This is a genomic window from Kitasatospora sp. NPDC052896 (assembly GCF_044547075.1).
GTDB lineage: Bacteria > Actinomycetota > Actinomycetes > Streptomycetales > Streptomycetaceae > Kitasatospora.
The window spans coordinates 517,612-573,443 of record NZ_JBITZU010000001.1 but is presented as its reverse complement, the minus strand read 5'-3'; the positions used below and the strand labels follow the sequence as shown (position 1 = coordinate 573,443).

51 protein-coding genes and 1 tRNA gene (2 of these 52 only partly in view) are annotated in these 55,832 nt (G+C 73.0%); 25 read left to right on the top strand and 27 right to left on the bottom strand.

All coding sequences use genetic code 11. The features are described from left to right. The 5 genes from topA to ACIGXM_RS02620 form a co-directional block, all read left to right on the top strand. Positions 1-1,692, top strand: partial view of a type I DNA topoisomerase gene (gene topA, locus ACIGXM_RS02640; RefSeq protein WP_396556057.1) — the 3' portion only. The gene continues 1,170 nt to the left of window position 1, outside the view; the window shows 1,692 of its 2,862 coding nt (coding positions 1,171-2,862); the start codon falls outside the window, past its left edge; the stop codon is at positions 1,690-1,692. Positions 1,693-1,820: 128 nt separating this feature from the next. Further along, positions 1,821-4,916, top strand: a complete 3,096-nt coding sequence (gene tmk / locus ACIGXM_RS02635) for a dTMP kinase (RefSeq protein WP_396556055.1) — start codon at positions 1,821-1,823, stop codon at positions 4,914-4,916. Positions 4,917-5,018: 102 nt separating this feature from the next. Next, positions 5,019-6,239 carry a DNA polymerase III subunit delta' gene (locus ACIGXM_RS02630; RefSeq protein WP_396556053.1) on the top strand — a complete coding sequence of 407 codons (1,221 nt, stop codon included), beginning with the start codon at positions 5,019-5,021 and terminating at the stop codon, positions 6,237-6,239. A gap of 190 nt (positions 6,240-6,429) precedes the next feature. Then, positions 6,430-7,566 (top strand): hypothetical protein, encoded by a 1,137-nt coding sequence (locus ACIGXM_RS02625; RefSeq protein WP_396556051.1) that lies wholly within the window; start codon positions 6,430-6,432, stop codon positions 7,564-7,566. A 108-nt stretch (positions 7,567-7,674) separates the two neighbouring features. Beyond that, positions 7,675-9,282 carry an alpha/beta hydrolase gene (locus tag ACIGXM_RS02620; protein WP_396556049.1) on the top strand — a complete coding sequence of 536 codons (1,608 nt, stop codon included), beginning with the start codon at positions 7,675-7,677 and terminating at the stop codon, positions 9,280-9,282. 3 nt (positions 9,283-9,285) lie between these two features. On the opposite strand, the gene ACIGXM_RS02615 is transcribed toward ACIGXM_RS02620, so the two are convergent. Then, a complete protein-coding gene (locus tag ACIGXM_RS02615) occupies positions 9,286-9,897 on the bottom strand; it encodes a TetR/AcrR family transcriptional regulator (RefSeq protein ID WP_396556047.1) in 612 nt (203 codons plus the stop codon). 73 nt (positions 9,898-9,970) lie between these two features. Here ACIGXM_RS02615 and ACIGXM_RS02610 point away from each other — a divergent pair, with 73 nt between their 5' ends. After that, positions 9,971-10,546: a GNAT family N-acetyltransferase gene (locus ACIGXM_RS02610; protein ID WP_396556045.1), complete on the top strand. Its 576-nt coding sequence runs from the start codon at positions 9,971-9,973 to the stop codon at positions 10,544-10,546. Between the two features lie 1,450 nt (positions 10,547-11,996). Here the strand turns inward: ACIGXM_RS02610 and ACIGXM_RS02605 are convergent. From ACIGXM_RS02605 to ACIGXM_RS02590, 4 genes are all read right to left on the bottom strand, one after another. Beyond that, positions 11,997-14,141, bottom strand: coding sequence for an AIPR family protein (locus tag ACIGXM_RS02605; protein WP_396556043.1), 2,145 nt, complete (start codon positions 14,139-14,141; stop codon positions 11,997-11,999). A 267-nt stretch (positions 14,142-14,408) separates the two neighbouring features. After that, positions 14,409-14,675 (bottom strand): hypothetical protein, encoded by a 267-nt coding sequence (locus tag ACIGXM_RS02600; RefSeq protein ID WP_396556041.1) that lies wholly within the window; start codon positions 14,673-14,675, stop codon positions 14,409-14,411. A 558-nt stretch (positions 14,676-15,233) separates the two neighbouring features. Further along, complete coding sequence (locus ACIGXM_RS02595) at positions 15,234-15,827, bottom strand: N-6 DNA methylase (RefSeq protein ID WP_396556039.1); 594 nt, start codon at positions 15,825-15,827, stop codon at positions 15,234-15,236. 17 nt (positions 15,828-15,844) lie between these two features. Then, a complete protein-coding gene (locus tag ACIGXM_RS02590; RefSeq protein ID WP_396556037.1) occupies positions 15,845-16,486 on the bottom strand; it encodes an ATP-binding protein in 642 nt (213 codons plus the stop codon). 17 nt (positions 16,487-16,503) lie between these two features. On the opposite strand from ACIGXM_RS02590, the gene ACIGXM_RS02585 reads away from it, so the two are divergent. From ACIGXM_RS02585 to ACIGXM_RS02570, 4 genes are all read left to right on the top strand, one after another. After that, positions 16,504-16,650, top strand: coding sequence for a hypothetical protein (locus ACIGXM_RS02585; protein WP_396556035.1), 147 nt, complete (start codon positions 16,504-16,506; stop codon positions 16,648-16,650). A gap of 363 nt (positions 16,651-17,013) precedes the next feature. Beyond that, positions 17,014-18,288: a helix-turn-helix domain-containing protein gene (locus ACIGXM_RS02580; RefSeq protein ID WP_396557344.1), complete on the top strand. Its 1,275-nt coding sequence runs from the start codon at positions 17,014-17,016 to the stop codon at positions 18,286-18,288. Further along, a complete protein-coding gene (locus ACIGXM_RS02575; RefSeq protein WP_396556033.1) occupies positions 18,285-18,836 on the top strand; it encodes a flavoprotein in 552 nt (183 codons plus the stop codon). Before ACIGXM_RS02580 ends, ACIGXM_RS02575 begins: the two co-directional genes overlap by 4 nt. Positions 18,837-18,839: 3 nt before the next feature. After that, positions 18,840-19,250: an NUDIX hydrolase gene (locus tag ACIGXM_RS02570; protein ID WP_396556031.1), complete on the top strand. Its 411-nt coding sequence runs from the start codon at positions 18,840-18,842 to the stop codon at positions 19,248-19,250. Between the two features lie 371 nt (positions 19,251-19,621). Here the strand turns inward: ACIGXM_RS02570 and ACIGXM_RS02565 are convergent. Beyond that, positions 19,622-19,695, bottom strand: a tRNA-Thr gene (locus ACIGXM_RS02565). A 294-nt stretch (positions 19,696-19,989) separates the two neighbouring features. Between ACIGXM_RS02565 and ACIGXM_RS02560 the strand changes: the two genes are divergently transcribed. Continuing rightward, positions 19,990-20,733, top strand: a complete 744-nt coding sequence (locus tag ACIGXM_RS02560) for a 4'-phosphopantetheinyl transferase family protein (protein ID WP_396556029.1) — start codon at positions 19,990-19,992, stop codon at positions 20,731-20,733. A 175-nt stretch (positions 20,734-20,908) separates the two neighbouring features. Here ACIGXM_RS02560 and ACIGXM_RS02555 read toward each other — a convergent pair whose 3' ends face one another. Beyond that, positions 20,909-21,814 (bottom strand): oxidoreductase, encoded by a 906-nt coding sequence (locus tag ACIGXM_RS02555; protein WP_396556027.1) that lies wholly within the window; start codon positions 21,812-21,814, stop codon positions 20,909-20,911. 145 nt (positions 21,815-21,959) lie between these two features. On the opposite strand from ACIGXM_RS02555, the gene ACIGXM_RS02550 reads away from it, so the two are divergent. Next, positions 21,960-22,355, top strand: a complete 396-nt coding sequence (locus ACIGXM_RS02550; protein ID WP_396556025.1) for a YrdB family protein — start codon at positions 21,960-21,962, stop codon at positions 22,353-22,355. Between the two features lie 86 nt (positions 22,356-22,441). Here the strand turns inward: ACIGXM_RS02550 and ACIGXM_RS02545 are convergent, their stop codons facing one another. The 5 genes from ACIGXM_RS02545 to ACIGXM_RS02525 form a co-directional block, all read right to left on the bottom strand. After that, the gene (locus tag ACIGXM_RS02545; RefSeq protein WP_396556023.1) at positions 22,442-24,934 is read right to left on the bottom strand and encodes a ricin-type beta-trefoil lectin domain protein; all 2,493 of its coding nucleotides are present in this window, start codon (positions 24,932-24,934) and stop codon (positions 22,442-22,444) included. 110 nt (positions 24,935-25,044) lie between these two features. After that, the gene (locus ACIGXM_RS02540) at positions 25,045-25,677 is read right to left on the bottom strand and encodes a response regulator (protein WP_396556021.1); all 633 of its coding nucleotides are present in this window, start codon (positions 25,675-25,677) and stop codon (positions 25,045-25,047) included. Then, entirely contained in the window at positions 25,649-26,950 is a 1,302-nt protein-coding gene (locus ACIGXM_RS02535; protein ID WP_396556019.1) for a histidine kinase, read from the bottom strand. The genes ACIGXM_RS02540 and ACIGXM_RS02535 overlap by 29 nt, the downstream gene beginning before the upstream one ends. Positions 26,951-26,983: 33 nt before the next feature. Further along, positions 26,984-27,727, bottom strand: a complete 744-nt coding sequence (locus tag ACIGXM_RS02530; protein ID WP_396556017.1) for an ABC transporter permease — start codon at positions 27,725-27,727, stop codon at positions 26,984-26,986. Positions 27,728-27,766: 39 nt separating this feature from the next. Beyond that, positions 27,767-28,687, bottom strand: coding sequence for an ABC transporter ATP-binding protein (locus ACIGXM_RS02525; RefSeq protein WP_396556015.1), 921 nt, complete (start codon positions 28,685-28,687; stop codon positions 27,767-27,769). A gap of 388 nt (positions 28,688-29,075) precedes the next feature. On the opposite strand from ACIGXM_RS02525, the gene ACIGXM_RS02520 reads away from it, so the two are divergent. Continuing rightward, positions 29,076-30,002, top strand: a complete 927-nt coding sequence (locus tag ACIGXM_RS02520; protein WP_396556013.1) for a UTP--glucose-1-phosphate uridylyltransferase — start codon at positions 29,076-29,078, stop codon at positions 30,000-30,002. A gap of 158 nt (positions 30,003-30,160) precedes the next feature. Next, a complete protein-coding gene (locus ACIGXM_RS02515; protein ID WP_396556011.1) occupies positions 30,161-30,604 on the top strand; it encodes a VOC family protein in 444 nt (147 codons plus the stop codon). On the opposite strand, the gene ACIGXM_RS02510 is transcribed toward ACIGXM_RS02515, so the two are convergent. Then, the gene (locus ACIGXM_RS02510) at positions 30,565-31,152 is read right to left on the bottom strand and encodes an AAA family ATPase (protein ID WP_396556009.1); all 588 of its coding nucleotides are present in this window, start codon (positions 31,150-31,152) and stop codon (positions 30,565-30,567) included. The two genes, ACIGXM_RS02515 and ACIGXM_RS02510, sit on opposite strands and share 40 nt — an antisense overlap. A gap of 122 nt (positions 31,153-31,274) precedes the next feature. On the opposite strand from ACIGXM_RS02510, the gene ACIGXM_RS02505 reads away from it, so the two are divergent. Further along, positions 31,275-32,237, top strand: a complete 963-nt coding sequence (locus ACIGXM_RS02505; RefSeq protein ID WP_396556007.1) for a D-2-hydroxyacid dehydrogenase family protein — start codon at positions 31,275-31,277, stop codon at positions 32,235-32,237. Here the strand turns inward: ACIGXM_RS02505 and ACIGXM_RS02500 are convergent. Continuing rightward, a complete protein-coding gene (locus ACIGXM_RS02500) occupies positions 32,234-33,028 on the bottom strand; it encodes a phosphodiesterase (RefSeq protein ID WP_396556005.1) in 795 nt (264 codons plus the stop codon). The genes ACIGXM_RS02505 and ACIGXM_RS02500 overlap by 4 nt on opposite strands. 60 nt (positions 33,029-33,088) lie before the next feature. Continuing rightward, a complete protein-coding gene (locus ACIGXM_RS02495) occupies positions 33,089-34,042 on the bottom strand; it encodes an esterase/lipase family protein (protein WP_396556003.1) in 954 nt (317 codons plus the stop codon). A gap of 366 nt (positions 34,043-34,408) precedes the next feature. Between ACIGXM_RS02495 and ACIGXM_RS02490 the strand changes: the two genes are divergently transcribed. Continuing rightward, entirely contained in the window at positions 34,409-35,632 is a 1,224-nt protein-coding gene (locus tag ACIGXM_RS02490) for a flavin-dependent oxidoreductase (protein ID WP_396556001.1), read from the top strand. Positions 35,633-35,847: 215 nt separating this feature from the next. On the opposite strand, the gene ACIGXM_RS02485 is transcribed toward ACIGXM_RS02490, so the two are convergent. From ACIGXM_RS02485 to ACIGXM_RS02475, 3 genes are read right to left on the bottom strand one after another with little or no spacing between them, the layout of a single operon-like run. Further along, positions 35,848-36,279 carry a GNAT family N-acetyltransferase gene (locus ACIGXM_RS02485; protein ID WP_396555999.1) on the bottom strand — a complete coding sequence of 144 codons (432 nt, stop codon included), beginning with the start codon at positions 36,277-36,279 and terminating at the stop codon, positions 35,848-35,850. A gap of 55 nt (positions 36,280-36,334) precedes the next feature. Then, positions 36,335-36,724 carry a RidA family protein gene (locus tag ACIGXM_RS02480; protein WP_396555997.1) on the bottom strand — a complete coding sequence of 130 codons (390 nt, stop codon included), beginning with the start codon at positions 36,722-36,724 and terminating at the stop codon, positions 36,335-36,337. Between the two features lie 41 nt (positions 36,725-36,765). Continuing rightward, on the bottom strand, positions 36,766-37,386 hold the full coding sequence (locus tag ACIGXM_RS02475) for a DinB family protein (RefSeq protein WP_396555995.1): 621 nt from the start codon (positions 37,384-37,386) through the stop codon (positions 36,766-36,768). A gap of 183 nt (positions 37,387-37,569) precedes the next feature. Here ACIGXM_RS02475 and ACIGXM_RS02470 point away from each other — a divergent pair, with 183 nt between their 5' ends. Then, positions 37,570-38,094 (top strand): SigE family RNA polymerase sigma factor, encoded by a 525-nt coding sequence (locus ACIGXM_RS02470; protein ID WP_396555993.1) that lies wholly within the window; start codon positions 37,570-37,572, stop codon positions 38,092-38,094. 47 nt (positions 38,095-38,141) lie between these two features. Then, the gene (locus ACIGXM_RS02465; protein WP_396555991.1) at positions 38,142-39,089 is read left to right on the top strand and encodes a hypothetical protein; all 948 of its coding nucleotides are present in this window, start codon (positions 38,142-38,144) and stop codon (positions 39,087-39,089) included. A gap of 37 nt (positions 39,090-39,126) precedes the next feature. Here ACIGXM_RS02465 and ACIGXM_RS02460 read toward each other — a convergent pair whose 3' ends face one another. Then, positions 39,127-40,074 carry a hypothetical protein gene (locus ACIGXM_RS02460; RefSeq protein ID WP_396555989.1) on the bottom strand — a complete coding sequence of 316 codons (948 nt, stop codon included), beginning with the start codon at positions 40,072-40,074 and terminating at the stop codon, positions 39,127-39,129. A 411-nt stretch (positions 40,075-40,485) separates the two neighbouring features. Between ACIGXM_RS02460 and ACIGXM_RS02455 the strand changes: the two genes are divergently transcribed. Both ACIGXM_RS02455 and ACIGXM_RS02450 read left to right on the top strand, forming a co-directional pair. Further along, complete coding sequence (locus ACIGXM_RS02455; RefSeq protein ID WP_396555987.1) at positions 40,486-41,409, top strand: LLM class F420-dependent oxidoreductase; 924 nt, start codon at positions 40,486-40,488, stop codon at positions 41,407-41,409. Between the two features lie 226 nt (positions 41,410-41,635). Further along, complete coding sequence (locus tag ACIGXM_RS02450; protein ID WP_396555985.1) at positions 41,636-42,112, top strand: MarR family winged helix-turn-helix transcriptional regulator; 477 nt, start codon at positions 41,636-41,638, stop codon at positions 42,110-42,112. A gap of 167 nt (positions 42,113-42,279) precedes the next feature. On the opposite strand, the gene ACIGXM_RS02445 is transcribed toward ACIGXM_RS02450, so the two are convergent. Next, positions 42,280-42,990, bottom strand: a complete 711-nt coding sequence (locus ACIGXM_RS02445) for an ArsR/SmtB family transcription factor (protein WP_396555983.1) — start codon at positions 42,988-42,990, stop codon at positions 42,280-42,282. 141 nt (positions 42,991-43,131) lie between these two features. Here ACIGXM_RS02445 and ACIGXM_RS02440 point away from each other — a divergent pair, with 141 nt between their 5' ends. Continuing rightward, positions 43,132-43,650 carry a GNAT family N-acetyltransferase gene (locus ACIGXM_RS02440; protein WP_396555981.1) on the top strand — a complete coding sequence of 173 codons (519 nt, stop codon included), beginning with the start codon at positions 43,132-43,134 and terminating at the stop codon, positions 43,648-43,650. A gap of 172 nt (positions 43,651-43,822) precedes the next feature. Here ACIGXM_RS02440 and ACIGXM_RS02435 read toward each other — a convergent pair whose 3' ends face one another. After that, complete coding sequence (locus ACIGXM_RS02435) at positions 43,823-45,079, bottom strand: alpha/beta hydrolase (RefSeq protein WP_396555979.1); 1,257 nt, start codon at positions 45,077-45,079, stop codon at positions 43,823-43,825. Positions 45,080-45,346: 267 nt separating this feature from the next. Then, the gene (locus tag ACIGXM_RS02430; RefSeq protein WP_396555977.1) at positions 45,347-46,285 is read right to left on the bottom strand and encodes an ABC transporter ATP-binding protein; all 939 of its coding nucleotides are present in this window, start codon (positions 46,283-46,285) and stop codon (positions 45,347-45,349) included. A 217-nt stretch (positions 46,286-46,502) separates the two neighbouring features. Here ACIGXM_RS02430 and ACIGXM_RS02425 point away from each other — a divergent pair, with 217 nt between their 5' ends. After that, complete coding sequence (locus ACIGXM_RS02425; RefSeq protein ID WP_396555975.1) at positions 46,503-48,083, top strand: protein kinase; 1,581 nt, start codon at positions 46,503-46,505, stop codon at positions 48,081-48,083. A gap of 14 nt (positions 48,084-48,097) precedes the next feature. Here ACIGXM_RS02425 and ACIGXM_RS02420 read toward each other — a convergent pair whose 3' ends face one another. After that, positions 48,098-48,733, bottom strand: a complete 636-nt coding sequence (locus ACIGXM_RS02420; protein ID WP_396555973.1) for a MerR family transcriptional regulator — start codon at positions 48,731-48,733, stop codon at positions 48,098-48,100. Positions 48,734-49,383: 650 nt separating this feature from the next. Between ACIGXM_RS02420 and ACIGXM_RS02415 the strand changes: the two genes are divergently transcribed. Next, positions 49,384-50,694 carry a sensor histidine kinase gene (locus tag ACIGXM_RS02415; RefSeq protein ID WP_396555971.1) on the top strand — a complete coding sequence of 437 codons (1,311 nt, stop codon included), beginning with the start codon at positions 49,384-49,386 and terminating at the stop codon, positions 50,692-50,694. After that, the gene (locus ACIGXM_RS02410; RefSeq protein ID WP_396555969.1) at positions 50,691-51,461 is read left to right on the top strand and encodes a response regulator; all 771 of its coding nucleotides are present in this window, start codon (positions 50,691-50,693) and stop codon (positions 51,459-51,461) included. The genes ACIGXM_RS02415 and ACIGXM_RS02410 overlap by 4 nt, the downstream gene beginning before the upstream one ends. Here ACIGXM_RS02410 and ACIGXM_RS02405 read toward each other — a convergent pair. Together ACIGXM_RS02405 and tatA are read right to left on the bottom strand one after the other, a co-directional pair. Continuing rightward, positions 51,445-52,737 (bottom strand): hypothetical protein, encoded by a 1,293-nt coding sequence (locus tag ACIGXM_RS02405; protein WP_396555967.1) that lies wholly within the window; start codon positions 52,735-52,737, stop codon positions 51,445-51,447. The genes ACIGXM_RS02410 and ACIGXM_RS02405 overlap by 17 nt on opposite strands. Positions 52,738-52,893: 156 nt before the next feature. Further along, positions 52,894-53,166: a Sec-independent protein translocase subunit TatA gene (gene tatA, locus ACIGXM_RS02400; RefSeq protein ID WP_396555965.1), complete on the bottom strand. Its 273-nt coding sequence runs from the start codon at positions 53,164-53,166 to the stop codon at positions 52,894-52,896. 280 nt (positions 53,167-53,446) lie between these two features. Here tatA and ACIGXM_RS02395 point away from each other — a divergent pair, with 280 nt between their 5' ends. Then, positions 53,447-53,710, top strand: a complete 264-nt coding sequence (locus ACIGXM_RS02395; protein WP_396555961.1) for a hypothetical protein — start codon at positions 53,447-53,449, stop codon at positions 53,708-53,710. Here ACIGXM_RS02395 and ACIGXM_RS02390 read toward each other — a convergent pair. Next, positions 53,707-55,440, bottom strand: a complete 1,734-nt coding sequence (locus ACIGXM_RS02390) for a class I adenylate-forming enzyme family protein (protein WP_396555959.1) — start codon at positions 55,438-55,440, stop codon at positions 53,707-53,709. The genes ACIGXM_RS02395 and ACIGXM_RS02390 overlap by 4 nt on opposite strands. A 190-nt stretch (positions 55,441-55,630) precedes the next feature. Then, positions 55,631-55,832 carry the final stretch of an acyl-CoA dehydrogenase family protein gene (locus tag ACIGXM_RS02385; protein ID WP_396555957.1) on the bottom strand. Its footprint extends 956 nt past the window's final position, so 202 of the gene's 1,158 nt are visible here — the last part of the coding sequence; its start codon lies beyond the right edge, outside the window; its stop codon occupies positions 55,631-55,633.

The window sequence follows — 55,832 nt, the reverse complement described above, 5'->3', positions numbered from 1 at the left end:
CGCTTCCGCACGCCCGCCGAGACCGGTCTGAGCGGCGACGACTTCCGGCTCTACGAGCTGATCTGGATGCGCACCGTCGCCTCGCAGATGAAGGACGCGGTCGGCCAGTCGGTGACCGTCCGGGTCGGCGGCGTCACCGCGGACGGGCGGGACGTCGAGTTCTCCGCCTCCGGCAAGATCATCACCTTCCACGGCTTCCTCAAGGCCTACGTCGAGGGCGCCGACGACCCGAACGCCGAGCTCGACGACCGCGAGCGGCGGCTGCCCCGGGTCGCCCAGGGCGACCCGCTGGCCGCCGAGCAGCTCAGCCCCGAGGGCCACGCCACCAAGCCGCCGGCCCGCTACACCGAGGCCTCGCTGGTCAAGGAGCTGGAGGACCGGGAGATCGGCCGCCCGTCCACCTACGCCTCGATCATCGACACCATCATCGGGCGCAAGTACGTCTTCAAGAAGGGGACGGCGCTGGTGCCGTCGTTCCTCTCCTTCGCCGTGGTGAACCTGCTGGAGAAGCACTTCGGCCGGCTGGTCGACTACGACTTCACCGCGAAGATGGAGGACGACCTCGACCGGATCGCGGCCGGTGAGGCGCAGTCCGTGCCGTGGCTCAAGCGCTTCTACTTCGGTGAGGGCGAGGGTGCCGCGGCCGGCGCCGCGGCGGAGGCCGGCAACGGCGACGGCGACCACCTCGGCGGTCTGAAGGAGCTGGTCACCGACCTCGGCGCGATCGACGCCCGGGAGATCAGCTCGTTCCGGCTGAGCGACGACATCACGCTGCGGGTCGGCCGGTACGGACCGTACGTCGAGAAGGTCGCCGCCGAGGAGGGCGAGCCGGGCCAGCGCGCCGACATCCCGGTCGAGCTGCCGCCGGACGAGCTGACCGTCGAGCTGGCCGAGGAGCTGCTGGCCAAGCCGAGCGGCGACTTCGAGCTGGGTGTCGACCCGGTCAGCGGCCACCCGCTGGTCGCCAAGGACGGCCGGTACGGCCCGTACGTCACCGAGATCCTGCCCGAGGACACCCCGAAGACCGGCAAGAACGCGGTCAAGCCGCGGACCGCCTCGCTGCTCAAGAGCATGTCGCTGGAGACCGTCACGCTGGAGGACGCGCTCAAGCTGCTCTCGCTGCCCCGGGTGGTCGGCGCCGACCCGGAGGGCGTGGAGATCACCGCGCAGAACGGCCGGTACGGGCCGTACCTCAAGCGCGGTACCGACTCGCGGTCGCTGGCCAGCGAGGAGCAGATGTTCACGGTCACGCTGGAGGAGGCGCTGGCGATCTACGCCCAGCCCAAGCAGCGCGGCCGGGCCGCCGCCGCGCCGCCGCTCAAGGAGCTGGGCACCGACCCGGTCAGCGAGCGTCCGGTGGTGGTCAAGGACGGTCGGTTCGGCCCGTACGTCACGGACGGCGAGACCAACGCGACGCTGCGCAAGGACGACGACGTCGAGACCATCACGCCGGAGCGCGGCTACGAGCTGCTTGCCGAGAAGCGGGCCCGCGGGCCGGTGAAGAAGGCGGCGAAGAAGGCCCCGGCGAAGAAGGCGGCGGCCAAGAAGACCACCGCGACCAAGACGGCGGCCAAGAAGGCCCCGGTCAAGAAGGCCGCCGTGAAGAAGACCACGACCAGCAAGGCGGCGGCCAAGAAGACCACCACCGCGAAGAAGGCGGTGGCCGAGAAGGTGGCCTCGGACGAGGGCTGAGCCCGGCTCGAACGAGCCCCGTACCCGGGTGGTGCGGGGCTCGCGGGCTGTGTCACAAGCCGGTCATGGCTGCGGGTCCGGACGGCGGGAGCCCTTTCCGGCCAGTGCTCGCCCGCTACGCTGACGGTATGACGAGCGAGGAGCAGCCCACCCCCACCGCTGAGGCCGCGGCACGAGCCGGGGCCCCCGACCTCCCCGAGGTCGCGCCGGCCGGTACGCCGGGCGAGCGGGCGCGGGCGCTGCTCCGGGTCCGCCCGTACCGGCGGCTCTGGGTGACCCAGCTGCTCGGCGGGACGGCCGACCGGCTGGCCTTCCTGGTACTGCTGGCGCTCACCGTGGCGGGCGCGGCGGTCGGCGGGCAGTTCGGCGGCGGCTACCGCGGCCTGGCGCTCACCGTGGCCCTGGTCTTCGCGGTCCGGCTGCTCGCGGCGCTGCTCTTCGGCGCCGTGCTGCTCGGGCCGCTGCACACGCTGCTCACCAGCCGGCTGGACCGGCGCTGGACGCTGCTCGGCGCGGACGGGCTGCGCGCGGTGCTGGTCGGCATCGCGCCGTGGTGGCTCGGCTGGGTCGGCGGCTCGGCGGTGCTCTACCCGCTGCTGGCCACGGTCTTCGTCACCGGGGCGGCCGAGCGGGTCTGGGCGGTGGCCAAGAGCGCGACCACACCGACCCTGCTGCCCGCCGCCAACCCGTACGCCCCGGCCGAGGAGCAGCGGCCGTCCGCGGCCAACCTGGACACCGTGCGCACCCTGGACATGCGCACCGGCTGGGCGACCGTGCCGCTCGCGGCGCTCGGGCTGATCGGCTGCACGCTGCTGAACAACCTGGGCGCGGCGCTCGGCTCGCACTGGCTGCGGAGCCACCAGGTGACGGTGGCGGCGCTCGGCGCGGCCGCGCTCTTCGCGGCCGCCGCCGTGCTGCTGTACCTGCAGGAGCTGCCGGCCGGCGGCCCGCTGGGCAGCCCGCGCTCGCCGCTGCAGGGCCTGCGCGCGCCCACCGACGCGACGCCCGGCCCGGCGCTCACCAAGGGCCGCACCGGCTCCGCGCCGTACTTCACCTTCTCGGTCGCCGCGGCCTACGCCTCGATGGCCGGGATCGCCTCGCTGGCGCTGCTGACCGCCGGCGAGCACGGCGCCGGGCCGATCGGCTTCGGCCTGCTGGTGCTCGCCGCGACCGGCGCGCCGTGGCTCGGCCTGCGGCTCACCCGGACCACGCTGCCCGCGCTCTCCCGGCGCCGTTTGCTGGCGGTGGCGCTGCTCGTGCTGGGCGCCGCGCTGATCCTGGCCGGACTGGTCTTCGACTACGTGCTGATCCTGCTGCTCACCCTGGTGGCCGGGACGGCCGCCGGGCTGGTGATCGGGGTCGGCCGGGCGCTGCTGGCGCAGGAGGTCGAGGAGGCCCGGCTGCCGCGGGTCGTCGAGCACCTGTACGCGGTGTTGCGGGCGGTGGTGGCCGCCGCCCTGGTGGCCGTCCCGCTGATCGCCGCCGGGTACGGCGAGGTGGTGTTCGGCACCCGGCAGCCCGGCGGCTTCACCTTCGTGCACGGCGGGGCGGCCCTGGCGGTGGCCACCGCGGGCGTGCTGACCCTGGTGCTCGCGGCGATCGTGCTGCCGAAGACGGACGACCAGCGCGGCACGGTGCCGTTCGGGCGGGAGCTGCTGGAGTCGCTGCGCGCCGACCACGACGTGCCGCCGCACCGGGCGACCGGCACCGGCTTCTTCATCGCCCTGGAGGGCGGCGACGGCGCCGGCAAGTCGACCCAGGCGCAGGCCCTCGCGGAGTGGATCCGCAGCAAGGGCCACGAGGTGGTGGTCACCCGCGAGCCGGGCGGCAGCCCGATCGGGCAGCGGTTGCGCGGCCTGGTGCTGGACGTCAGCAACACCGGCCTCTCGCACCGCGCGGAGGCGCTGATCTACGCGGCCGACCGGGCCGAGCACGTGGAGAACGTGATCCGGCCGGCGCTGGCCCGAGGCGCGGTGGTGATCACCGACCGCTACATGGACTCCTCGATCGCCTACCAGGGCGCCGGCCGGGATCTGGCCGCCACCGAGGTGGCGCGGATCTCGCGCTGGGCCACCGGCGGGCTGGTGCCGGACCTGACCGTGGTGCTGGACGTCGATCCGAGCCGGGCCCGGGAGCGGTTCACCGAGGCGCTGGACCGGCTGGAGTCCGAGCCGACCGAGTTCCACGAGCGGGTGCGGTCCGGGTTCCTCGCGCTGGCGGCGGCCGACCCGGTGCGCTACCTGGTGGTCGACGGCAGCCAGCCGCCCGCCTTCGTGACCACCGCGATCCGCCACCGGCTGGACCGTGAGCTGCCGCTCTCCGAACAGGAGAAGGCGGCCCGGATCGAGCAGGAGCGGCTGGCCCGGGAGGAGGCCGAGCGGCGCGCCGCGGAGGAGGCCCGGCGGAAGGCCGAGGCGGCGGCCGAGGAGCGCAAGCGGCAGGAACTGCTGGAGCGGCTCCGGGCCGAGCAGGCCGAGAAGGAGCGGCTGGCGAAGGAGGAGGCCGAGCGGGTTGCCGCCGAGGCCGCCCGGAAGGCGGCCGAGGAGGCCCGGCTGCGCGCCGAGGAGGAGACGCGCCAACGGGCGGCGGAGGAGGCCGAGCGGCGCGCGGCGGAGCAGGCCCGGCTGGCGGCCGAGGCCGCCGAGCGGGCCCGTCGGGAGGCGGAGGCCGCCCAGGAGGCCGAGCTGCAGCGTCAGCGCGAGGTTCAGCGGGCGGAGCAGCGGCGGCGGGCCGAGGAGGCGCTGCAGCGGGCCGAGGAGGCGCGGCTCGCCGAGGCGGGCGCCGCGGAGGACCCGGCGACCACGCAGCTGCCGAAGGTCACCGGGGCGGAGGAGCTGACCGAGGAGATCTCCGAGCGCGACCGGCGGGCGGCGCTGGCCGCGGCGGAGGAGACCGCGGTGCTGCCGCGGGCGGCCGACGAGACCGCGGTGCTGCCGCGGACGGCTCCGGACGCGCCGGTGCGGCCGGTGGACGACCGGGTGCCGCCGGGCCTCTGGCGGCCCGAGCCGGCGGCGGACGGCGGTTCCGAGCAGACCCAGGAGCTGGCGTCCGGGCCGGCCGGTCCGCCGTCCTCGGCCCGTCGGCCGTCCTGGGCGGAGGCGACCCCGATGGACGACCTACCGACCCTGACCGACAGCCTGCTGGGTTCGCGCGAGGAGTGGGCCCGCTGGGAGCAGGAGGGCCACGACCCCGACGAGGGCGGCCGGCGCAAGCGCCGGAAGTGACGCCCCCCGCCCGGAGGCTCGCCCGCGGCCCGGGCGGGGGTGTCGGTGGCGGCCCGTATGCTCGGGGTCGGAAGCATCGGGCCGTGGAACGTGGGAGCAGCAGTGGCCGTCTGGGACGACCTGGTGGGCCAGGAACAGGTGGTCGAACAGCTGACCGCCGCGGCCCGGGCCGCTCGGGCGACGGTGGCCGCCGGCCGCGGCGGAGGCTCGGCCGCCCCGGGCGGCAACGCCTCGCTGATGACGCACGCCTGGCTCTTCACCGGCCCGCCGGGGGCCGGACAGATCACCGCGGCCCGGGCCTTCGCGGCGGCCCTCCAGTGCGCCAGCCCCGACCTCGATCTGGGCGGCACGCCCGGCTGCGGGTTCTGCGAGGGCTGCCACACGGTGATGGCCGGCAGCCACGCCGACGTGAAGTTCGTCCGCAGTGACGGCCTGTCGATCGGCGTCGGCGACATGCGCGACCTGGTGCTGCGGGCCGCCAGCTACCCGACCGGCGGGCGCTGGTCGGTGATCCTGCTGGACGCGGCCCACCGGCTCACCGAGGCGGCCGCGAACGCGCTGCTCAAGGGGGTCGAGGAGCCCTCGCCGCGGACGGTCTGGCTGCTCTGCGCGCCCTCGGTGCAGGACACCCTGCCGACGATCCGTTCGCGCTGCCGCCAGCTGGTGCTGCGGACCCCGTCCCCGGAGGCGGTGGCCGACCTGCTGGTCCGCCGGGACGGCGTGGAGCCCGCGCTGGCCGAGCTGGCGGCCCGGGCCGGGCAGGGCGACATCGAGCGCTCGCGCCGGCTCGCGGTGGACGAGCAGGCCCGCAGCCGGCGGCTGGAGGTGCTGCGGATCCCGCTGGAGGTGGCCGACCTGGGCGGTTGCCTGGCCGCGGCGCAGCGGCTGGTGGACACCGCCAAGACCGACGCGGAGGCGCTGGCGGAGACCCGGGACGCCAAGGAGACCGACGACCTGAAGGCCGCCTACGGCGCCGCCGAGGGGCTGGGTGGCAAGGCGCCGCGCGGGTTGGCCGGGGCGGTGAAGGAGTTGGAGAAGCGGCAGAAGAGCCGGGCCACCCGGACCCGTCGGGAGACGCTCGGGGTCGCGCTGCTCGACCTGCTGGGCTTCTACCGCGACGTGCTCGCGCTGCAGCTGGGCTCGACCGCCGCGCTGGCCAACCAGGACCAGCGGTCCGCGCTGGACCGGGTCGCCGCGGCCGGCCCGCCGGAGGGCACGCTGCGCCGGATCGAGGCCGTGCTGGCCTGCCGTCAGGCGCTTGACCGCAACGTCGATCCGCTGCTCGCGGTGGAGGCGATGACGGTCGCGCTGCGGGCCGGCTGACCCGCTGTCCATCGGACAGGTGTTCTGAGCAGGACATCAGCTCACTCGTTCGAGTGAACGTGGGTACTCGCCCGCGACGGTCGCGGCGATCGGCGGCGGCGTCTTGCACCCTGTGGTGCGAGTACGCCGTGGTCCGACTACAGGTCGCAGGGCCGGCCCGGCATTCCGGTCCTCCCTGAGGTGGTGCCCGATGCCCCGACAGCTCTTCGTGCTGCTCCTGCTCCTGCTCCTGCTACCCGGCTTCGTGCTGGCCCGCAGCGCGTTCGGCCGCTGGCGCGACCAGCGGGCCGCCGTCACCTACGAGCTGGTCGCCGACCCGCGCCCGACACTGATGCGGGCGGCGGGGGCGGCGCTCTGCTTGGTCTGCGCGGTCGTACTGGTGGTCGGCTCGGTGCTCAGCTGGCGCACTTCGGCCGGCGGCGCGCAGAGCGCGGACGCGGTGGGGCCGGCGAGCGGCGCCCGGGCCGCCGCGGAGGTGCGGCCGGCTCCGGTGCCCGGGGCCGCGCCCGGCGCGGCCGCCGCACCAGCCCCGGCCGCCGGGTCCCCGGCGCCGCCGCCGGTCGTGGTGCCCTGGGAGATCGTCGGGCACCCGGCGGGCGGCGAGCTGCGGCAGGCCGAGGTGCCGGGGGCGGACGGCCAGCCGCGCACCGTGCGGGTCTGGCTCCCGCCGCACTACGCGGACGACCGGGACGCCCGCTACCCCGTGCTGGTGCTGCAGGCGGCCGGCTCGGGGAAGACCGCGGACGCCGAGCTCCCGGACGTCTTCGACGGCATCGCCTCCGCGGTCAAGCTGGGCCGCTCCCGCCCGTTCGTGGTGGTCGCCCCGGCCGGCCCGACCGGGGCCGCGCGCCCCTGCGACCTGGTGGTCGCCGCCCCGCAGGCGCTGGCCGACGACGCCCGGATGCGGGCGTCGGTGGCCGCCAGCTTCCACACGATGTCACCCGGTCCGCAGGGCTGGGCGGCGCTCGGCGTCGAGGGCGGCGCCCCGTGCGCGGCCGCCGCCGGGCTCACCCGTGGCGACCTCTACGGCGCCGCCGCCGCGGTGTCCGGCCGCTACGACGTGCCCGCCCTGGTCCAGGCCGGCACCGAGGCCCCGGCCGGCCGGGCGCCGCAGCTGATGCTGGCGGCCGCCAAGGGCGACGCCGACGGCCTCGCCTCGGCGCGTGCCCTGCTCGGCGCGCTGCGCGGCGGCAAGGGCCAGGCCGCCCGGGCGGTGGTGCGGATCTCCGACAACGTCCAGGACTTCACGGCGGACAAGGAGCGGCTGCGGCTGGTCCGGGTCGCCACCCAGTACCTCGCCGAGACGCTCACCCAGCCGAACGGCTGAGTCCGAAGCGTCCCGGCACCCGCCGCGGCCGGCCCGACCGGGACCGGCCGCGGCGGCCATGTTCAGCACAGCCGGTCGCCGACCGGCTCCCCCGAGGGAGAACACCGCATGCGCCCTGCCCGATCCGCCCGTGTCGCCGCCACCGCGCGGATGGTGTCCGCTCTCACCGCCGCCGGGCTGCTGCTCGGCGGGTGCGCCATCGGCCGGTCGGGGAACGGCGGCCCGCCGCTCTCCGCGGACGGCACGCCGGCGACCGGCGGGCCCGCGCGGGCCGCCGCGCCGCTCGAACCGTTGCCCGCGGCGATCCCGGCCGGCCTCGCCTCCTACTACGGGCAGCGGCTGGACTGGCGGTCGTGCGACCAGAGCTTCGAGTGCGCCGGGTTCAAGGTGCCGCTGGACTACGACCACCCGGGGCACGGTGACCTGACCCTCGGCGCGGTCCGGGCGAAGGCGTCCGGGGCGGGGGCGGCTCGGCACCTGGGCTCGCTGGTGCTCAACCCCGGCGGCCCGGGCGGCTCGGCGGTGACGTACCTGGAGGCGGTCGCGGGCAGCTACAGCCGGGCCGTCCGCGCCGCCTACGACCTGGTCGGGGTCGACCCGCGCGGGGTCGGGCGCAGCTCCCCCGTCAGCTGCCTGAGCGGGGAGCGGATGGACGCCTTCACGGCGGTGGACACCACCCCGGGCACCACGCGGCAGGTCGACGAGCTGGTCGCCGCGGACAAGGAGTTCGCGGCCGGCTGCGCGAAGCGCTCGGGCGCCGTGCTGGGCCACCTCAGCACCGTCGAGGCGGCCCGCGACCTGGACGTGCTGCGCGCGCTGCTCGGCGACCCGAAGCTCTCCTACGTGGGCAAGTCCTACGGGACCATGCTGGGCGCCACCTACGCCGGGCTCTTCCCGTCCCGGGCCGGCCGGCTGGTGCTGGACGGCGCGATGGACCCGTCGCTGGACGCGCTGGCCGCCAACCGCGCCCAGGCCGGCGGCTTCGAGACCGCCTGGGAGGCGTTCGCCGGGGACTGCACCGCGCACCCGGACTGCCCGATCGGCCACAACCCGGAGGAGGCCGGCGAGGAGCTGAACCTGCTCCTCGCCAACCTGGAGGCCACGCCGCTCGGCACCGACCAGGGGCGCAAGCTGACCGCGGCGCAGGCCACCACCGGCGTGATCCAGGCGATGTACGCGGAGTCCCTCTGGCCGCAGCTGCGCAGCGCGCTGGAGACCGCGAAGGCGGGCGACGGCTCGGGGCTGTTGAAGCTCTCCGACTCGTACTACGAGCGCTCGGCGGACGGCACGTACCCCAGCCTGATGTTCGCCAACATGGCGATCAACTGCCTGGACATGCCGGCCCCGTTCACCGGGCCGGACCAGGTCGCCCGGGTGCTGCCGGACTTCGAGAAGGCCTCGCCGCACTTCGGCCGCGTGCTGGCCTGGATGGCGCTGGCCTGCGCCTACTGGCCGGTCCCGGCCACCGGGCGCCCGCACACCATCCGGGCCGAGGGGGCGGAACCGATCGTGGTGGTGGGCACCACCCGCGACCCGGCCACCCCGTACTCCTGGGCGAAGTCGCTGGCCGGCCAGCTGGCCTCGGGGCGGCTGCTGACCTTCGACGGCGACGGCCACACCGCCTACGGCCGGCACAACGATTGCGTCGACTCCGCGGTCGACCGGTACCTGCTGGAGGGGGAGCAGCCGGAGAGCGGTCTGAGCTGCGGCCGGTAGCGCTCAGGTGGCCCGTCGGGCACCCGGCGTGGCTGTGGCGGCCAACCAGTCGTCCAGCAGGGCGATCTGGCGCTCCGGCGGGAACTCCTCGGGTGCGAAGAGCGCCTGTACCACCAGGCCGAGCGCGAAGGACTGCGCGGCGGCCGCCAGGTCGGCGGTCGCCGTCGTGGCGGGCAGCTCACCGCGGCGCTGGGCGGCGGCCACGTGCCCGGCCAGCCGCTCGCGTCCGCGCCGGTAGCGCACGGCGTGCGCGGCGGCCAGCTCCGGATCGGCGAGCGCGACGTCCCAGGAGCAGACCCAGATCCTGTTCCTGGCGGCGCTCTCGGGGGCCAGCGGCAGGATGTCGAGCAGCGCGGCGCGCAGGGCGGGCAGCCCCTCGGAGGGGGCCTGGTGGCGCGGCCGCTCCGCCGAGCGTTGGTCCAGCACCTCCAACGCGCAGGCCAGCAGCGCGCGTTTGTGCGGGAAGTAGTGCGTGAGCAGGCCGGTGCTGGCGTTCATCTCGGCTGCCACGGCGCGCAGCGTCAGCCCGCCGAAGCCGTGTGCGGCCAGCACCCGCCACACCGCCTCGGAGACGTCGCGGCGCCTGGCTTCATGGTCTCCCCGGGCAGGCGTCATGGCGGCTATGGTACCTACCAAACGTTTGTTATGTATGCCCGCCAGCTCTCCCCCTCTCCCGGAGGAACCTCTCGTGTACGCCATACCGCTCGCCGCCGCCCGTCCCGCCGAACTCCGCCCGCTGGAGCCCTGGCAGGCCGCCGAGTTCCTGGCCCACATCGACCGGGCCCGCCCGAACACCGACCCCTGGATCCCCTGGGCCTCGCGCTCCACCGACCTCGACTCGGCCCGTGTCACCCTCCAGGGCTACGCCGACCGGCAGGCCGCCGACGCCGGCCGGATCTACGGCATCTGGCTGGACGGCACCCTGGTCGGCGGCGTGATGTTCGTGCACTTCGACACCGTCTCGGGGAACTGCGAGATCGGCTGCTGGACCGAGTCGGCCGGCGAGGGCCACGGTCTGGTGACCGCCGCCGTGCGCCACCTGGTCGAGTACGCGCTGGTCGAGCGCGGCCTCCAGCGCGTCGAGTGGTTCACCAGCACCCGCAACACCCGCAGCCGCGCGGTCGCCCAGCGGCTCGGCATGCGGCTGGACGGCGTCCTGCGCTCGTACTTCCCGCACAACGGCGTCCGGCACGACAAGGAGGTCTGGTCACTGCTGGCGGACGAGTGGCGCACCTCGGAGCAGCGAGCGGGACTCGGCCTCTGACCGGGAGTGCGGCCCGGGCGGCCGGTGCCCACTGCGGCCCGGCCGCCGGCGCCGCGCCCCGGCACCCGCGGGCGCGATCCTGTCGCACGGCGCCTCGCCGTTCCGTCGGGAGGCCTCGCCGGAAAGGCCGACGCGGGATCGAAGCGCTGCTCGAAGACGAACGGACCCACCTCCCGCGGCATGACGATCGCGGCGACCCCGACACCGCCCGCGCAGCCGGGCGCGGCCAGCGCTCTCCGTCCCGGAGCCTTTTGTGAGCAGCACCTGCGCGACTGTGAGCAGCACCTGCGCGACGACGTCGACGGTGAGCGGCGCGAAGCGAGGGAGACTCAGGCGGAACGCGTGGCCATCACGGTTGGCGATGACGACCGGGCCGTCGTCCCAGATCCGTGGGCACTCGGGGCCCTCGAGGGTCTCGGTGAGCATCCTGCCGAGTTCGCGGTGATCCGGGCGCTGGGCCACCGGGAAGCGGAACATCGCCAGGCAGCCCGCGGGCGCGCCGCGGTCGGTTCGACCGGCTGTTCCCGGGACTCCGGGGCCGTCAGTCCCCAACTGATGGGATTGGCCCGGGGCTTGAGCACGCAAAGGCACCGCTCGGCCATCGCCTCGTTGCAGCCGATGATGTCGCAGGAGTTGGCGGTGAGATGGGCGGGCCGTGGCATCTGTTGGTCTAGAAGACCTCGGAGCGGGGTCAGGTCGAGCCCCCGCCGTCCGGCGCCACGGCTGGGAACGGTTCCCCACCGGGGGTGTAGAGAGAGCTCCGCCCGCTCGTCCGGGCAGAGCCGGAGGGCCTCTGTCAGCGCGGCGAGCCTCCTGCCGTCCAGGCGGGGCGTCGTGCCGTGCTCCAGACCCCGGTACCACCGCTCGCTCATAAGGGGCCCCTCCGATCCTCGTCCTGCCCCGACCGCCGGGACGGGAGGCCGGTGTGGCGCCGCACGAGGACAGTGCTCCCGGCCCGTGCGGCAGCGTCGCCGCAGGTCGGAGGCTCGGGAAGGGCAACCCGGGCGACCGCCACGGTGACGTCGGACGCTGACCCGGCGGGGGAAGGACTCGGCACACCCTGGCTCCGCCGACGGCCGCACCCGACCGAATGACTCCCATGGCCGGGAAACGGAAACCCCCGGTCAGTCGCCTGACTCGGGGGTTCACCGTGGAGCCGCCTGCGGGATTCGAACCCGCGACCTACGCATTACGAGCCCGAGAGTGATCATGATGGCTGCTGTCGGCATCGATCACTTGATGCCGAAGCTTGCTGGTCAGAGCACTCGCACGCGTTCCACGATCTGGCTCGAACCGGTACATGATGTGCAGTCCGCTCACGCATCGCTCACGCAGGTCGGCTCCGGCACAGCCGGCCGCGACCCGCCGACAGCACAACGCCTGGCACCACCGAGCAAGACCGTTTGAGCTGAAGCACGCGATCCGACAAGGGTCGATCGGGGCGGGCCGGTTAAGACTGGCTGCCTTCCTCCGGTTCTTGTTCCGTGTCCAGCCGCCGCCACAGTCGTTCCGCAATATCCACCAACGTCCCCTCCCCCGGTACCCGCCACTGCTTGGGCCCTTGGACGGCACTCCACTGCTCCCGCCACTCAGCCTGCTGCCAGATGTGGTTCACCAGTCCACTCGGCGAGTAGCGCCGGCCATCCGCCTCCCAGAGGATCGGTGCCTTGCGGTCGTTGAGCCAACTGGCCCGACGACGGCGCGGGTCCTGGTCGAGCCAGGCGCCGATGGCCCGCTCTTCCGTGTCGCTGGCTGCGTAAGCCAACGGGGTACCGTCAGGGATGAGGTCGTGGTCCACGAGGAGGTGAATTGTCGGCGGACGCTTCGGACGCTTCTTGCTGGCTGCCGTAACGAACGCTGATAGATCAGGGGTGCCGCTCCCTGCGTCGAGCGTCAGCAAGACCGCCTGGACCAGCTGCTTGGACTTCTCCTCGCTGGCGAAGGTGCTGGTGATGTAACTCTTGTTGGTGAAGAGCTTATCGACCATGTCGATCAGGCAGGCCAGGACACTTCGCACTTGGTCGGGCACGCCCCGCAGAATCGTGTCCCAGTCGCTGTCGGGCTCTTCAATCGCCTCGCTGCCGATGCGCTGGAACACCACATGGGCGGCCAGCAGCGCCCCACTGTCCGCAATGGACGCCGCCCTCCCCGACAGTGTCGACCGGAGCTTCGTCAGCTCGTCTCGGATCTCCCGCAGGACCTGCACGGAACGCCAGATCTGCTGGGCGCTCGGCTGTTGCCCGAACAAGCGGGTGTAGGCGCCATCAGCGCCTTCCTTCCACAGGGCCTCGGTCGACCCCTTGACCCGGACTGCGAAGGTCGGATCCCGATACGCACAGGCGAGGGCGGTGGCCGCCTCAGTGACCGAGCAGCCGGATTCGGGCGCCGGGTCCATCTCCCCCCGTCGGAAGACGTACTCCTTGTCGAGTGAGAGCTTGAAGTCCTTCTGGATTTCGCTCTGGACCGAGTCGATGGCGATGAAGTCCCGCCGCTCCATGTGGTTCTGAGTGTTGGTGGCCTTGGTAATGCTCTGTGCGAACCCCTCGGGCGTCCCCTGGATCGAGACGATCCGTACGGAGACGTAGGCTTCCGCCACCGCGTCGGGGTCCTTCTCGAAGGCCCGGTTCGCTGAGGTGACGGTCTGCGCCCCGTTCACGACGCTTGCGTTGCGGAGGGTCAGGGAGATAGGCGCGCCAGTCGCGCGCTTCGCAAAGAACTCCCGCTCGATGGTGTCACACTGCACCGTGATGCCGTTGTGACGATAGAGGAAGCCGTCAGGATCCTCCAACATGCTGTCGACCAGGGTCTTGTTGACTCCGGTGAGCCCGAGCGACTTGCGGACGTTCCGGTCATAGAGACGCTCGCCGTTGTCTGCGTACCACTGGGCAAGTTCCGCGGCACTCACCTCACCAACGATGGCCTTGTATGGAGTTTCGCGGTCGTGCCAACCCTCAGTCATCTTCGCGGTGAGTGTGATCGGCTCCGGTTCCAGATCTTCCCGGATGGCCCGGTGGAAGTCAGCCTGATCCACCACTCGGTACTCGACAGTGCGGCCGAGACCACCGAATTCGCGGGCCGCCTCATCCAGTATGGTGCGCGTCTCAAGCGAGAGCCGGCCATCCCCCATGAGAGCGATGACAAGGTGCACCTTGCAGGTGGGTAGCTTGAGGACCCCGTGCACCCGGTCTCCAAGGAGCCGCAGGCGCTCGTTGAAGTGGTCGAGATCCCGGTTGTCGAGCTTCTTGAGGCCATGGATGAGCTTGAGTGCTGCCTCGGTGTCGAAGCCGGCTGTCCCAGAGTTCTTCCACTTGGCCTGGATCAGCCAGAGTTCCGTGCCTGATGCAGAAAAGGCCACGGAGTCGATGCCAAAGTCGTCCCGGCCATCGATCACCCCAGTGGCTGCCTCGTCCGAGGTGCAGTCAGTCAGGATGCGAGCCGCCTTCGCCGATACTGCCCGGGACAAGAGGGCGATCTCACGCTCTTTGGGATCCTTCTTCTCGAAGTCGTCCATGGAAATCCGGTCAGCGAACTCCCTCAGCAACGCCTCGCGAACCTGCCGCACCTCCAGCGGCATGCCCTGCGCGCTCTTCCCCATCTGATCCCACTCCCGGTCTCGCCCTAACTACCCAGCCTACCCGGGTGGTTCAGGGCATGAGGGGTGAACCAAGTGAGCAGCGTAACGATGCCCGGCAGCCGCCACAGGTTGCCGGGCCTGCGTGCAGTCGTCAGTCAACGAGGTAGTGGGCTTCGATGGCGACGGTGGAGTCGTACGGCTCCCCCACCGGCCTATGCATGTACCGGAGGAAGACTGCAGCAGTGGCGAACGGGCTCCTCGGCTGCGAGCGTCAGCGTTGTCCCACGATCAGGCGCGAGTCCAGGTGACCACCTGGTCAATCTCCTTGGCTAGGTTCCTCTCCATGACTGTCCGGCTGGACGGTGCGTGGCCGTGGATGGTCCGCGACAGGAAGCCCATGGCCGTCGTCCAGCATGACGACGGCCGTGTTGCGGTGCCGTCGGCGATGTCGCCGGCGCGGACCACGACGTCCGCGTCGAGCGCGTTGACGGCCGCGGCCACCCGCTCCGACCAGCCCGCCCGGTCGATCGGCCCGTAGTGGGTGTCGTCCAGCACCGTGACCCGGGTCCCGTCCAGGCCCCGCCGAGCTGCGGAACGTGGACGTCCAGCCGCTTCACTCGGGGCACGCGCATCGCCGCGTAGTGCCCCCAGCCCTGCAGCCCCGCTGACACCACGGCCACGACCCTGGCTCGCTCGGCACCGCCGACGTCGAACCCGCCCAGCACGAGGTCCACCAAACCGCCCAGCACCGACCAGGTGAACAGCACCCAGACGACGCCGAGACTGGCGTCCGCGACGCGAGCGGCCCGGTCGACCCGCCTCGACTCGTGGCCCGTGACCATTAGGAAGGTGAAGGACACCAGCCAGGCGGCGAAGACGCCAGTGCTGGGCAGGAAGACCGGGAACGGCCAGTTGGCGCTGGAGCCGAACTGCGTCCACCACCGCGGGAAGCACAGCACCGCGAGGCCCCGCAAGACTATTCCTGCTGGCGCCGGGCCGTGCCATCAAGCCCTGCTTACCCAAGTCAGTGAAGTGTGGCCCAGCCCTCGAGTGCCGCCCAAACCGCCCGGTGCCGCCCAGTCCGCTCACGCAAAAGCAGTCTTCCGGAGTGCTCTACTCCGGCTCCAAGTCTTCCGGAACCTCTTCGCCCAACGCCTCGGCGATGGCTGCAAAATCCACAAGCGCGGCCTGGAGGTCCTGGATGATCTCCAGGGCGATGACCTCCGGTGTCAAGCCGCTATCAGCATCCGCCAGGGCTGGGTCCTTCATCCAGGTGATGTCCAGGTTCACCTTGTCGCGGGCAATCAGCTCGCCATAGGAGAAGACCTGCCACGGACCGTCCGAGGACGCGGAAGACACACGGGCGGTACGGGGCTCCCCTGGTCGATACGCCTTAACGAAGTCGTCGAGGTGGGCGCGCGTCAGAGGCCGCTGCTTGAGGGCGAAGTGTTGGCCGGTACGGAAGTCATAAATCCATGTCTGGGTGGCGTGCGGCTTGCCGTCTGCACGCGGAGGCTTCTTGTTGAAGAACAGCACGTTGGCCTTGACCCCGCCGGCATAGAAGATGCCCGTAGGCAGCCACAAGATCGTATGCAGGTCGAACTCATCGAGCAGCCGGCGGCGGATCTTCTCGCCCGCGCCGCCTTCGAAGAGGACGTTGTCAGGTAAAACGACGGCCGCACGACTGTCGACAGCCGTCAGCGACATGATGTGCTGCAGGAAGTTCAGCTGCTTTTCGTCGTGGTGGTGGTGAAGTCGTCGCGGTCGTACTGAACGTCCTCCTTCTCCACTTCCCCGTCCTGCCCGATCACGGCGATGGCGGACTTGCGGCCGAAGGGCGGATTGGCCAGAACCAGAGTGGCGTGACGCCCGCTGGGCTTTTCGGCAAGCGCGTCACCCACGGTGACGAGGTCGGCGATGAGTGCCGCCCTTCGGGCCGAGCGAGGGTGCTCGGGTACCGCGACAGCGGGCACCGCCAGTTCGGCCCAGACCTTCTTGCCATGGGTCGTCGGCTCCGCGCCCCAGATCTCCGACAGACCCTCGATCAATAACATGCCTCGACCGGTGGTCAGTTCGTCGTTGCCGAAGTTCGCGGCCCCGGTGGGCATCCGGCGCGACGGGTCGTAGACCTCGATCACCACCCGGTCGCCGTCCGGAGAGAGGTAGATGCCGACCAGCAGTCTTCCTGGCGCGTGGATGACCGCGTTGGCGAGCAGCTCGTCGGCGACCAGCGCGATATCTCCCAGCGAGGTCGGGTCGATCCCCCACGAGCGGGCGACTCGGACGACGGCGTCCCGGGCCGGCGGGACGTGGTCGCGCCTGGTGCCGATGAACGAGATACGTCGGGCGTGAGTGGAGGCGATCACTGGTCACCGTCGCAGGCTTGGACCGCGTCGACAACGCTGTTGCACGGCCAGGGGCCGCAGCCGTCGCTGCACCGGCCGTCCTCGAACTGGTGGCGGTCGAGGACCTCTCGGGCGTGAGTGCTGGCGGTGGCGAGGCGCTCGCGACGCTCAGCGGCGCGGCCTGAGGGGTTCGCGTTTGTGTTCGACGCCCGACCGTCTTCCGAAGCGAGAGGAACGGCCACTGCGTCCCGCTGGTGCGCGGTGTCGCCCCTCTGTGCGTCCGAGCGGAGGGTCATCGGCACTTCTCCTTAGCCACTGGGTAAAGCCGCGCATGCGAGAGACCGCAGATGGGCCTCGGTCATGCGGGAGCGGGGAACCGCAAGCTGCGAGGGTGGTCGAGCTGCTGACGACCAGACAACTCCATCTCGATGCACCACGGTTATGGCATGGGCTCCGCGTGCGTGATCCATGCAGATCGTGCATGCCGGGATGCCCTGGTGCGGCTACGCTCGGCGCACCAGGGCAGGATCAGCATTGGCAGGGAAGCCATGTCGCGGACGGCCAAAGGACACTCCGCTGCGGGTGGAATCGGAGAGGTGATCCGCCGCGCGCGAGTGTTGAGCGGCCGGTCGCAGGCGGACGTGGCCACCGAACTGGGCTACCACCAGTCGAAGATCAGCAGGTTGGAGAGCGGCAAGGGGACGCAGGACATCGACGTCCTGCGCGCTGCCGCAGCCGTGCTCGACATCCCACTGGGCAGCCTCGGCCTTTCCTCCCCTACCAGTGCGGACAGCAGGACGGACGACATGCACCGTCGCAATTTCCTGGCCGCGAGCGTCGCCGCGCTCGCGACCCCGACGCCCCGTCCCCGCGTGGGGATAGAGCTGGTCCAGGCGCTGCTGCCTGGACCTGTGCCAGCCGAGCACGCGCCACAACCCCAGGCCGCACTCGCGGCCCGGCTCTCCCAGGCCCGGAGGCTCTTCTACACCTGCCGGTACGCCGAACTCGAAGGCGCACTGCCGTCGCTGATCGCCGACCTTCGCCAGGCCCAGGACGCCTCCCGCGGCGGCGATCAGGTCCTGTCCGGGCTTCTCGCGACGGCGTACCAGACCGCGGTGAGCCTGTTACTCAAGCTCGGCGACCACGGCAACGCCTGGCTCGCGGTCGGCCGTGCCATGGCCGAGGCCGAGCGGAGCGCCGACCCCGTGGTGATGGCCTCCAGCGTCCGCGTCCAGGCGCATGTCCTCGCGCGCGACCGGCACACCGCGCCAGCCGTCACCCTCATCCGGCACACCGCCGACCAGCTCTCTGGTAGCTACGACCGGCGCACGCCTGAGTACCTCGCCGCACTGGGGCTCATGCTCCTTCGCGGAGTGACGGCCGCAAGCGCCGGCGGCGACCGCGCCACGACCGCCGAGTTCCTCGCCGAGGCTCAGGAGGTCGCACGCTACGTCGCCCTCGACGGCCCCGAAGCCTGGGCGAACTTCAGTCCGACCAACGTCGCACTCCACTCGGTGAGCGCCTCGGTCGTCCTCGGCGACGCGGGAACGGCGCTGGAAGCCGCCCAGCCCCTGATGCGCAGGCGCATCCCGGTCCCCGAGCGCCGGGCGGCACTGTGGGTGGAGGCTGCACGGGCCTACAGCCAGCAGGGCAGACTGGCCGAGGGATACAAAGCGCTCAGGATCGCGGAGAGCTGTGCCTCGGAGGACATCCGCCGACGGCCCAGCGTGCTCGAGCTGGCCGGTGACATGGCGGCTCGCGACCGGCGCGGCGCCGTCCCGGAGCTTCGCCGTTTTTGCCAGGAGTTGGGAGTCCAGGTTTGACCGAGCACCGCGAGCCGTTCCTCTACGTCGTCGTCTGCGCGTCGGGCATCGCCGACGGGGTGAGCGAACTGATCACCGCTGCCCACGCCGAGGGCTGGAAGGTCGGCGTGATCGCGACCCCGAACGGGCTCGGTTTCATAGACCAGGAGGCCATCGAGGCCCAGACTGGCTACCCGATCCGCTCCGCCTGGCGCACGCCGAGCATCCCCCAGCCGCTGCCCCCGGCCGACGCGATCGCCGTCGCCCCGGCCACCTTCAACACCATCAACAAGTGGGCCGCCGGCATCTCCGACACCCTCGCGCTCGGCATCCTCTGCGAGGCGTACGGCCTCGGCATCCCCGTCGCCGTCCAGCCCTATGTCAACTCCGCCCAGGCTGCCCACCCCGCGTACGGGGAGAGCCTGGCTCGGCTCCGGTCGATGGGCGTCCTGATCGGCGACTACGTCCCCCACAAGCCCAAGGCTGGTGGGGGCCGCGACAAGTACAACTGGACTCACGTCCTCGACCTGCTCCGCCCCGTGGCAGCCTCAGCGACGGAGAGGGAGTAGCCGATGCTCCCGGCTTCAGACGGCCGGCCAGGTATCGCTGCCGCGATCGTGATCCGAGAGGGTTGGGTGCTGATGGTCCGGCGCCGGGTCAGCGAGGGCCAGCTCTCGTGGCAGTTCCCGGCAGGCAAGATCGAGCCCGGCGAGTCTCCCGAGGAAGCGGCTGTCCGCGAGACCGCGGAGGAGACGGGGCTCAACGTGGTGGCTATCAAGATCCTCGGCGAGCGCGTCCACCCAGAGACTGGGCGGTGGATGTCGTACACGGCCTGCGAGACTGTCAGCGGCACCGCCGCCATCGGTGACCCACGAGAACTCGACGCACTGGCGTGGGTGGCGCTTGCAGAGATCCCCGAGTACGTGCCGTACGGGATCTTCGAGCCAGTGCAGGCATACCTGGATATCGCGCTCAAGGACTGAGAGAGCACGCTGCGGGCGACCTCCAACTGGTGGCCGCCTGCAGCGGCAGCCGAATTCCGGTCGCTGGTGGTCAGCGCTGTCCGGGGCACTGCAGGGCAGTCGTGGTGGGCGGCGGAAGCTCGTCCCCCCTCCAGCGGAAGGCCGAGGCCGAGGCTCACGCCAAGGCCGCCGCCGAAGCGGAGCAGGCGAAGCGGAAGGCCGCGAAGAAGACGAAGCCCAGGGCAAGAAGGCCAAGGGCTAGATCAAGATCAGCACCCGCGCTCAAGCATTGCTCACGCAAGCGATCTTGTAGCGCGTCGCTGACGCCTGCCCGCAGGTCAAGGAACGGCAAAAGGCCCAGGTCACGGGCTATGTGACCTGGGCCTTCACTGAGCCGCCTGCGGGATTCGAACCCGCGACCTACGCATTACGAGTGCGTTGCTCTGGCCAACTGAGCTAAGGCGGCACCGCTGCCGGGGCGACCGTCCGTGGGGAGGTCGGTATCGGCAACGCGGGCAAGTCTACACAGGTTCGCGTGTGGTTCCGTACCGGATGGCTGGGGAGCGCGAAGGTGCCGCCTACCGTGAAGATCGTGACCGAGCCGGTTCTGCTCGGTGGCACGGGCCGGCGGTGCCGCGGTCCTTGCCGGTGAGCGCGGGGCAGGGCCGGTGTGCGGGAGGCATGCCAGCAGCGGGCTCGGGGCGGGGGTTGTGACAGGGTGGACGTCGGCAGTGGCGCGGCAGGGAGGCGTGGGGAGTCGATGGAGCTGATCCCGGTGGCCGGGGCTGGGTTGGACGCGGCTGAGGCGGAGGTGTGGTGGGTCGCGGTGGACCCCGAGTCCACGGCGGCGGCCGAGGCGGGGGAAGCCGTACTGAGCGCGGCGGAGCGTGAGCGGGCCGCGGCGTTCGCGCGGCCGGTCGACCGGGCGCTCTACCGGGTGGCGCACGTCGCGTTGCGGGTGGTGTTGGGGTCGTGCCTGGGGATCCCGGCGGGGGAGGTGTCGTTCTCGCGGGCGGTCTGCCCGGGGTGCGGGGGCCCGCACGGACGGCCGGAGGTGGTGGGCGGCGGGGTGGACTTCTCGCTGACGCACGCCACCGGGGCGGCGGTGATCGCGCTCGCCCGCCGGCCGGTCGGGGTGGACGTCGAGCAACGGGCGGCCTTCGCGGGCCCGGCGGGCCTGGAGGTCGGGGGGCAGTTGCATCCGGCCGAGCAGGCGGAGTTGGCGGTGCTGCCGGTGGCCGAGCGGGCGGACGGTCTGCTGCGCTGCTGGACCCGCAAGGAGGCGTACCTGAAGGGCGTCGGGATCGGCATCGCCTACGGGGTGGCCGAGCCGTACGTCGGCACCGGCGGGCAGCCGTCGGCCCCGTCGGGGTGGGCCTTGGTGGACGTCCCCTCGGCACCCGGCTACGGCACGGCGCTCGCCCTGCACCTGCCGCCTGACCACCCGGAGGGTGCGCCGATCACCGTGCACACCCGCGAGTTGCCGGCGTCCGCCCTGCGCTGACCGCCTCGCTGCACCCTGGTACCTCGGTGACGTGGACGCCCTGGTGGCGGCCGGCCGGGATCCGGCGATCCGTCAGCGGAGCCGTGCGCAGTGCGCTGCTGCACGCGGACGGATGGCACGACGGGCACCTGCATGCCCTCATCCAGGGCGACTTCTGCGTGACTCCCGGTGGGGCTCAGGCGCTGCCCGGGGAGTCGAGCCGGCGCAACTCCTCGGCGGAGAGCCGCAGCGCGCCGGCGGCCAGGTTCTCGACCAGGTGGTCCGGGTTGCCGGTTCCGGGGATGGCGAGCACGTGCGGGCCGCGCTGGAGCGTCCAGGCCAGCCGGACCTGTGCGGGCGTCGCGTCGTGCGCCCGGGCCACGGCGAGCACCTGCTCGTCGTCCTCGCGGACGCCCTCCTCGCGTCCCTCCCCGGCGATGGCGAAGAACGGTACGAACGCGATGCCCTGCTCGCCGCAGACCCGCAGGAGTTCCTCGGCGTCCGCGGGTCGCGCGTCGATGCTGTACCGGTTCTGTACGCAGACCACCGGCGCGATGGCCTGGGCCTCGGCGAGGTGCTCGGGCCCGATGGCGGACAGGCCCAGGTGGCGGATCAGCCCGGCCGCGCGCAGCTCGGCCAGTACGCCGAAGTGATCGGCGAACAACTGGAGTTCGCGCATGCTGGGGAGTAGGCGCAGGTTCACCACGTCGAGGTGGTCGCGGCCGAGCTGGCGCAGGTTCTCCTCCACCTGGCCACGCAACTGCTCGGGCCGGGCCGTGTACCACTCGCCGGAGGGATCGCGGCCCGGCCCGACCTTGGTGACGATGACCAGGTCCTGCGGGTACGGGGCCAGCGCGCTGTTGATCAGCTCGTTGGCGGAGCGCAGCGAGGAGAAGTAGAACGACGCGGTGTCGATGTGGTTCACGCCGAGTTCGACCGCGCGCCGCAGCACGCCGATCGACCGGTCGCGGTCGCTCGGCGCGCCGTGGTCGAAGACACCGCTACCGGTCAGGCGCATGGCACCGAAGCCGATCCGGTTGATGGTCAGGTCGCCGAGTCGCCAAGTGCCCGCGTTCGCCGCGGTGGTTGCCGCTGAGGTCATGATCCGCAGTGTCGCACGGCCGGTCGCCGATGGTGAGGGCCTCGGCGAAGGATCGCCGGGTCTTCGAAGTTCCCCACGGGCCGGCCGTTGCCCTTCGTGCCATGCTGGGGTGTCCGGGGGCGGCGACGGAGGAGGGGCAGCGCTCATGACGGAGGCGAAGGGTCCCGGTCCGCTCGTGCCGGACGGCCGGGCCTGGTACGTCGCGAACGAGATCCTGGCGTTCCTGCTGGAGCTGGTGGCACTGGGTCTGCTCTGCTGGTGGGGCTTCGCCACCGGCGGCGGCCTCGCCCTTCGCGTCCTGCTCGGGGTCTGCGCGCCGCTGCTCGCCATCGTGCTGTGGGGGCTGTTCGCCGCCCCGCGGGCGCGGTTGCGGCCGGCCCTTCCCGGTGTGCTGCTGGTCAAGGCACTGGTCCTCGGTGGAAGCGCCGCGGCCCTGTACGGGGTGGGGCACCCGGTCGCGGCAGTGGTCGTCGGGGCCGTGATGGTCGCGAACACGGCGCTGGCCGAGACCGCTCGGCGCGCCGCGCCGGGCGGCGACTGACGCGACGGACACCGAAGGACCGGGAAGGGCCGGGAGTTGGCGAGAATCCCGCCAACTCCCGGCCCTGCTATGTCAGTCAGCCCCGGTCAGCTGCGGCCGTAGGTGCCGGTGGACCAGAGGGCCTTGCCGTCGGCGTCGTAGAGGACGACGTTGTCGTCGTTCTGCATCACCAGGTCGGCGCCGGGGTGGCCCCAGGTGCCGGTGGACCAGAGGGCGGTGCCGTCGGCGCCGTAGACGACGAGGTTGCCGTCGGCCTGCATGGTGGCGTGGGCGCCGGGGTGGCTCCAGGTGGCGCTGTCCCACAGTGGCTGCCCGCTCTTGAGACCCGTCAGCACGAGGTTTCCGTCGGTCTGCATCCGCAGGGAACCCGACACGGACGCGAGCGTGGCGTCGGGCGCCAGCGTGGCACCGCTCGCCAGGGGCTGCCCGAGGGTGTCGGGGTTGGCGGTGCCGGTGGACCACAGGGCCCGGTCGTTGACGTCGTAGAGGACGACGTTCCGGTCGTTCTGGACGACCAGGTGGTCGCCGGGGTGCCCCCAGGTGCCGGTGGACCAGAGGGCGGTGCCGTCGGCGCCGTAGACGACGAGGTTGCCGTCGGCCTGCAGCACGGCGTGGGCGCCGGGGTGGTTCCAGGTCCCGGCGGCCCACAGGGCGTGGCCGGTGCTCAGGTTGTGGAGCACCAGGTTGCCGTCGGCCTGCATGTCCAGCTGGGTGGCGTTGGAGGTGAGGCTGCTGCCGCTGGGCAGCACGGTGCCGGCGGTGACCACGTGACCGGTCAGATCGTGGGCGGGGTCGTAGGTCTGGGTGGACCAGACCGGGGTGCCGGCGGAGTTCCGCAGCTCGAAGTTGCAGTCGTCCCCGAGCGTGGCGCGGGCGCCCGCTCCGGCGGCGGCGGGGGAGTACCAGAGCGGCTGACCGGTCGGGTTCACCTGCGTGATCCACAGGTCGCCGTCGTCGCCGATCGAGGCGACCGGCTGGCCGTTGTCGATGTACGTGCCGGCCGACCACAGCTGCTTGCCGGTGTACGAGGTCAGCACCAGGTAGCCGTTCGGCTCGAGGTGCAGCCAGCCGCAGGCGGAGTACAGGGCGTCGCCGCTCCGCATCGGATCGGCGGCGTCGATGACGGCGCTCTGCCGGTAGCCGGCGACCTGGCCCAGCGTCACCGGTGCGCCGAACCGCGGTGCTCCGTTCGCGGCTGCCGCGCCGGGGTAGAGCACGGCATCGGTGCCGAGTTCGACCAGGTCGGGGAATCCGTCACCGGTGAAGTCACCGGGGGCGACCAGGGCGCTGCCGGAGTCGGGGGTCGGCTGGTAGACGTTCAGCGGCGAGATCGGGACGGGCGTCGGCAGCGGGCCGGCGGCGCCCACCGAGTCGGTGCTCCAGGTCTGCGCCTGGGCCCCGGTGCAGGGGCTCAGGTAGTCCATGCCGTTGTTCGTGACGGAGCCGACCAGGGTGACGCACTGGTTCGACCCGCTGTCCACCAGCGTGCCGCCGGGCCCCGCGACCCAGTGGTGCTCGGAGGCACGGCCGTCGCAGGGCAGGAACCCGAGCGGGGTGCTGGGGTGCGCCGCGGCGGAGGCCGCGTCGAGGCACTGGCCGCCGGTCTGCACGGTGCCGTCGGTGCCGAACACCAACTGGTCGCCCCCGGCGCCGCAGACGTCGATCGCGGCGCTGCCGTCGCTTCCGCGGGCGAAGCACATCGCACTGCCGCTGGCGAGCCGGACGGCGGACTTGAGCTGGGAGGTGGCCGGTGGGACCAGGAAGTCGGTCCGGGTGCCGTCAGCACTGAGGTTCAGCGGGTAGCTGGTCAGCGTGCCGGTGCGGTTCTCCCGGACCCACAGGGTGGGCGTGCCACCGGTCGAGCCGGGGGCCAACACCGTGGTGTTCGACCAGTTGCCGTTGCTCAGCAGCACCGGTGTGCCCAACTGGCCGCCGCCGATGCCGGGGTAGTAGTAGAGCAGGGTGCCCTCGACCGTGATCAGCGCGGGCGGGGTGCCCGGGCCGCCGAGACCGTCGAGGGCGACGATCTGGGTCGTGGAGTTCCAGGTCGGGTCGTAGCCGGTGCAGTCGCCGCCGGCCGTCGGGCAGGCGGGCTTGGCGATCTGGACGGCGAGCTGGGGCTGGCTGAAGTGCCCCGCGGTACCACCGGAGTCGGCGTCGTTGGGCACGAGGTACAGCGTGTGCGAGACCGTGCTGAGCGCGTAGAGGTCGTCCGGGCCCGAGCCGGTCAGGCTGCCGTGGTGGGCGACGAGGTAGTCGCTCCACGGCTCGGACCGCTCGGGGGACTGGCTGGGGGTGGCGGCGGTGTAGGGGGCGCCGTGGTCCGGAAAGACCGTGAGACTGCTGCCCGTGGCCGCGACGATGTCCGGCAGCCCGTCGCCGGTGACGTCGCCCGCGACGGCGGCGGTCGTGCCGTGCGGGGTAGCGGTCGTGCTGTGCGGGGTGGCCGGCTTGCCGGTGTCGGCCTGTGCGGTGCCGGCGAGACCGGCGGCCAGCAGGGTGGTGAGTGTGGAGACGGTCGCCACGCCTCTGGCGAGGCGGTGAACGCGACGTCTCGGGACGCCTTCGCGCTCCCTCATGGTGGTCCTCCCCCGGAAGATTAGGAAGTGCAGGCGAAGATTAGTGGGTCCTCCCGCACCCCGGGCAAGGGGGTTCTTGGCCACCGGGGGCCGAGCGGGTGGGCCGCCGGTCAGCTCAGCAGCTGCTTCTTGTAGGCCTCGGCGACCGCTGCCGCGCGGTCCCGGACGCCGAGCTTGGCGTAGAGGTGGAGGAGGTGGGTCTTGACCGTCGCCTCGCTGATGAAGAGGCGTTTGGCGGCCTCCTTGTTGGTGGTGCCGGCGGCGACCAGGCGGAGGATCTCCAACTCCCGGTCGGTGAGGGTCTCCGAGGGGGAGGGGGTCGGTTCGCGCATCCGACCGAGGAGCTTCTGGGCGACGGTGGGGGCCAGCACCGCCTGGCCCTGGTGGGCGGCGTGCACGGCGCGGACCAGTTCGTCGCGCGGGGCGTCCTTGAGGAGGTAGCCGGTCGCACCGGCCTCCACGGCCGGCAGCACGTCGGCGTCGCTGTCGAAGGTGGTGAGCACCAGCACCCGGATCTCCGGGGCGAGTTCGCGCAAGCGGCGGATCGCCTCGACGCCGCCCATCCTCGGCATCCGGAGATCCATCAGCACGACGTCCACGCCCAGCGCCCGCGCCCGGCTGACGCCCTCGGCGCCGTCGCCGGCCTCGCCCGCGACCTCGAAGTCCGGGTCGCCCTCGAAGACGGCGCGCAGACCGTCCCGGACGATGGGGTGGTCATCGACGATGAGCAGACGAATGGTCATAGGGCATTGTCTCCCGGGAGTGCGGCACGCTCGCGCTGATCGCGGTGCCCTCGCCGGGGCTGCTCTCGATCTCCAGCGTGCCGCCGACCTGGTGCAGCCGCTGGTGCATGGCGGTCAGGCCGTAGCTGTCGGGGCGGGAGGAAGGGACGGTCGAGCTCCCGCCGTGGAAGCCGTTGTCGGGCTCGCAGTGGAAGCCCAGGCCGTCGTCGAGTACGTCGAGCATCACCACCTCGTGCGTGTAGGAGAGCGTGAGCCCGGCTCGCGAGGCTCGGGCGTGCTTGGCGATGTTGGCCAGCCCCTCCTGCGCCACCCGGAACAGCACCACCTCCAGCGCGGGCGACAGCGGCACCGGGCTGCCGGTCACCTCCACCCGGACCGGCACGCCCGAGGTCTGCGACCACCGGTCGGCCAAGTCCCCTATCGCCTCGGGGAGGTGGGCCTCGGTGAGCGGGCCCGGGCGCAGCGCCTGCACCGAGCGGCGAGCCTCGGCGAGACTCTCGCGGGCCAGCCGGCGGGCCAGTTCACGGTGCCGGGCCCGGCGTTCCGGATCGTCGTCGAAACGTTCGGCGGCCTCCAGCTGGGTGACGATCCCGGTGAGCCCCTGCGCGATGGTGTCGTGGATCTCGCCGGCCAGCCGCTGGCGCTCGTCCAGCACACCCGCCTCGCGCGCCTGGGTGACCAACTGCGCGTGCAGGCCGGCGTTCTCCGCCATGGTCTCCCGCAGCCGCCGATTGGCCTCGGCCAACTCGTCGATGTGCTGGGATCGTTGACGGCCGCGCTGGTCATCCTCGAGGGCCTGCTGGACGATCAGTCCGGCGACCACCACGTTGACCACCACCAATCCTCCGTACAGCACCAGCAGTCCGCCGTGCAGGTTGGCCACTCCGCCGACCTGCGTGGTGGCCATCAGCGCGGCGATCACCACGATGCCGACCGGCCGCAGTCGGCGCGGCAGCACGCCCGCCTGCTGGTAGCCGGTGAAGGCGAAGAACCCGAACAGCGGGCTCAGCACCACCAGCGATCCGATCAGCGGAGCCAGGCCGAAGTAGAAGACCACCGCCTTGACGCGGTGCCGCTCTTCCACCGGAAAGGGGACCGACATCAGCCACTGCCAGAGCGCGGTGAGGACCGACAGCCCCAGGACCAGCGTCAGATGGTCGGCCGTCCTGGGACCGAGAGCGGTGGCGAGCACCACCGAGAGGGCCAGCCCGAGGTACGGGAGGTAGCGGTTGGTCAGCAGGCTCAGCCGGCCCTGCGCGGGATCTTGGTTCACGGTGGCCATCTTGGCCCCGGTCGGTGGTTCCGGTCACTCCCAGCGGAAGGTCCGGGCCGCGACCAGGCTGCCGAGTATGGTGTAGCCGGCCAGCACGGCCAGGTGCTGCCAGAGCGCGCCCTGTCCGGCCCAGGCGTCCATCACCGCACCGAACGGGATGAACTCGGCGATCGTGCGCAGCAGGTGCGGCATCTGGGCGATCGGGAAGTACAGGCCGCTGGCGAAGAAGTTCAGCACCATCAGCGGGACGCCCAGCGCGCTCGCCATGGCGCCGCTGCGGGCCACCGCGGCGACCATCAGGCCGAGGGCCAGTACCGCCGTGCCGCCGAGCAGGAACGAGGCGATCACGCTGCCCATGTTGGCCGGTGCCGCCACGTGGAACGCCAGCACGCCGATCCCGACGATCAGCACGACCCCGGCCGCCGCCAGCGCCGCGATCACCGTGACCAGGGCGGCGAGCAGCCCGGCCGCCGGTACGGGGCTCACCGAGAGCCGGCGCAGTACGCCCTTCTCCCGGTAGCCCGCCATCGTCATGGGGAGGCCGGTGAGGGCCAGGAAGAGCGGCACCATCGCGGCAAGAGTCGGCACGTAGACGTCGATCACCCGCTTGCCACCGAGGGATGCCTGTGCGCTCTGGAAGGCCGGGATGTTGCCGAAGACGATGACCAGCAGCACCGGGAGCAGCAGCCAGATCAGTGCGGCGGGTTCGCGCAGCAGCAGCCGGGCCTGGGTGATGGTGAGGGTGCGGAAGCCCTTGCGGGTCATGGCGATGTTCATCTCGGTCTCCTCGACGTGGGGGTGGGGGTGGGGGTGGGCTCAGGCGGATTCGGCGTGCCGCTGCCCGGTCAGCGCGATGAACGCGTCGTCCAGGCTGGCCTGTTCGACCCGAAGGTCAGCGGCGACGATCTGCCGGCGGGCCAGCAGTGAGGTGACCACCTGCACCAGGTTCCCGGTGCCGCTGATCTCGACCTGCGGACCGTGCCACGCCACCGCGTCCACCTCGGGCAGTGCCAGCAGCAGCGCGTCGTCGAGCGGGGCGGACGGCCGGAACCGCATCCGTTGCCGTTCGCCGGCCCGGGCGGCCAGCCCGGCCGGGGTGTCCACGGCCACCACCCGGCCGGCGTCGATCACCGCGACCCGGTCGCAGAGCCGCTCGGCCTCCTCCATGAAGTGGGTGACCAGCAGGACGGTGACGCCGGCGTCGCGTATCTGCTCCACCAACTCCCAGGTGGTCCGGCGGGCGTGCGGGTCCAGGCCGGTGGTCAGCTCGTCGAGTACCACCGCGCGCGGGTTGCCGACCATCGCCAGCGCGATCGCCAGCCGCTGCTTCTGACCGCCGGACAGCTGCTTGTAGCGGGTGCCGGCCTTGTCGGCCAGGCCGAGCCGGGTCAACAGCCCGGTCACGTCGGCGGGTGCGCGGTAGAACGAGGCGTACAGGTCGAGCGCCTCGCGCACCTTCAGCTTGTCGGGCAGCCCGCTCTCCTGGAGCTGGACGCCCAGCACCTGACGCAGCGCCGTGTGCTCCCGCTCCCGGCCGGGGTCGAGGCCGAGCACCGAGACCCGCCCGCCGTCCGTCGGGCGCAGGCCGGCCAGGCACTCGACGGTGGTGGTCTTGCCGGCGCCGTTCGGGCCGAGGACGCCGAAGATCTCGCCCTCCTCGACCGTGAACGAGACGTCGTGCACGGCGATGTCCTGCCCGTAGCGCTTGTGCAGGTGCTCGACCTCGATGACTGCCATGGCCTGTGATCTCCCCTCGTGAACCGCGGACCTTGGACAGATGACCGTCGACCGCTGAACGCTGACCGCTAAGTGATGACCGCTGAGTGCTGACCGTTGACCGCCGGTCCGGACCGGCGTTCTCCCCCGGTGCCATCAGCCTCCCGCGCGGGACCCCGCCCCCGGATCGACCTCCCGGTTCCGCCGGGCACCGATCCGGTGGATACCAGGCATCCACCAATTGGTTGATGTCCCAGGCGCAGTCGACCTGCGAGTGCCCCCGCGAGGAGCTCGCGGAGGGCACGCCAGGCGTTCAGGAACTCCCGGTAATCACTCACTCATGGTTGGTAGCGTCCGACCTGTCGCGCCAACTGGCGCGGCAGGACCGCGACTCGAAAAGAGAGCACGCATGACCACCGCCATCCGCCGGGCCGTCATCCCGGCCGCCGGCCTGGGCTCCCGCCTCCTGCCGCTCACCAAGGCCACTCCGAAGGAGATGCTCCCGGTCGGGGACAAGCCGGTCGTCGAGCACACCGTCAGGGAGCTGATCGACTCCGGGATCACCGACATCACCATCGTCGTCTCGGCCAGCAAGGGGCTGATCCAGGACCACTTCCAGCCGGACCCGGGCCTGGTCGCCCAGCTCCGCGAGGCCGGCAAGCACGGCTACGCCGACGCCGTGGAGGAGGTCGCCGACCTGGCCCGGCGCGGCCACATCACCTACCTGCACCAGCACGGCCCGTACGGCAACGGCACCCCCGTCCTCAACGCCGCCCGCAACCTGGGCGACGAGCCGCTGCTGGTGCTCTGGCCGGACGACGTCTTCGTCGCCGACGTCCCCCGCGCCCAGCAGCTGATCACCGCGTACGAGGCCACCAACTCCCCGGTGCTGGCGCTGATGCCGATGGACGACCCGGCCGACGCCCCGCGGTACGGGGTCCCGGTGGTCAAGGAGGACCTGGGGGAGGGGCTGCTGCGGATCACCGGTCTGGTGGAGAAGCCCGCGCCGGCGGAGGCGCCCTCGGCGTACGCGGCGATCGGCGGCTACGTCATCACCCCCGGCATCATCGACGAGCTGCGCGAGCAGACCCGGCTCTGGCACGAGCACCGCGAGGGCGAGATCTACCTGACCGACGCGGTCAACGCCTACGCCGCCCGCCGCGCGGTCTACGGTCAGGTCATCTCCGGTACCTGGTACGACACCGGCAGCCCGCTCGCCTACCTCACCGCCCAGTTCGCCGCCGCCCTCGCCCACCCCGAGTACGGCCCCACCCTCCGCCGGCTGGCCCAGACCCTCGGCGCCGACCCGGAGACCGCTCCCGCGCCGGTCGGCTGAGCCGCCGCGCACCCGGCCCGGGCCGTCACCGGGCCGGGAGCAGCGGTGGGGCGCACCCGCGCGGGGGCGGGAGGCTCCCTGGCGACCGGACCGCTCCCACTCGCCGGCCCCGCCGGATCCCGCCCCCGCTGTCGCGAGGAACGACTAGCCTCATCGCCATGATCGATCCCACGCCTCCGGCCGACGCGACTTCCACGCCCCTGGTCAACTCGACGACTCCGATCCGGGTCGCCCGCCCCTCGCGCGACCTGGCCGCCGCCGAGCGCTTCTACGTCGAGGGCCTCGGCCTGGACGTGCTCTGGCGGACCACCGAGCGGGTCTCCGGTGAGCACGACCTCCTCATGGTCGGCCCGGCCGGCGGCGCCTGGCACTTCGAGCTCACCCACGACCCCGAGCGCCCGCTCGATCCCACCCCGACCGTGGACGACCTGTTCGTCGTCTACCTCGGCACGCCGGTCGAACCGGCCCTGGTCGACCGCCTGCTGGCCGCCGGCGGCACCCGGGCCGCGGCCCACAACCCGTACTGGGACCAGCACGGCGTCACCGTCCAGGACCCGGACGGCTACCGCCTCGTCCTCTGCGCGCGCCGCTGGCCCGGCTGAGCGGGAGCCCCCGCCCGCAGCCGCGCCGCCAGCGCCGTGACGTCCACCGGCCGGCCGGTGTCCGTCCGGTGCACCGGGCCCAGGCCCAGCGGACGGGCGCCGCGGACCCAACCCGCCCAGTGCTCCTCGGTCAGCGCGCCGCCGCTCTCCAGGTGCACGGCGTGCCGCTCGGGGGTCCGTGCGTCGAACCGGGCCCGGGCCACCGCCGCCGGCACCTCGCACCAGACCTCCTGCATCGCGCTCACCCCGGCCCGGCGCATCCCGGCCACCACGACCGGCCGTAGCGGCGCGAGCCAGGGCGCCTCCAGCACGGCGTCACCACGCGCGTCGCGCAGCAGCGTCCACAGGGTCTCGCCGGCCGCCGCGCCAAGGGAGTTGCTCCACTCCCGGTGTGACCAGCCGGCCGGCCGCGCGTCGGCCAGCGTGTCCGCCAGGGTCTCCTTGATCGCGTCCTTGCTGAGCAACGGCAGGCCCAACTCGGCCGCCAGTGCCCGCGCGAGCGTGGTCTTGCCCGCTCCGGGCAGCCCGTTCACCAGAATCGTCAGCACGCCCGTGATCCTAGGATCGTGGTCCCGGTCGGAATACCGGGACCAGTCAGGTGGTTCCCGGTCTGGCTGTGATCGACTCGGCTGATCCGTCGGGCGGTGCCCGACGGCGGGGGAGGTGTGCGATGAGGATCCGCTGTGCGGTGCTCGACGACTACCAGGGTGTGGCGCTGACCATGGCGGACTGGTCGTCGATCGCCGGGACGGTCGACGTGACGAGCCACCCGCGGCACTTCGCCGACCCGGACGAACTGGTGGCCGCCATCGGCGACTGCGAGATCGTGGTGGTCATGCGGGAGCGAACGCCTTTCCCGGCAGCGCTGTTCGCTCGGCTGCCCCGGCTGCGGCTGCTGGTCACCAGTGGCAGGCAGAACGCCTCGATCGACCTCGCCGCCGCGGCCGCGCACGGCGTGACGGTCTGCGGCACGGCGAGTTCCGGACTGCCGCCGGCCGAGCTGACGTGGGCGCTGATCCTGGGCCTGGCCCGCAACCTGGTCGCCGAGAACACCGCGCTGCGCGGTGGCGGTCCCTGGCAGAGCACGATCGGCACCGACCTGCACGGCCGGCGACTCGGTCTGATCGGGCTCGGCCGGATCGGCGGCACGGTGGCGACGGTCGGCCGGGCGTTCGGGATGGACGTGATCGCCTGGAGCCAGCACCTCGGCAACCAGCGGTGCGACGAGCTCGGTGTCCAACTGGCCTCCTCGAAGGAGGAGTTGCTGGAGAGCAGCGACTTCGTCTCCATCCATCTCGCGCTAGGCGAGCGCAGCAGGGGCCTGATCGGCGCCCCCGAACTCCGGCTGATGCGGCGCTCGGCGTACCTCGTCAACACCGCGCGGGCCGCGATCGTGGACCGGTCCGCCCTGCTGACGGCCCTGACCGAGGGCTGGATCGCCGGCGCCGGCCTGGACGTGTTCGAGACCGAGCCGCTCCCCGCGGACGACCCGCTGCGCACCCTGCCCAACGTGCTGGCCACCCCCCACCTCGGCTACGTGACGCAGGCCAACTACCGGACGTACTTCCCCGAGGTGGTGGCCGACATCGCCGCCTTCCTGGCCGGTTCGCCGATCCGGACGTTGACCGCCTAGAAGTGCCGGGTGAGCCCGGCCGGGTGGCTCACCGCGACCGTGTGGGTCGCCGAACCCGTCCCGGTCAGCAGGTGCAGCAGGAAGCCGGTCGGCTCGTGCAGGTAGCCCGGCGGGCGGTCGTCCACCAGCCTCAGGTCGGACTGTCGGTACGTGCTGGGCGCGATCCCGAGCGTGCTGCCCGCGAACGGTGCGCTGATCGCCCGGTGCACGTGGCCCGCCAAGACCCGGGCCACGTGCGGGTGCCGGGCGATCACCCCGGCCAGCGCCGGGCCGTCGGCCAGCCGTGTGCGGTCCAGGAACGGGATGCCGACCTCCGCCGGCGGGTGGTGCAGGCAGACGAACGCCGGCAGTCCCGCCCGCTCCGCCAGCACCTCGTCCAGCCAGTCGAGTTGGGCGTACCCGAGGCGCCCCCCGGAGGTCCCCGGTCCGGCCGCCGCGGTGGAGTCGAGCACCACCACGGTCGAACCCGGGTACTCCACCAGGTAGTTGGTCGCGTGTCCGGCTCCGAGGAACCCGCTGCCCCCGAAGCTCCGCACCACCTCCCGTGTCACGTCGTGGTTGCCCACCACCAGGTGGACCGGGAGCGGGAACCCTCCGATCACCTCGCGCAGCGCCGCGTACTCGTCCGGCCGTCCGTGGTCGGTGAGGTCGCCGGTGATCACCACGCAGTCGGGCAGCGGGTCGAGGACGAGCACCCGGCCGAGCGCCCGGTGCAGCCCGCTGGCCGGTTCACCGGCCAACAGGCCGGTGGTGAGGTGCGGATCGCTGAGGTGCGCTATCGCAAAGGCCATGCCGACACTCTCCCCGCCCGGCGCGGGCGTTGGCCACCCGCACCGGGCCGGGAGGCCGACTCAGCCGGTCAGGTTGGCCGAACAGTCGGCGGTCGACACGTCCGCCGGGTCGAGCGCGTGGCGGATCTCGTGCAGCACGACCGGGTCGACGGCCATCAGCACGTGGTCCGGGTGGTTCAGCGGGCAGAGGTCCTGGACCAGCACGTTGTTGACGTCCGGCCCGCTCAGGAACTGCGACTGGTAGGGCGTCACCACCTCGTCGTCCTCGGTGGCGATGACCCAGTAGGTCACGCCCGGCAGCGTGTCGCCGCCGGCGTTGAGCGCGGTGAGGGCGGCCGAGCCGACCAGCTGGTCGGTGCAGGCCGGGCAGGCCGAGCCGACCAGCGCCGCGGCGCCGGGGAAGGACTGTGCCAGGGTGGCCAGCCCGTCCAGCGTGGTGCCGTGGTTGCTGGGGGCGAGCCCGATCAGGGTGTGCACCTTGCTCGCGCCCCCGTCGAACTTCATGTAGTAGCGCGGCAGCATGCCGCCCTGGCTGTGGCCGACGATGTCCACCTGCCCGGCGCCGGTCGCCGCCAGCACGCCGTCGACGAAGGTCGCCAGCTGCTGCGCGGAGTCCGCCACCGGCGCGATCGCCCGCAGCACGGGGATGCCGGGCATCGCGCCGTAGGTGAGCGCGTAGACGCAGTAGCCGTCCATGGCCAGCGCGGGCGCGACGGTGTCCCAGTTGACCGAGCCGTTGGCGAAGGTGCCGTGGACCAGCACCACCGGTCGCGGGTGGGCCGAACTCGGCTTGCACGACCAGTCGTTGGCGCCGGGGACACCCGGCGCGGCGAGCGCCTGCGCGGCGGTCACCGGGTCGTCCTGCGGGTTCGCGTTCGTCGTGTTCGTCGCCGCTGTCGCGTTGGCGGGGCCGGTGGCCCCGGCGAGCGCGGCGACCAGCAGCGCGCAGCCGACCGCGAGCGAGCCGAGCCGCCGTCGTCCGGGCAGGCGGGAATGGGTGGGGGTGGTGGGCATGACGTCCTCCGAGTGGGGGATGGAGGTCAGAGCCCGGTCCGGCCGGTCACGACGACCGCACCAGGCCTGAGCCGGCGTGCGTGGGGGCACGCCGTCAACTGCTGAACTGGCCGGTAAGTTACTGCTGCGTCAAGCCCCTGCCCAGTCCCCGCGCACGAACTGGCACCGAGCCCCGCCGGCGGTGTCGCTCGCCGGTGGGAGGCGGTGGCGGGTCGCGCGGATGCCGAGCGCTGCCCTGGCAGGGAGGCGGTGGCAAGGAATCCTGACAGCGTCATAATCACTGCTTCTGGTCGCGAGAGAAACAAGTTCTTGGACTTCTCGCAGCCGGCTGCGCCAGGCTGGAGGCATCGAGACGAGGAGCTGAGCGTGATCGAGAGCCGTCAGCACTACCGGGAGCCGGTGCTCATCGCCGGAGCGGGGATCGGCGGGCTGACCACCGCACTGAGCCTGCGCGCCGCGGGGATCGACGCGGTCGTGGTGGAGAGTGCCCGCGAGATCCGCCCGCTCGGGGTGGGGATCAACCTGCAGCCGCACGCCGTACGCGAGTTGACCGAACTCGGCCTCGGCGCCGAGCTCGCCGCGTGCGGCGTGGCCATCGACCGGACCGTCTACTGCGACCGGTACGGCAACGAGATCTTCACCGAGCCGCGCGGGACCGCCCAGGGCTACCGCTGGCCGCAGTACGCGATCCACCGGGGCGAGTTGCAGCTGTTGCTGCTCGCCGCCGTCCGCGAACGGCTCGGCGCCGACGCGGTGCGCACCGGCACCCGGCTGACGGGCTTCGCGGACGACGGCCCGTCAGCCGTCCAAGTCCGCCTGCTGGAGCGGGAGACCGGCGCCGTCACGGAGTTCGCCGCCGCCGCGCTGGTCGGTGCGGACGGGCTGCGTTCCGCCGTCCGTGCCCAACTACACCCGGATGAAGGGCCGTTGTGCTGGTCCGGCGTCCGGATGTGGCGAGGTGTGACCAGGAGCGAACCGTTCCTGGACGGCCGCTCGATGGTGATCGCACAGGACGGAGAAGCCGGGGACGTCCAGCTGATCGCCTACCCGATCGGCCGGAACCGGATCAACTGGGTCTGCCAGGTCCGGGTCGGCGGGCCGAGCACGCTCGACGAGGACACGGACTGGGACCGTACGGGCCGACTGGCGGACGTGCTGCCGCACTTCCGGGAGTGGACGGTCGGTGGCCTCGACGTTGCCGGCCTGGTGGGCGGCAGCGAACTGCTCCTGGAGTACCCGATGGTGGACCGGGACCCGCTCCCTGACTGGGGGCGCGGCCGGGTCACGCTGCTCGGCGACGCCGCGCACCTGATGTACCCGGTCGGGGCCAACGGCGCGTCCCAGGCCATCGTCGACGCCCGGGTGCTCGCGCACGAACTCGCCCGGGCCGCCGACGTGCCCCACGGCCTGGCCGGGTACGAGGCCGTGCGGCGCGAGGTGACCGCGTCCGTCGTACGGGCGAACCGTGCCATGCACGGCGACGTCGGGCGGACCCCGCAGGACCTCGCCCGGATCACCGCGACCTACCGCCACGCCACCGGCAGCGACGTGGACGTGCTCAACAACCGCCCGTCGCTGGACCACTCCTGAGGGGAGTTCCGGCAGGACGAACCGCTCGGCGGCTGCCCGGAAGCGGCGTCCTGCCCGGTCCCGGCCGACCCGCCGGGACCGGGCAGGACCAGCCGCCGTTCCCGGGCCGGCCCGGGCCACCTGCGCTGGAGGGGGATCTGGCCCGTCAGCCCCTGGAGGCACTGGTACTCCTGTGGGCGGGCGCGCCGCTGCCCGTCCCGTGCCGCTCGGTCGCCTCACTGGTTGCCCAGCACCATCCACTTCGCCGGCTTCTCCAGTGGCGCGAACCCCACCTTGGCGTAGACCTCGTGGGCGTCCGCGGTGGCCAGCATGACGCGGCGCAGGCCGTACGGGGCGAGGTGGTCGCGGACCGCGGCGGCCAGCGCCGTGCCGAGTCCCTTGCCACGGACGGCGGGTGCGATGTAGACGTCGCAGAGCCAGGCGAAGGTGACCCGGTCGGTGACCACTCGCGCGTAGCCGAGCTGGGCACCGGAAGTGCTCTCGTAGACACCGAAGTTGAGCGAACCGGCGATGGCCCGGTCCTGCGTCTCGCGGGCCCGGCCGAGCGCCCAGTAGGCGTCCTGCGACAGCCACCGGTGGATCAGCTCGGCGTCGAGCCGCGCGGGGTCGGTGGAGATCTCGTAGCCGTGGGGGAGTTCAGGGTCCATGCTCGGATCCAAGCAGCCCGCCCAAGCCCGGGCGAGCGGATTTCCGCGCCGGCCGCTACCCCACCGGACGGCGTGCGTACACCTCGATCTCGATCTTCATCCGGGGATCGGCGAGGCCGCACACCAGCATCGTCGCGGCCGGTCGGACCTCGCCGAAGCAGCGCCGCAGGGCCGGCCAGCAGGGCTCGAAGTCGGCGCGCTCGGGCAGCAGGTAGCGCACCCGCACCACGTCGGCGAAGCCGCACCCCGCCTCGCTCAGCGCGGCCTCGATGTTGCTCAGACACTGCTCGGCCTGCTCCACCACGTCGTCGGAGATCGACATGGTCGCGTAGTCGAACCCGGTGGTTCCCGACACGTGCACCCAGTCCCCGTCGACCACCGCCCTGGCGTACCCGATCTGCTCCTCGAAGGTCGAACCGCTCAGGATCGTACGTCGCTCTGTCATGTGCGGAACCCTACGTCCCCGGCCGGGAACCTCCTCGGGGATCAGCGCTGCCGGGCCCGGTACAGGTCGCGGATCAGCGCGATCTCGGCGCCGTGGTGGAGCAGTTCCTGGTTGACCCACCACACCGTCTCGACGAACGGATCCTCCGGGTCACTGCCGTAGGGGTAGCTGCTGTGTCCGACCGTGTCGAGCGCGCTGTCGTCGGCGCTGAGCAGCGCCTCCCGCCACGCCCCGGCGCCGGCGTCGAAGGCCGCGATCGCCCCGGCCGCGTCCCCCGCGACCCGGACGTCGTCCGCCATCAGCGTGTGGCTGCCGACGGTGTGGTCGGCGCGGATGGCCAGCAGCGCGCTGAGGTGGCTCAGCCGCCACGCGATGGTCGTGAAGGGCGGCGGGAACGGGTGCTCGGCGGAGGTGGCGTCGCGTCCCCACTCACCCCCGCCGGTCAGCAGGTCCGCGCGCGGCCCCGGCCCGTCCGCGTGGCGGCGGACCGACCAGCAGTCGGGCACCGGTTCCCAGCGGTACTCCTCGTCGGTCATCGGGATGACCGCGACGTCCGTCCCGTTGCCGCTGTCCATGAACGGGCCCGCCATCCGGTCGGTGAGGCGTTTGCGGGCGAAGTCGAACTGCTGGAGCAGCGGGTCCAGACGGGGTGGTGTCTTCATCGGGTGCTCCTGTGGCGCGCCGGACCGCCCCGGGGGACGGGTTCATCTGCCGGCCGTCACCCTGTCACAGCCGGCACCGGCTCGCCATCCGTTTCTCCGTCACCGTGATACCTCGGCCCGGGACACGGCGTCCTATCCGGTGACGATCGTTACGGACAGCGCAGGACCACCCGGGGGAACCACATGCAAGAGGCGCTCAGCTTCGAGGAGTTCGCGTCTTCGAGGGCCCGCAGACTCTTCCAGGTCGCGTACCTGATGTGCGGGGACTGGCACCAGGCGCAGGATCTCGTGCAGACCACGCTCGCCAAGCTGTTCGCCGTGTGGGGACGGCTGCAGCGCGAGGACCGGGTGCTGGAGATCGACGCGTACGCGCGGAAGGCGCTGCTGCGCACCTACCTCTCGCACCGCCGGCTCCGCCGCTCGGGCGAGCTGGTGGTCGAGACGGTGCCCGATCGGCTGTCCGGTGACGACGGGGACGGGCACGAGCGCGGGACCGAGCTGCGGTTGACGCTGGTGGCGGCGCTGCGCGTGCTGCCGCCGCGCAACCGGGCGGCGGTGGTGCTGCGGTATCTGGAGGACTACAGCATCGAGGCGGTGGCCGAGACGCTGGGGTGCAGTGCGAGCGCCGTGAAGAGCCTGAACACGCGCTCGCTGGCCCGGCTGCGGGAACTGCTGGGGGAGGACCGCGAGCTGCTGTTCCGCAACTGAGCAGGCACGGGACTACCGGGACTACCGCGACGACAAGGGATTTCGCGATGGACTTTGAAGAGGATCTGACCAGAATGCTCGCGGAGAGCGTGGAGGAGCTGGACCCGCCGGTGGCGGTGATGGTCGCGGCGGGGAGCCGGACGGGCCGCCGACGACGCCGGCTCCGCCGGGGACTGCGGACGGTCGGCGCGGCGGCGGTGGCCGCTGGGGTGGTGGCCGTGTGCGCGACGCTGGGGGTGGGGCGCGGCGGGCCGCGGGTCGTCCCGGCGGCCTCCGCGCCGGCGTCCGTCAGTGCCTCCGCCGTCCCGTCCGCCGGTGCCTCCGCGGCCACGTCCGCGAGCCCGAGCATCGATCCCGCCCTGCTGCGGGACATCACCTGGCAGGGGCTGCTGGGGATCTTCCACGACCAGCTGCCACCCGGTGCGCAGCTGGCGAAGCTGGACCCGTACGCGGTCAAGTTCAGAAACAGCGCCACCTCGCGCTACATCGAGCTCCAGTACGACGACGGCGCCGGCGCCTCGACCGTCATGGTGGAGCTGAGCAAGTTCGCTCCGGGGTACACGCCTCCCGCGATCGACTGCACCGGCTGGCACGGCGGTACCGACGAGGGCCCGCGCAAGCCCGACTACGACAAACCGGCCTGCCAGGCGGCCCAACTGCCCGACGGCAGCCGGATGGTGGGCTACATCACCGCCACCGACGTGGTCGGCCTGTACGACGACGCCGTCAAGCTGGTCCGGCCCGACGGCACGTACCTCTCGATCACCGCGGCGAACGCGACGCTCGACCAGTACACCGGCCAGCACGGTCCGGCGATCACCGTGACCCGGGACAAGCCGCCGCTCGGGCTCGCCGGCTGGGAGGCGATCGCGCAGAGCCCGCAGTGGCAGTTCCGGGTGCCGCAGTCGGTGCTGGACGCGGGGGCGGCCTTCGCGACGGGCGTCTCGCACCTGCCCTGCCCGCAGGGATCGAAGCCGGGCGACTGCGACATCTGACTCCCGCGGTTCCCGGACGGGTGGGCGCGGTCCGTCGTCATTCGTCGACTTCGGCACCTGGCTGCTGGTCGCCCACGGAGTGCTGATCACTCGGAACGGCTCGTCCGGTGGGTGCGCTCCCTCCGCCCGGCCGGTGGACCAGCGAGCGGAGATGTGCCACCCGGGCCCGGACCTGGGGGGCTGACGACTCGCGGGCCGGCGGACGTTCGCCGTGGCAGACCCGGCAGAGGCCGCCGGACAGTGACTCCGGTCGGCCGGGCGCCCGGCAGTTGGTGCACTCCATCCTCCGGCGCACAGCGGCGGCGGGGGCTTGGGTGCGGGCGCGTACGGGCGGCAACTTGTCGGTCAACCTGCGGCGGGCGAAGGCACCGGGACTGTGCACGTCCAGCGGCAGGCCGGCGGTGAGCGCGACGTGGAGGTGCGGAACGGTCGCGCCACGGTCCAGCCACTCGGCCGCGAGCGGTTCCAGCGCCTCGCACTCCCGGGCGGAGAGCGCCATCCGGGCGTCGGCGAACCCGAGGGTGGCGAGCGCGTCGTAGGCGGGCGAGGAGTGAGTGCTGGGGTGAACGTCCTCGGATGGCCCAACCGTCAGATCAGGTGAGGGCGTTTCGGTGCCGTCGTCGAGGAACCGTGCCCACCACGCGTCGTCCCTGGCGGCGCGGGAGAAGTACGTCCGGAAGACCCAGCGCGTCCGGCCCTCGCCGACGTTCTCCCGGATCCGGCGCAGGTGACCGGCCTCGGAGAGCGCGTTGAGGGCCGAGCGGACGGCCTGCTGGCCGTAGCGGGGCTGCTCCTTGGCGAGCGTCTTGACGTCGATCGCGGCGCCTTCGGGGAGGCGGTCGATCAGGCCGGCGAGGAAGCGCTCACGTTCGGGAAGGTGTGCGAAGTCCAGCTTGTGGCGGGGGGATTGGCCGGGTGCGGTGCGCTTTCCGTAGCCGGGGGCGGCCATCGGGGGCGGGACAGCGGTAAGGTTGGCAGAAGCCACGGGTCATCTCCGTGAGTTAGGCCCCCGTCAGGTGTTGGTAGCACCGGCGGGGGTTGCTTCGTCTATTGGTGCGGACGGTACACCACGTGTGCACTGCGTGGCGACTCCGTGACCATTAGTCATATTCCTTGGCGGTGGGCACTGTTGGGTGGGGACGGTTGGGAGGGTGGGTGGGTTCAACCACCCACCCTTTCCTCACAAGAGGGCGCTCGGATCTCGACCCCTGAGCCCCGAGCGTCGGTGGCGAGTACGAGGAAGCGCGGCCCGGGCGGTGAAGCGAGAAGGCCGCGTGCCGGATCGGCCGGCGACGGGCCGCCGGCCCCGTGTGTCGGGGGGCTGCCGCTCAAGTCCCCAGCCGAGGATGGCACCTGATGAACAGAGAGCGGTTGTCTCCGGGGCATGATGGGCGGCATGGACCTCCGCATCTTCACCGAGCCGCAGCAGGGCGCCTCCTACCAGACGCTGCTGCGCGTCGCCCAGACCGCCGAACGGCTCGGCTACGACGGTTTCTTCCGCTCGGACCACTACCTCAAGATGGGCGACGGCGATGGCCTGCCCGGTCCGACCGACGCCTGGATCACGCTGGCCGGTCTCGCCCGCGAGACCGAACGCATCAGGCTCGGCACACTGATGACCGCCGCCACCTTCCGACTGCCCGGTGTCCTGGCCATCCAAGTCGCCCAGGTCGACGCGATGAGCAACGGCCGGGTCGAACTCGGCCTGGGCGCCGGCTGGTTCGAGACGGAGCACGCGGCGTACGGCATCCCCTTCCCGAAGCGCCGCATCGACCGGCTGGAGGAGCAGCTCGCCATCATCACCGGACTGTGGGAGACCAAGCTCGGCGAGACCTTCGACTACGAGGGCACGCACTACCGGCTGACCGACTCCCCGGCGCTGCCCAAGCCGGTGCAGGAGCGGATCCCGTTGCTCCTCGGCGGTATGGGCGCCGAGCGCACGCCGGCGCTCGCGGCTCGCTACGCGAGCGAATTCAACGTGCCGTTCGCCTCCGTCGAGCAGACCGAGGAGCAGTTCGGACGGGTTCGGGCCGCCGCCGCCGAGCATGGTCGGCCGGCGGACGAGCTGGTCTACTCGAACGCGCTGGTCGCCTGTGTGGGACGGAACGACGCCGAGGTGGCCCGCCGCGCCGCCGTGATCGGTCGCGAGGTCGACGAGCTGCGGACCAACGGCCTGGCCGGCAGCCCGGCCGAGGTCCTGGAGAAGATCGCTCGCTATCAGGAAGTCGGCTGCGGGCGGATCTACCTGCAGATCCTCGACCTGGAGGATCTGGACCACCTGGAGCTGATCGCCACTGAGGTGATGCCTCAGCTCGGCTGATCGTGGCCGGCCGGCGGCCCGCGCGCTCGGCGGGCGGGCCGTTGTGGGGGCGCCGGGGACTATTGCGTGTGCACGCACGGGTTGAGGGGGGCGTTGTGTGCGTGTGCATGCACGCAATGGTTCGGATGTTGCGTGCGCACGCACGAAACCGGCGGCCGGGTGCGTGCGTGCGCACGCACAAGCAGATCCGTGTGTGCGCACGCAACTCGCGCGCTAAACTCGACCCATGCCACGCACCGACATCACCCTCGGCGAACTCGCCGCCCGCGACCACGCGTTCTACGGACTGGTCTGGGCCGGCACCACGCTGAGCGCCCGGGTCGATCGGGCCCTGGTGCGCACACACGACCTGCCGCTCTCCTGGTTCGAGGTCATGCTCTGGCTCTACGACCAGAGCGAGCCCGTCGCCGCCTCCGACCTCGGTGCGAAGACCCTGCTCAGTCGCAGCCAGGTCTCCCGGGTCATCGACTCCCTCGGGGAGCGCGGCCTGGTCGAGCGCAGTGTCTCCCCGCACGACGCCCGCTCGGTCCGCGTCGCGCTCACCGCCGCCGGGCGCGACGCCTTCGGCGCCGCGGACGCCACCCGCCGCGAAGCCCTCGCGGAGGTCTTCAACGACCTCCTGGACGACGACGACATCGCCGCGCTGGAGGTCGTGTGGCAGAAGCTGAAGCAGCGGCCGTCCGCCTCGGACGCGAGCCAGTAGCGCATCAGGCACCACCCGCCATCAGGCACCACCCGCCATCAGGCACGACTCGCCAGCAGGCATCGTTCGCCCTCGGGCGCCTCTCGTCCCGTCGTGGCGCGCCGTCCGGCGATCGGGCTCGTAGCGTGTTCGCCGGCGTCCACGGCACCGGCACCTGCCCGACGGGCTCAGTGATCCGCCGGTGGCAGGCCGAGTCGCTCGTGTAGCGCTCGCCGGCCGGTGTCGGTGACGGCCAGCGCGCGAGTGGTGCCGATCCGGGTGATCCAGCCGACGGCGAGCGCGTGGCCGCACAGTGCGGCACCCACGGCACCGGCCAGGTGGGGGCGGCGCTCGGTCCAGTCCAGGCACGCACGCACCAGCGGCCTGCGCGAGCCGCCGGGCAGCGTGATTCCGACCTCGGCCAGCCAAGCCGCCCCTTCGTCGGTGAGCCCCGGCTCGTGACCCCACTCGAGCAGCCCGCGCGCGGCCATCGCATCGGTGATCGCCAGCGAGACCGCTCCCGCCAGGTGGTCGTAGCACAGACGCGCACGGGCGAGTGCCTGCCGACGGCCGACGGCCGCCAACGAACGTGCCGGGGCGGCGCGGTGCGGGGCCAGCGCGGCAAGGCTCTCGATCAGCTCGACCACCCTGGTGCCGGCCAGCCGCACGTAGCGATGGCGCCCGTGCCGCTCCTCGACGAGAAGCCCGCCGTGCACGAGCAGGTTCAGGTGCTCGGTCGCGGTGGACGCCGCGACCCCGGCATGACGCGCGAGCTCGGTCGCCGTCCAGGCCCGGCCGTCCAGCAGTGCCAGGCAGAAGGCGGCCCGGGTCCCATCGGCCAGCAGCCGGGCCACGGCCGCCAGGTCCACACCCACGTCATCTGCGCGCCGAACGTCCACGCATCCGATTGTCACCGATCTCGCTTCGGCGATCTCGCTTCGGCGTCCGCCGAAGCGTCCGCGCCCTAGCGTCGTCGACGTGCGCGGAACACGCCCCGCACCGGACGACCCGCCAACCCCGCCCACCGCACCGGAGGATCCATGCCCGAATCCGACATGACCGACAGCGCGCCACCGCACCCCGGGACCTGGGCGGACCTCGATGTCACCGATGCCCCGCGGCCTGCGGACCTGGCGCTCATCTCCGAGGCCCTGGACCGGTTCAACACCGAGAGGACGGGAATCGACGACCGGCGACCGCTCGCCGTCCTGGTCCGCGATCCCGAGACGCACCAGGTGATCGGCGGACTGACCGGGCGCACCTCGCTCGGGCTGTTCTTCGTCGACCTCCTCTTCCTGCCGCCCGAGCTGCGCGGCAGCGGGCTCGGCAGCCGGGTACTTCGACACGCCGAGCAGGAGGCCCGCGCGCGCGGCTGCCACGCGGCGGTGCTCTACACGATCAGCTTCCAGGCCCCCGGGTTCTACCGGAGGCACGGCTGGCGAGAGTTGGGCGAGGTCCCGTGCGATCCGCCGGGCACCAGTCGCGTCTTCATGACGAAGGAACTCACCGCGCCGGTGGCCACAGGGGCCCGTCCGACCGACGGGGCGAACGTCGCCTGATGCGGCACCGGTGACTCCGCTCGACGGGCCGGCCGGGTGACGGGCACTGGCACGTTCTTCGACCCGCGCGGGCGGGCGGGGGCGGGCGGGGGCGGGTTGTCGGGTTGTCGGGTCTCCCCCCGTCGGGGCGGCGCGTCCACGCTCGCCGCCCCGACGATCGGCGTCGGTGGCGTTACGCCTGGCGGGCGTCGGTGATCTGGGTCGGGACGGTGTCGAGCCACCAGGTGGGGTTGGCGGTGCCGTCGGTGGTGCGGCCGTCGCTGTGGACGTAGTGGCGCACGTCGCGACCGGGCTCGGCGAACTCGCCGTTCAGGGCACGCTCGACCCACTCGGCGCCGAAGCGGAAGACCTCGGCGGCGACCCCGCCCAGCGGGTGGAACTCGTTCGCGTAGACGCGCATCTCCTTGGGCGCGCGGACCCGCTCGTAGTTGGCCAGCGCCTGCTCCAGCACGGTGAGTTCGTCGAACTCCCCGATGCCGTAGAGGACCGGACAGGCGATCTCCCGGACCAGGTCGCCCAGCGGCATGTGGGCGACCAGCTCGCGGTCGAAGGCGTCCTCGTCGGTGTAGCCGGCCATGAACATGTAGTTGTTCTTGAAGGTGGGCTGGGCCCGCTCGAAGATCGTCCGGAAGTCGCCGGTGACGGCCTCGAAGGCGGCCAGTGCGGCGAGCCGGCGGTCGGTGGCGGCGGCGCGGGAGCCCCAGTAGCCGCTCATCGAGATGCCGAACATGCCGATCCGGGCGGGGTCGACCTCCGGGAGCGAGGCCAGGTGGTCGAGGTAGCGGCTGATCGCCCGCTCGTAGTTGGTGAGGTCGACGGTGAGTCCGTTGGCCCGGGTCTCGCCCTGGCCCGGGCCCTCGATGGAGAGGGCGACGATCCCGCGCGAGGTGTAGTACCGCTCGGCGGCGTGGATGTAGTCCTCCTTGATCATGTCCATCCCCGGCCCGAGGATCACCGCGGGGGCGTTCCTGACCTCACCGGCCGGCAGGTGGAGGAGGGCGAAGATCTGCTTGCCCTCGAAGTCGAGGACGACGCGGCGCACCCGGTCGCCGCGCAGCGCGCCCAGGCGCTCCACGCAGTGGTTGGCGTGCTCGCGGAAGGCGAGCTTGCGCGGATCGGTGGCATCGAAGATCGAGTACTGCGCGCGGCCCCACATCACCGAGGCGCGCACGTACAGGTCGGCGGCGGTCTGCGCGAAGCCGCCGCGCTCGTGGTGGGCGGCGCGCTCCTCGGCCTGTCCGGCCACGGTGGCCCAGGCCTTGGGGAGCATGGCCCCGCTGCGGACCAGCTCGAAGACCTTGTCGAAGTCGGTGTGGTCGTGGCCGAGCTGCTCCAGGGTGCCCTTCGCCTGCGGGTGCAGGGCGTCGAAGCCGCCCTGGGCGAGGGCGATGTCCAGGGCCCAGCTCTGGCCGGTCGAACGGACGGTCATGACGGGTGTCCTCTCTCGACGGGGTGCCCGGTGAGGCATTAACTAAGTACTTAGTTAAGTACTTAGTTAATTCGCCTGTCAATCCACCCGCCGAGCCGTCGCGGAGACCGGTCGGGTGCGCCGCCGATCGGCCAACCGGCCGCCACGAAGATCGTCGCGCCGGTCACCGGCCGGGCGAAGCGCATCCGGCCCGGTGGTCCGGTGGACCGAAGGCCGGGAACGCCTCGCGAGCCCGCGTGGCCTGGCGAGCGACCGACCAGGGGGCGGCTACCGAGGCAGACCGTCGAGCGGAGCCGCCGGCCGGTCCGCCGTACGCCCCGCCGCACGCCGCCCTGTCGTGGCTCGCCCCGTCGTACGTCGCCCCGCCGCGCGGGCGGCCCAGCGACCGTCCTCGCGGGTGATCCGGACGGGGTGGCGGAAGCAGGCGCTGACCAGGTCGGTGGTGAGGACGTCGCCGACCTCGCCGGTCGCCACGCACTCGCCGTCCCGGAGCAGCAGGGCATGCGTGGTGCTGGTCGGCAGCTCCTCCAGGTGGTGGGTGACCAGGACGCTCGCCAGCGCCGGGTGTCGCTCGCGCAACTCGTCGAGACTGTCGAGGAGTTGCTCGCGGGCGGTGAGGTCGAGGCCGGTGGCCGGCTCGTCCAGCAGGAGCAGGCGTGGCTCGGGCATCAGGGCGCGGGCGATCAGGGTACGGCCGCGCTCGCCCTGGGAGAGCGTGGTCCAGGGCGCACCGGAGCGCGCGGTCATGCCGAGGGTGGCGATCAACTCGTCGGCGCGCGCGAGCTGTTCGGCACGCGGGGTCCAACGCGGCGCGGGCTCGACGCTGTTGGTCAGGCCGGTCAGCACCACCTCGCGCACGCTGAGCGGTGAGCGCAACGGGTGGCGCGGGTTCACATGGCCCAGGTACGAACGGAGTTCGCGCAGATCCACCCGGCCCAGCCGACGGCCGAGCACGTGCACCTCGCCCCGGGTGGGGTGCGAGACGGCACCGAGCAGGGCGAGCAGGGTGCTCTTGCCCGCGCCGTTGGCGCCGAGCACCGCCCAGTGCTCGCCGGGCCGGATGGTCAGTGAGATCGAGCGGAGCAGGTGGCGCCCGTCCCGAACCACGTCGACGTCCCGGGCGTGGAGGAGCGGCCCGGCGTCGAGCGGTGCGGCGGAATTGGGCCCGGCGGAGTCCAGAGCGGCGGAGTTCGGCGCGGTGGTCATCGAAAGTCCTCCTGGGAGAGGGGGAGTGGCAGCGACGCTAGCACCGGCTCCAGCCGGTCCGAACGGCGTTCCGGGCTGTGAGACCCGGCCCGGGCTCGGTACGGTGGCCGGCGAGGCGCGGCCCCGCCGCCGCGCCCGGAGGGAAGATGCCGGATCATGGCCGGGTGTCGGGCGCGAGCGGGAGCCCCGGCCGACCGAGGACAGGGAGCGGGACCACGTGATCGGACGGGCGTTGAACGGCCGCTACGAACTCGTCGGCGCGCTGGGCGTCGGTGGCATGGCCACCGTGTGGCACGGTGTGGACCGGGTGCTGAACCGCCCGGTCGCGGTGAAGGTGCTCAACGGCGGTCTGGCCGAGGACCCGCGGTTCGCCGAGCGGTTCGCCCGTGAGGCGCAGCACGCCGCGATGCTGGTGCACCCACGGATCGCCATGGTCTTCGACTCCGGCATGGACGGCGGCTCCGCGTACATCGTGATGGAGCTGGTCCGCGGCCGCTCGCTCAGCTCGTTGCTCGCCGAGGGCGGCCCGCTGCCGGTGGAGCGCACGGTCGGGGTGGCCGCCGCGGTCTGCGAGGCGCTGGAGGTGGCCCACGCGGCCGGCCTGGTGCACCGTGACATCAAGCCGGGCAACATCATGATCACCGACGACGGCGGGGTGAAGGTCGTCGACTTCGGCATCGCCCGGGCCAGCGCCTCCGGCCAGCAGCTCACCCAGACCGCCACCGTGCTCGGCACCGCCGCCTACCTCTCGCCCGAGCAGGCCACCGCGGCCGAGGTGGACGGCCGGGCCGACCTCTACGCGCTGGGCTGCGTGCTGGTCGAGATGCTCACCGGTGAGCCGCCGTTCACCGCTGAGACGCCGGTCGGCATCGCGTTCAAGCAGGTCAGCGAGGAGCCGGTGGCGCCGAGCCGGCACCGGCCGGACGTGCCGCCCGCGCTGGACGCGGCGGTGCTGCGGCTGCTGGCGAAGCGGCCCGCGGACCGACCGGCGGACGCCGCCGCGGCCCGGGCCGAGCTGCTCGCGGCGGTGCCGGTCGCGGGGGCCGTCAACCGCACCACCGAGCTGCTGACCTCGGCGATACCGGTGCAGGGCGACGGGTTCGGCCGCTTCGACCCGGACGCGGGCCGGACCAGCGTGCTGCCGCCGCAGCAGCCGGCCGGATTCCGCCCGTCCGGCGCGCCGACCTCGGTGATGGCGCCGATGCCGGAGGCGGACGCACCGTACCAGCTGGACGACGGCCCGGCGCCACGCCGCTCACGCACCCCGGCGCTGTTGCTCGGCGCCGCCGGACTGGTCGGCGTCGTGGTGGTCGGGGCCTTCGCGTTCGCCGGTTCGAACGGTGGCACGCCGGTCGGCTCGCGCTCGGCCGCCGGCACCTCGGCGGCCGCGACGAGCAGGGCCCCGGGAGCCGGTGCGGCGCCGGTCGGCGCGCCGGGACAGCTGCCGGGCGGGCCGGCCCTGCCGCTCGCGCCGACCACCGCCGGCCCGGCCGGTCGGGCCGGCGCCGAACTCACCGCACTGCGCGCCGAGGTGGCCCAGTCCGCGCTGTCCGCCGACCGTCAGGCCGCGCTGCTCAAGACGCTGGACACGGCCTCCGCCGCGCTCACCGCCGGTAGGTCGCAGGATGCCGTCCAGCAACTGCGCGGCGCCCAGCGGCAGGTGCGCGACCTGGTCAAGAAGCACGCGGTGGACGGTGCCACCAGCAGCGGATGGCAGCGCCAACTGGGCACGATCATCGGCACGTTGGGGAACGGTGCGAGTGTCGACGCCAACGACGGTGACAACGGGGGGAACTGACCCGGCTCGGTCGACTAGACCGCGAACTCCCGCCGGCAGGCGTCCTCCTGGGCCAGCCGCCGCAGCGTGACCAGCAGCGTGTCGCCCAGTACCGTGCCGAGCACGGCGGCCTGTAGCCGCCCGTCCGGGTCCGGTTGCCGGCCGACCAGCGCCAACTCGGCCGCCGCCAGCCGTTCGGCGGCGGCCGCGTACTCGTCCAGCATCCCGAGCAGGTCGTCCTGCCCCAGTTCGCGCAGGGTGAGCAGCAGTTGGGCCAGCGAGGCGCGGGCCGGACCGTTCGGGTCCACCCGCCAGCCGCGCTGCCGCAGCCACTCGTCGGCCTCGTCGACCGCCCGTTGCCAGCTCGGCCCGCTGCGGCACGGGCCGGCCGGCGCGGGCGGCCCGGCCGCCCGCCGTGCGACGCCGAGCGTGGTGTGCAGCGGGACGTCGGGCGAGTCCAGCGCGCCCAGCACCTGCCGGGCGGCGGCGATCGACAGGCCGCCGACGTCCACCAGGGCCCGGACCAGCTTCAACCGCCGGATGTGCGGCTCGCCGTACTGCGCCTGGTTGGGGCAGGTCAGCTCGCCCGCCGGAAGCAGCCCCTCGCGCAGGTAGTACTTGATCGTGGGCACCGGGATCCCGGTCCGGCTGCTCAACTCCCCGACCCGCATGGCGCGGCTCTCCTCTCCCGCCCGCGGTCGGCGCGTCCCGCCCGCGAGCCGGTGGCTCCTACCGGCGGACCGGCAGTCCGATGGATGACGGCCCGACGACCGGCAGCCGGGTCATCGACGCCTACGGCGATCGGCCACCCGGTCACCGACGGCCCGGTGACCGACAGCTCGACAATCGACACCCCGGACCGACGGCGCTCACGGCACGCCGCGGACTCACGGCGCATCGCTGCCCCCGCCCGTGAACAGCGGCGATGACCCCAGCCTAGGGGGCGCGCAGCGCCGTCTCCAGTGCTCGGAGCAGCCGGGCCGAAGCTGCCCCGAAGCCATCCGGCGCCACCCGGGCCTGTGGCAACATGCCCCGGTGGTGCCGTCCGCGCGGCCGCCGTCGGTCACCATCACCGCGACGATCACGTTCTGAACCGGCGGCGGCGTCAACCCTTGGGTTGATCCTCGAATCAACCTCGGATCAACCTTCACGCGGACGACCGCGGCCGGAATCGGCGGCACCCTGGTGCCATGCACGACGACACCTCGTACCCTCGCGGCGGCCCGACCCGGCCGGCCGTCCCGGTCGGGCCGTGAGCGCCCCGGCCCGCTGGGGCGCCGGCGCTGGCCGCCACCTGCGCCGGATCCCTAAGCTGCCTGACATGGCGAGCGCAGCGCAGCACCCGGACCGACCGCCGGCGGCACGGCCCGCCGACACCGCCGACCCGGCCGCCGCGATCACCGCCGGCATCGGTGCGCCGGCCGCCACCGAGAGCGCCCGGATCACCGAGGCCAGGCTGCGCGTGCGCGAACGCGAGCGGCGCCAGGGAGACCGGCTGCGCCCGATCAACTGGCTGCTGCTCGCGGTGATCCTCGCCTGTGCCCTGACCAGCGACAGTCCGCCCGGCCTGACCGGCCACGGCCTGCTGGTCCTCCTGGCGCTGGTCTGCTGCGCGGCCCCGCTGTTCGTCACCGGACTGGGCCGCACCGCCGGGCTCGGGACGGCCGGGCGGGTGGTGCTGGTGCTGCTGCTCGGCGGAGGAGGGCTGGTCCTCTCCGCCCTGGATCCGTCCGGCGGGCTCACCGAGGTCCCGGTCGCGGCCGCCGCGATGTTCGCCTTCGTGCTGTTGCCGCCCCGCCCGGCCTGGCTGGTCAGCGGGCCGATCGTGGCCGCGCTCGCCGTGCTGCTGGCGCTGACCTCCAGCTATCCGCTCGCCAGCGCCGCGGCGGCGGTGCTGCTCTGCCTGGTGCTCGCGGTCACCGCCGAGCTGATGCGGCGCAGCCGGGAGAGCCAGGACCGCACCGAGCTGCTGCTGGCCGAGCTGGAGGACGCCCGGGAGGCCGAGACCCGGGCCGCGGCCGGCGCCGAACGGGCCCGGATCGCCCGGGAGCTGCACGACGTCCTGGCCCAGTCACTGTCCGCGCTGGCGATCCAGCTGGAGGGCGCCCGCCGGCTCGCCGAGCGCGACCAAGTCGCGCCGCTGCTCCAGCAGGTCATCGACCGTTCGGTCGAGCTGACCCGGGAGGGGCTGCAGGAGGCTCGGCAGGCGGTCGGCGCGCTGCGCGGCGACCGGCTGCCGGATCTCGACGACCTGGCGGCACTGGTCGAGCGCAGCCGCCGGGACCTCGACCTGACCATCCGGTTCGAGGTCCACGGCGCGCCGCGCCGCTGCGAGCCCGAGGCGGGCTTCGCGCTCTACCGGGGCGTCCAGGAGGCGCTCACCAACGTGGCCCGCTACGGCCGCGGCGCCGCGGCCGAGGTGCTCGTGGAGTACCGGACGGACCGGCTGGTGGTCACCGTCGCCAACGGCCCGGGCGGCGCGGGGGGCCCGCTGCCGGCCGGCCCGGGCGGTACCGGGGGCGGCGGGAACGGCCTGCGCGGCATGCGCGAGCGGCTGGCCAGGGTGGGTGGCTCCGGCGACGCCGGGCCGGCCGGCGAGGGCTGGCGGGTCGTGATGGAGGTCCCGGCATGATCAGCCGGGCTGGAGAGGGCAGGGAGGACGGGGACGTGATCCGAGTGGTGATCGCCGACGACCAGCGGGTGACCCGGGACGGGCTGGCCCTGCTGGTCGGCCTGAACGAGGGCATGGCGGTGGTCGCACTGGCCGCCGACGGCGCGGAGGCGCTGGCCGTCGCGCTGGAGCACCAGCCGGACGTCGTCCTGATGGACCTCTCGATGCCGGTGATGGACGGCATCGCCGCCACCGCCGCGCTGGCCGAGCAGCTGCCCGACACCCCGGTGCTGATCCTCAGTACCTACGCGGACGACGCGTCGATCTTCCCCGCGCTGCGGGCCGGCGCCAAGGGCTACCTGACCAAGGACGCCGGCTCGGAGCGGATCGAGGAGGCGATCCGGGCCGTGCACGCCGGGCAGACGTTCATGGACCCGGTGGTCCAGCAGCGCCTGGTGGCCGCGGTCGCCGGCGGCGCGCTGCCGGGCGCCACGGCTGCCGCGCCCGCCGCACCGGTCCCCACGGCCGCGGCGGGCACCACGGTCACCCCGTCCACCTGGGGGTCCCCCGGGCCGGCGGCCGAAGGAGGCCTGACGGACCGCGAGCGCGAGGTGCTGGTGCTGATCGCCGAGGGGCTCTCCAACACGGAGATCGCCCAGCGCCTCTACCTCGGCCAGGCCACCGTGAAGACCCATGTGAACCGGATCTTCGCGAAGACCGGTGCCCGCGACCGCGCCCAGGCGGTGCGCTACGCCTACCGCGCCGGGATCGTCAGGCCCGGCGGCTGACCGCCGCCCGGTCCCCCGGCCGACCGTCCCCCGGGTCGGCCAGCACCTCCAGCAGCGCCAGCACCACCAGCAGCCCGCCCGCCAGGACCAGCACCACCGTCCAGCCCGGGTAGCTCCAGAGCACCAGGATCAGCGCCGCCGCCAGCACCGCCGTCCAGGCCAGCCAGGCCTTGCAACGGTGGATCAGCCGCCCGACCGGCCCGAGCCGCAGCCCGACGCTGGCCGCCCCCCGGCGGACCGTGGCACCCGCCCCCTGCCAGCGCCGGCGGATCCTGGTCGCGCGCGGCCCGGGCCCGGTCAGCCAGCCGGCCAGCGCGGCCAGCGCGCCGAGCGCGGCGGCGATCCGGGCGGACGCGCGCAGGAACCGGACCAGCGCCTCGTAGTACGCGCTGGCGGCGGCCTGGTCCACGTCGGTGGGCAGCCGGCCGAGGTAGTACGCCCGGACGGCGGTCAGGCCGATGCCGAGCAGCACCGCGGCCGCCGCGAACCCGAGTGCGGCGCCGACCAGCGCCCGCCGTCGCCGGACCGCCAGCAGCACCCCCGCCCCCGCGCAGACCAGCGCCGCGGGCAGCAGCCAGTACCCGACCGCGCTCAGCGCCCGGAAGACCGCGCGCGCGGTGTGCAGGCTGCTGGAGCTGATCAGTACGTAGCTGGTGTGCACGGTCGGGATCTGGGCCGCGATCGACAGCCCGTCGGCCACCAGCTTGGTCTTCACCTGGTCGATCAGCGGCGCCAGGTCGAGCGTCACCTGGTCGCCCTGCTCCTTCACCGCACCGTTGCCCTGGCCGGTCACCCGCTGGACGAAGACCGCGTGCGCCGAGCGGTTGACCTCCAACCAGATGGTGGTGAACGTGTCGCTGTCCACCACCGAGGCGACCTCGCCCTGCACGAAGGAGGTCAGCGGACCGGTCAGCACCCCGCTGATCACGCTGCCCGTCGCGCCGGAGCTGTTGAGCACGGCCTGCACGACGGCTCCGGTCGACCGGTCGATGACGGCGGCGCGGACCGCCGGGTCCTGGGCGAGCGGGGCTACCGCGGCGAGGTAGCGGCCCGGGTCGGCCAGCTCGTAGCGGGTCCAGAAGGCCACCAGGGCGGGCGGCAGGGCCAGACAGCCGAGCACGATCAGCAGCACGGCCAGCAGCGAGGCGGGGCGCCGGCCCGAACGGCCCAGCCCTCCGGCCGGGGGGACCCCGGCGGGGCTGGGCGGCGGCGGCCCGGGCGGTGGGGGGCTGGCCGGCGGTGGCGGGACGCTCGGTGGCGGGGGGACGCTGCCCATGCCTGCCAGCAGACACCGGGACGCACCGGACGGCCACTCGAACGCCTATGCCCGGGCGGACCGTGCCCGGGCCGCCCGGACGGGCAGACCGAAGCCCCCGCCGTCCGGTGACGGCGGGGGCTTCGGGAGGTCTGCGCGGCCCGGGACGACCGGGCTTCAGGCCGTGGTGTTGGTGGGCCTGGTCTCCTCGACCTTGGTGACGTTGACCGGCTCCACCGCCGGACGGGGCTGCTCGGTGGCGGTCGAGGCGGCCGTGCCCCCGGCGCTCGGCGTGTCCTCCTCACGCATGGCCTTGGTCTCGGCCTTCAGAATGCGCATGGACTTGCCCAGCCCGCGGGCCATCTCGGGCAGCTTCTTCGAGCCGAACAGCAGGATGAGGACAGCCAGCACCACCAGGAGGTGCCAGGGCTCCAGACCGTTGCGGAACATCCCTGACCACCGGTCCCTTCGGTTTACTCGCCGTTGCAGCCGGGCGGGCCGCCCGACACCGCCAGTATGCCTGTCCCGGCGGCTGGACGTATACACCGGTCGGGAAACGCTGGTCAAAGACCCGGTGACGGCCGTTCGCCGCACGGATTTACCGTTACTTCGTGGTCTGAACCACTACCTTCCGAATGTTACCCGAACCACCTGGTCAGGCCGGCGGTCCGACCGCCCGGTCGGACCTCCCCGGAGTGCGGGCCGGGGCGCCCTCGCCGATGGTGGGCCCATGACGACCAATCAGAACATCCTCACCGGCTTCCAGCCGAACCGGAAGCTGCTCGGCGCCGGGCTGCTGCTCGGCGGGGTCGGCGCGGTGGCGGGACTCCTGGGCACCACGTTGGTCGGTGTGGCACTGGCCACCGCGGGCCGGGGCTGGATCCGGCAGCTGGAGACCCACCCCGCCGAGCGCGCCGCCCGTACCCTCGCGCAGGCCCGGGCGGCCTCCCAGGCCGGCCTGGACGCCTGGCGCAACGCCGCGCCCGCGAACTAGGCCCGCAGCTCCGCCAGGACCTCCCCGCGCAGCTGCCGCTTGAGCACCTTCCCCGTCGCGTTCCGCGGCAGCGCCTCGCCGCGGAAGACCACGTGCGCCGGCACCTTGAACGCCGCCAGCCGCGCCGCGACGTGCCCGCGCAGTTCCCCGGCGTCGGCGCGGGTGCCCGGGCGCAGCCGGACCACCGCAGCGACCTCCTCACCGAGCAGCGGGTGCGGCACCCCCAGCACCGCCGCGTCCGCGACCGCCGGGTGGTCCTGCAGCACGCCCTCCACCTCCACGCAGTACACGTTCTCGCCGCCGCGGATCACCAGGTCCTTGAGCCGGTCGACCACGCAGATCTCGCCGTCGTGCAGCCGGGCCAGGTCGCCGGTGCGGAACCAGCCGTCGCTGAGCACGGCCGCGGTGGCCTCCGGCTGGTTCCAGTAGCCGCGGAAGACCGCCTGCCCGCGCAGCCACAGTTCGCCGACCGCGCCCTCGGGCAGCGGCTCGCCCGCCGGGCCGGCGATCCGGACCTCCAGGGCGGGAGCCGGCCGGCCCACCCGCTCGGGGTGCTCCAGGTAGCGGGCGCCGACGTTGGCGATCACCCCGCCGCAGGTCTCGGTCAGCCCGTAGCCGTTGCGGGCCTCGACCCGGCCGGCGAAGCGCCGGGCGATCCGCCGGGCCAGGCCGGGCGGGGCGGCCGCGCCGCCGGTGCTGATCACCGCGAGGCCGGGCAGCGGGTCGCCGGCCCGGTCGGCGGCGTCCAGCAGGCCGAGCGCGGTGGTCGGGACGCCGTAGTAGGTGGTGACCGTGTGTCTGGCGATCAGCTCCAGCGCGGTGGCCGGGTCCCACCTGCGCATCAGCACGGCCGTCCCGCCGTTCGCCATCAGCGGGAAGAGCGCGGTGAAGGCGGCCACGTGGAAGAACGGATAGGTCATCAGGGCGGTCTGCGGCGGGACCCGGGCGGGGTCGCGGCCGGCGGTCAGCGCCGCGGTCGCGCCGAAGAACCGCGGGCTCACGGCGGCCGCGCACCAGGCGGCCTGGGTGGCCACCACGCCCTTGGGCCGGCCGGTGGTGCCCGAGGTGTACATGATGGTCGCGTCGTCCCCGGGCGAGATCGCGACGTCCGGGGCGGCCACGGCGTCCGCGGGGGCCGGCAGCTCGGCGAACCGCTCGGTCCGCGAGTTCGGACCGCCGGCCGGACCGCCGTCCGCGAGGTCGTCGGCCGCTCCCACCGTCAGCAGCCACGGCCGCTCGGCGCCCCGCCCGGCCAGCCAGCCGGTGAGCCGCTCGGCGCGTTCGGCGTCGGCCACGATCAGCCCGGGCGCGCAGTCGTCCAGCGCGTACCCCAGCTCCTCGGCGGACCACCAGGCGTTCAGTGGCACCGCGATCAGCCCGGCCAACTGGGCGGCCCAGAAGGCCACCTGCCACTCCGGGAGGTTGCGCATGGCGATCGCCAGCCGGTCGCCGGGGCGCAGGCCGTAGTGCTCCAGGCAACGGTGGGCCAGCGCGGCGGCCGCGGCGTGGTGCTCGGCGAAGGTGTAGCCCCGGTCGCCGAGCCGCAGGAACGGGCGGTCGCCGTGGGCGCGGGTGGCGTCCAGGAGGTCCCGCAGCACGACCGGCCCGTTGACGTAGCGCCGCCCGTGCGGGGTCTCGACGGTCTCGAACGGCGTGCCGGGCGCCGCGAGCGCGGCCTGCACCCGGGCGACGACGGCGAGCGAAGTGCTGGACGGCGCGGGGCCGGTCATGGGCGTCCTCCGGGGGGCGGCGGCGCGGCGGGGGCCTGACGAGGTGCGGGGACGGCGGGGGAGGGGGGACGGGGTGGCGGCGGGCCGTGGGGGAGGCCCGCCGCCTCCGGGCGGTCGCGCATGGCGCGGTGGGGGACCCGCCCGGCTGCTCGGCCGCCGCGGCGGCCGAGGGTCGAAGGGCCGAACCCGGCTACAGGCCCAGGGACTTGGCGATGATGGTGCGCATCACCTCGCTGGTCCCGCCGTAGATCCGGAACACTCGGTTGTCGGTGTAGAGCCGGGCGATCGGGTACTCCAGGATGTAGCCGTAACCACCGTGCAGCTGGAGGCACTTGTCGATCACCACGGAGGCCGCCTCGGTGCAGAACAGCTTCGCCTCGGCGGCGTCCGCG

Bases quoted from the DNA above. Each gene is read 5' to 3' on its own strand.
- tmk (WP_396556055.1), top strand. From the start codon at position 1,821: ATGACGAGCGAGGAGCAGCCCACCCCCACCGCTGAGGCCGCGGCACGA.
- ACIGXM_RS02625 (WP_396556051.1), top strand. From the start codon at position 6,430: ATGCCCCGACAGCTCTTCGTGCTGCTCCTGCTCCTGCTCCTGCTACCC.
- ACIGXM_RS02620 (WP_396556049.1), top strand. From the start codon at position 7,675: ATGCGCCCTGCCCGATCCGCCCGTGTCGCCGCCACCGCGCGGATGGTG.
- ACIGXM_RS02615 (WP_396556047.1), bottom strand. From the start codon at position 9,897: ATGACGCCTGCCCGGGGAGACCATGAAGCCAGGCGCCGCGACGTCTCC.
- ACIGXM_RS02605 (WP_396556043.1), bottom strand. From the start codon at position 14,141: ATGGGGAAGAGCGCGCAGGGCATGCCGCTGGAGGTGCGGCAGGTTCGC.
- ACIGXM_RS02595 (WP_396556039.1), bottom strand. From the start codon at position 15,827: ATGTCGCTGACGGCTGTCGACAGTCGTGCGGCCGTCGTTTTACCTGAC.
- ACIGXM_RS02580 (WP_396557344.1), top strand. From the start codon at position 17,014: ATGTCGCGGACGGCCAAAGGACACTCCGCTGCGGGTGGAATCGGAGAG.
- ACIGXM_RS02570 (WP_396556031.1), top strand. From the start codon at position 18,840: ATGCTCCCGGCTTCAGACGGCCGGCCAGGTATCGCTGCCGCGATCGTG.
- ACIGXM_RS02560 (WP_396556029.1), top strand. From the start codon at position 19,990: ATGGAGCTGATCCCGGTGGCCGGGGCTGGGTTGGACGCGGCTGAGGCG.
- ACIGXM_RS02555 (WP_396556027.1), bottom strand. From the start codon at position 21,814: ATGACCTCAGCGGCAACCACCGCGGCGAACGCGGGCACTTGGCGACTC.
- ACIGXM_RS02550 (WP_396556025.1), top strand. From the start codon at position 21,960: ATGACGGAGGCGAAGGGTCCCGGTCCGCTCGTGCCGGACGGCCGGGCC.
- ACIGXM_RS02545 (WP_396556023.1), bottom strand. From the start codon at position 24,934: ATGAGGGAGCGCGAAGGCGTCCCGAGACGTCGCGTTCACCGCCTCGCC.
- ACIGXM_RS02540 (WP_396556021.1), bottom strand. From the start codon at position 25,677: ATGACCATTCGTCTGCTCATCGTCGATGACCACCCCATCGTCCGGGAC.
- ACIGXM_RS02530 (WP_396556017.1), bottom strand. From the start codon at position 27,727: ATGAACATCGCCATGACCCGCAAGGGCTTCCGCACCCTCACCATCACC.
- ACIGXM_RS02525 (WP_396556015.1), bottom strand. From the start codon at position 28,687: ATGGCAGTCATCGAGGTCGAGCACCTGCACAAGCGCTACGGGCAGGAC.
- ACIGXM_RS02520 (WP_396556013.1), top strand. From the start codon at position 29,076: ATGACCACCGCCATCCGCCGGGCCGTCATCCCGGCCGCCGGCCTGGGC.
- ACIGXM_RS02515 (WP_396556011.1), top strand. From the start codon at position 30,161: ATGATCGATCCCACGCCTCCGGCCGACGCGACTTCCACGCCCCTGGTC.
- ACIGXM_RS02505 (WP_396556007.1), top strand. From the start codon at position 31,275: ATGAGGATCCGCTGTGCGGTGCTCGACGACTACCAGGGTGTGGCGCTG.
- ACIGXM_RS02500 (WP_396556005.1), bottom strand. From the start codon at position 33,028: ATGGCCTTTGCGATAGCGCACCTCAGCGATCCGCACCTCACCACCGGC.
- ACIGXM_RS02495 (WP_396556003.1), bottom strand. From the start codon at position 34,042: ATGCCCACCACCCCCACCCATTCCCGCCTGCCCGGACGACGGCGGCTC.
- ACIGXM_RS02485 (WP_396555999.1), bottom strand. From the start codon at position 36,279: ATGGACCCTGAACTCCCCCACGGCTACGAGATCTCCACCGACCCCGCG.
- ACIGXM_RS02480 (WP_396555997.1), bottom strand. From the start codon at position 36,724: ATGACAGAGCGACGTACGATCCTGAGCGGTTCGACCTTCGAGGAGCAG.
- ACIGXM_RS02475 (WP_396555995.1), bottom strand. From the start codon at position 37,386: ATGAAGACACCACCCCGTCTGGACCCGCTGCTCCAGCAGTTCGACTTC.
- ACIGXM_RS02470 (WP_396555993.1), top strand. From the start codon at position 37,570: ATGCAAGAGGCGCTCAGCTTCGAGGAGTTCGCGTCTTCGAGGGCCCGC.
- ACIGXM_RS02465 (WP_396555991.1), top strand. From the start codon at position 38,142: ATGGACTTTGAAGAGGATCTGACCAGAATGCTCGCGGAGAGCGTGGAG.
- ACIGXM_RS02455 (WP_396555987.1), top strand. From the start codon at position 40,486: ATGGACCTCCGCATCTTCACCGAGCCGCAGCAGGGCGCCTCCTACCAG.
- ACIGXM_RS02450 (WP_396555985.1), top strand. From the start codon at position 41,636: ATGCCACGCACCGACATCACCCTCGGCGAACTCGCCGCCCGCGACCAC.
- ACIGXM_RS02440 (WP_396555981.1), top strand. From the start codon at position 43,132: ATGCCCGAATCCGACATGACCGACAGCGCGCCACCGCACCCCGGGACC.
- ACIGXM_RS02435 (WP_396555979.1), bottom strand. From the start codon at position 45,079: ATGACCGTCCGTTCGACCGGCCAGAGCTGGGCCCTGGACATCGCCCTC.
- ACIGXM_RS02430 (WP_396555977.1), bottom strand. From the start codon at position 46,285: ATGACCACCGCGCCGAACTCCGCCGCTCTGGACTCCGCCGGGCCCAAT.
- ACIGXM_RS02420 (WP_396555973.1), bottom strand. From the start codon at position 48,733: ATGCGGGTCGGGGAGTTGAGCAGCCGGACCGGGATCCCGGTGCCCACG.
- ACIGXM_RS02415 (WP_396555971.1), top strand. From the start codon at position 49,384: ATGGCGAGCGCAGCGCAGCACCCGGACCGACCGCCGGCGGCACGGCCC.
- ACIGXM_RS02410 (WP_396555969.1), top strand. From the start codon at position 50,691: ATGATCAGCCGGGCTGGAGAGGGCAGGGAGGACGGGGACGTGATCCGA.
- ACIGXM_RS02405 (WP_396555967.1), bottom strand. From the start codon at position 52,737: ATGGGCAGCGTCCCCCCGCCACCGAGCGTCCCGCCACCGCCGGCCAGC.
- tatA (WP_396555965.1), bottom strand. From the start codon at position 53,166: ATGTTCCGCAACGGTCTGGAGCCCTGGCACCTCCTGGTGGTGCTGGCT.
- ACIGXM_RS02395 (WP_396555961.1), top strand. From the start codon at position 53,447: ATGACGACCAATCAGAACATCCTCACCGGCTTCCAGCCGAACCGGAAG.
- ACIGXM_RS02390 (WP_396555959.1), bottom strand. From the start codon at position 55,440: ATGACCGGCCCCGCGCCGTCCAGCACTTCGCTCGCCGTCGTCGCCCGG.